The 57,671-nt window shown below is 64.7% G+C and carries 36 protein-coding genes (2 of these 36 running past the window's edge); 25 read left to right on the top strand and 11 right to left on the bottom strand.

Annotated elements, in window-relative coordinates; translation table 11 throughout:
- Positions 1-669: the 5' portion of an NAD(P)/FAD-dependent oxidoreductase gene (locus KY496_RS24405; RefSeq protein WP_219862820.1), read on the bottom strand. Its footprint begins 951 nt before the window's first position; 669 of the gene's 1,620 nt are visible here — the first part of the coding sequence; it begins with the start codon at positions 667-669; the stop codon falls past the left edge of the window.
- 815 nt (positions 670-1,484) lie between these two features.
- Here KY496_RS24405 and KY496_RS24410 point away from each other — a divergent pair.
- On the top strand, positions 1,485-4,385 hold the full coding sequence (locus tag KY496_RS24410; RefSeq protein ID WP_229520354.1) for a TonB-dependent siderophore receptor: 2,901 nt from the start codon (positions 1,485-1,487) through the stop codon (positions 4,383-4,385).
- 148 nt (positions 4,386-4,533) lie between these two features.
- On the opposite strand, the gene KY496_RS24415 is transcribed toward KY496_RS24410, so the two are convergent.
- Positions 4,534-5,259 carry a 16S rRNA (uracil(1498)-N(3))-methyltransferase gene (locus KY496_RS24415; RefSeq protein ID WP_005668503.1) on the bottom strand — a complete coding sequence of 242 codons (726 nt, stop codon included), beginning with the start codon at positions 5,257-5,259 and terminating at the stop codon, positions 4,534-4,536.
- 122 nt (positions 5,260-5,381) lie between these two features.
- Here KY496_RS24415 and tkt point away from each other — a divergent pair, with 122 nt between their 5' ends.
- The 4 genes from tkt (at position 5,382) to KY496_RS24435 (ending at position 9,346) form a co-directional block, all read left to right on the top strand.
- Positions 5,382-7,379, top strand: coding sequence for a transketolase (gene tkt / locus KY496_RS24420; protein WP_219862822.1), 1,998 nt, complete (start codon positions 5,382-5,384; stop codon positions 7,377-7,379).
- Positions 7,380-7,467: 88 nt separating this feature from the next.
- Positions 7,468-8,481: a type I glyceraldehyde-3-phosphate dehydrogenase gene (gene gap, locus KY496_RS24425; protein WP_005668506.1), complete on the top strand. Its 1,014-nt coding sequence runs from the start codon at positions 7,468-7,470 to the stop codon at positions 8,479-8,481.
- Between the two features lie 173 nt (positions 8,482-8,654).
- Entirely contained in the window at positions 8,655-9,053 is a 399-nt protein-coding gene (locus KY496_RS24430) for a glutaredoxin family protein (RefSeq protein WP_005668508.1), read from the top strand.
- Between the two features lie 98 nt (positions 9,054-9,151).
- Positions 9,152-9,346 carry a hypothetical protein gene (locus KY496_RS24435; RefSeq protein WP_005668510.1) on the top strand — a complete coding sequence of 65 codons (195 nt, stop codon included), beginning with the start codon at positions 9,152-9,154 and terminating at the stop codon, positions 9,344-9,346.
- Positions 9,347-9,412: 66 nt separating this feature from the next.
- On the opposite strand, the gene map (KY496_RS27220) is transcribed toward KY496_RS24435, so the two are convergent.
- Entirely contained in the window at positions 9,413-10,288 is an 876-nt protein-coding gene (gene map / locus KY496_RS27220; protein WP_229520355.1) for a type I methionyl aminopeptidase, read from the bottom strand.
- A gap of 441 nt (positions 10,289-10,729) precedes the next feature.
- Between map (KY496_RS27220) and KY496_RS24450 the strand changes: the two genes are divergently transcribed.
- A complete protein-coding gene (locus KY496_RS24450) occupies positions 10,730-13,615 on the top strand; it encodes a TonB-dependent receptor domain-containing protein (protein ID WP_184235146.1) in 2,886 nt (961 codons plus the stop codon).
- 68 nt (positions 13,616-13,683) lie between these two features.
- Here the strand turns inward: KY496_RS24450 and map (KY496_RS24455) are convergent, their stop codons facing one another.
- The 4 genes from map (KY496_RS24455) to glnE form a co-directional block, all read right to left on the bottom strand.
- Positions 13,684-14,451, bottom strand: a complete 768-nt coding sequence (gene map / locus KY496_RS24455) for a type I methionyl aminopeptidase (protein ID WP_184235143.1) — start codon at positions 14,449-14,451, stop codon at positions 13,684-13,686.
- A gap of 153 nt (positions 14,452-14,604) precedes the next feature.
- Positions 14,605-17,508 carry a TonB-dependent receptor domain-containing protein gene (locus KY496_RS24460; protein ID WP_184235140.1) on the bottom strand — a complete coding sequence of 968 codons (2,904 nt, stop codon included), beginning with the start codon at positions 17,506-17,508 and terminating at the stop codon, positions 14,605-14,607.
- Positions 17,509-17,824: 316 nt separating this feature from the next.
- A complete protein-coding gene (locus tag KY496_RS24465) occupies positions 17,825-20,716 on the bottom strand; it encodes a TonB-dependent siderophore receptor (protein WP_071360183.1) in 2,892 nt (963 codons plus the stop codon).
- Between the two features lie 347 nt (positions 20,717-21,063).
- Positions 21,064-23,781, bottom strand: coding sequence for a bifunctional [glutamate--ammonia ligase]-adenylyl-L-tyrosine phosphorylase/[glutamate--ammonia-ligase] adenylyltransferase (gene glnE, locus KY496_RS24470; RefSeq protein ID WP_219862824.1), 2,718 nt, complete (start codon positions 23,779-23,781; stop codon positions 21,064-21,066).
- 212 nt (positions 23,782-23,993) lie between these two features.
- Here glnE and KY496_RS24475 point away from each other — a divergent pair, with 212 nt between their 5' ends.
- The 6 genes from KY496_RS24475 (at position 23,994) to tldD (ending at position 33,082) form a co-directional block, all read left to right on the top strand.
- Entirely contained in the window at positions 23,994-28,193 is a 4,200-nt protein-coding gene (locus KY496_RS24475; protein WP_219862826.1) for a YhdP family protein, read from the top strand.
- A gap of 1 nt (position 28,194) precedes the next feature.
- On the top strand, positions 28,195-28,992 hold the full coding sequence (locus KY496_RS24480; protein ID WP_219862827.1) for a carbon-nitrogen hydrolase family protein: 798 nt from the start codon (positions 28,195-28,197) through the stop codon (positions 28,990-28,992).
- Between the two features lie 214 nt (positions 28,993-29,206).
- The gene (locus tag KY496_RS24485; protein ID WP_229520356.1) at positions 29,207-29,935 is read left to right on the top strand and encodes a WbqC family protein; all 729 of its coding nucleotides are present in this window, start codon (positions 29,207-29,209) and stop codon (positions 29,933-29,935) included.
- Positions 29,932-30,933: a hypothetical protein gene (locus KY496_RS24490; protein ID WP_219862829.1), complete on the top strand. Its 1,002-nt coding sequence runs from the start codon at positions 29,932-29,934 to the stop codon at positions 30,931-30,933. Before KY496_RS24485 ends, KY496_RS24490 begins: the two co-directional genes overlap by 4 nt.
- Positions 30,930-31,490: a GNAT family N-acetyltransferase gene (locus KY496_RS24495; protein WP_184235122.1), complete on the top strand. Its 561-nt coding sequence runs from the start codon at positions 30,930-30,932 to the stop codon at positions 31,488-31,490. The genes KY496_RS24490 and KY496_RS24495 overlap by 4 nt, the downstream gene beginning before the upstream one ends.
- A 131-nt stretch (positions 31,491-31,621) precedes the next feature.
- Positions 31,622-33,082 carry a metalloprotease TldD gene (gene tldD / locus KY496_RS24500; RefSeq protein ID WP_005668528.1) on the top strand — a complete coding sequence of 487 codons (1,461 nt, stop codon included), beginning with the start codon at positions 31,622-31,624 and terminating at the stop codon, positions 33,080-33,082.
- A 72-nt stretch (positions 33,083-33,154) separates the two neighbouring features.
- Here tldD and KY496_RS24505 read toward each other — a convergent pair whose 3' ends face one another.
- Both KY496_RS24505 and KY496_RS24510 read right to left on the bottom strand, forming a co-directional pair.
- Entirely contained in the window at positions 33,155-33,634 is a 480-nt protein-coding gene (locus tag KY496_RS24505; protein WP_184235120.1) for a hypothetical protein, read from the bottom strand.
- Positions 33,635-33,641: 7 nt separating this feature from the next.
- Positions 33,642-34,169: a lysozyme gene (locus KY496_RS24510; RefSeq protein ID WP_229520357.1), complete on the bottom strand. Its 528-nt coding sequence runs from the start codon at positions 34,167-34,169 to the stop codon at positions 33,642-33,644.
- A 136-nt stretch (positions 34,170-34,305) separates the two neighbouring features.
- Here KY496_RS24510 and KY496_RS24515 point away from each other — a divergent pair, with 136 nt between their 5' ends.
- Positions 34,306-34,800 carry a type VI secretion system tube protein Hcp gene (locus KY496_RS24515; protein ID WP_219862831.1) on the top strand — a complete coding sequence of 165 codons (495 nt, stop codon included), beginning with the start codon at positions 34,306-34,308 and terminating at the stop codon, positions 34,798-34,800.
- A gap of 172 nt (positions 34,801-34,972) precedes the next feature.
- The gene (locus tag KY496_RS24520) at positions 34,973-37,672 is read left to right on the top strand and encodes a TonB-dependent receptor (RefSeq protein ID WP_219862833.1); all 2,700 of its coding nucleotides are present in this window, start codon (positions 34,973-34,975) and stop codon (positions 37,670-37,672) included.
- A 68-nt stretch (positions 37,673-37,740) separates the two neighbouring features.
- Here the strand turns inward: KY496_RS24520 and KY496_RS24525 are convergent, their stop codons facing one another.
- A complete protein-coding gene (locus KY496_RS24525; protein WP_219862835.1) occupies positions 37,741-40,608 on the bottom strand; it encodes a TonB-dependent receptor in 2,868 nt (955 codons plus the stop codon).
- 525 nt (positions 40,609-41,133) lie between these two features.
- Here KY496_RS24525 and aroG point away from each other — a divergent pair.
- Positions 41,134-42,192 carry a 3-deoxy-7-phosphoheptulonate synthase AroG gene (aroG, locus tag KY496_RS24530; protein ID WP_005668537.1) on the top strand — a complete coding sequence of 353 codons (1,059 nt, stop codon included), beginning with the start codon at positions 41,134-41,136 and terminating at the stop codon, positions 42,190-42,192.
- A 66-nt stretch (positions 42,193-42,258) separates the two neighbouring features.
- On the opposite strand, the gene KY496_RS24535 is transcribed toward aroG, so the two are convergent.
- Entirely contained in the window at positions 42,259-45,132 is a 2,874-nt protein-coding gene (locus KY496_RS24535) for a TonB-dependent receptor domain-containing protein (protein WP_219862836.1), read from the bottom strand.
- Between the two features lie 570 nt (positions 45,133-45,702).
- Here KY496_RS24535 and KY496_RS24540 point away from each other — a divergent pair.
- From KY496_RS24540 to infB, 10 genes are all read left to right on the top strand, one after another.
- Positions 45,703-46,641, top strand: a complete 939-nt coding sequence (locus tag KY496_RS24540; protein WP_219862838.1) for an ABC transporter permease — start codon at positions 45,703-45,705, stop codon at positions 46,639-46,641.
- Positions 46,638-47,660 (top strand): ABC transporter permease, encoded by a 1,023-nt coding sequence (locus KY496_RS24545; RefSeq protein ID WP_219862840.1) that lies wholly within the window; start codon positions 46,638-46,640, stop codon positions 47,658-47,660. Before KY496_RS24540 ends, KY496_RS24545 begins: the two co-directional genes overlap by 4 nt.
- An 8-nt stretch (positions 47,661-47,668) precedes the next feature.
- Positions 47,669-49,378: an ABC transporter ATP-binding protein gene (locus KY496_RS24550; RefSeq protein WP_219862841.1), complete on the top strand. Its 1,710-nt coding sequence runs from the start codon at positions 47,669-47,671 to the stop codon at positions 49,376-49,378.
- 254 nt (positions 49,379-49,632) lie between these two features.
- Complete coding sequence (locus tag KY496_RS24555) at positions 49,633-50,577, top strand: VTT domain-containing protein (protein WP_184235099.1); 945 nt, start codon at positions 49,633-49,635, stop codon at positions 50,575-50,577.
- Positions 50,578-50,769: 192 nt separating this feature from the next.
- Positions 50,770-51,783: a glucokinase gene (locus KY496_RS24560; RefSeq protein WP_229520358.1), complete on the top strand. Its 1,014-nt coding sequence runs from the start codon at positions 50,770-50,772 to the stop codon at positions 51,781-51,783.
- A gap of 406 nt (positions 51,784-52,189) precedes the next feature.
- Entirely contained in the window at positions 52,190-52,924 is a 735-nt protein-coding gene (gene scpB, locus KY496_RS24565; RefSeq protein WP_005668548.1) for an SMC-Scp complex subunit ScpB, read from the top strand.
- Positions 52,911-54,878, top strand: a complete 1,968-nt coding sequence (rluB, locus tag KY496_RS24570; RefSeq protein ID WP_219862845.1) for a 23S rRNA pseudouridine(2605) synthase RluB — start codon at positions 52,911-52,913, stop codon at positions 54,876-54,878. The genes scpB and rluB overlap by 14 nt, the downstream gene beginning before the upstream one ends.
- Positions 54,879-55,196: 318 nt before the next feature.
- Entirely contained in the window at positions 55,197-55,685 is a 489-nt protein-coding gene (rimP, locus tag KY496_RS24575; protein ID WP_005668553.1) for a ribosome maturation factor RimP, read from the top strand.
- Positions 55,682-57,247 carry a transcription termination factor NusA gene (gene nusA, locus KY496_RS24580; RefSeq protein ID WP_005668556.1) on the top strand — a complete coding sequence of 522 codons (1,566 nt, stop codon included), beginning with the start codon at positions 55,682-55,684 and terminating at the stop codon, positions 57,245-57,247. The genes rimP and nusA overlap by 4 nt, the downstream gene beginning before the upstream one ends.
- A 44-nt stretch (positions 57,248-57,291) precedes the next feature.
- Positions 57,292-57,671, top strand: the 5' end (the start) of a protein-coding gene (infB, locus tag KY496_RS24585; protein ID WP_219862847.1) for a translation initiation factor IF-2. 2,455 nt of this gene lie beyond the right edge of the window; 380 of the gene's 2,835 nt are visible here — the first part of the coding sequence; the start codon lies at positions 57,292-57,294; its stop codon lies off the right edge, out of view.

The raw sequence follows: 57,671 nt of genomic DNA on the forward strand, positions 1-57,671 counted from the left end.
GAGGCGGATGATCTCGGCCCGCATCTGCTCGACCATCTTGACCAGGCGGAAGGTGCCGATGTGCGGCTTGCTGACGTACATGATCTCTTCCGGTGCGCCGAAGCGCACGAACTCGGTCAGCACCTTGCGGCCGTGATGGTTGGTGTCCTTGATCTGGCTGTACAGCTTGCCGTCCGAGAAGGTGCCGGCGCCGCCTTCGCCGAACTGCACGTTCGACTCGGTATTGAGCTTGCGCTTGCGCCAGAAGCCGAAGGTGTCGACGGTGCGCTCGCGCACGATCTTGCCGCGCTCGAGGATGATCGGGTTCAGGCCCATCTGCGCCAGGACCAGCGCCACGAACAGGCCGCAGGGACCGGTGCCGACCACGACCGGACGCGGGGTGCCAGGGGCCGGCTTGTTCACCTGCACGAACTTGTAGTCGACGTCGGGCGAGGGCATCACGTGCTGGTCCTGCTTGAGGCGCGCCAGCACCGCAGCTTCGCCGCGCACTTCGGCGTCGATCGAATAGATCAGCACGATGGCGGCCTTCTTGCGCGCATCGTAGCTGCGCTTGTAGACGGTGAAGTCGACCAGGTCGGCGTCCTGGATGCCGAGGCGGGCCAGGATGGCCTCGCGCAGGGCCGGTTCGGGGTGGTTCAGGGGGAGTTTGAGTTCGTTAATACGCAGCATGAGAGGGTGGTTGCTGGTGAGGCAACAAAATGTGAGCGAGCAAACCGCTATTTTACCTCGGCGGCAGGCATCGGGCGGGATGGCGTTGGCGCCCTGGCAGGGCGGCGCGGGTCCCGGCTTGCCACTTGCGTTTCGTGCCGCGATGTCCAGGGAAAGCGTCTGGATTTCCCTTTTCGTTGAGTAATAGTGATCGGAGAGGGCATTCTGTAGGGTTTACGCAACCATACCTCAGCATTCTACAAATTCCCTACAACTTAGTTCAAATGCATACTGTGTAAATATTGTTTGGCGCGCGAATGGGAAAAAATGTCGCCGCAATGCGGCGATCCATGTATGCACTTCGTATGAAACCATCGTAAATACAATGATTTAGCACCTATTTGACCCAGGGATGCCATATTTACCCCGTATGCATGCATTGGCGTGGTAATCACAAGCCGAATTTTCTTATCCAAAATTTCACTTTAGAAATCTGTTGTATTTAACACTCTGCGCACCCTGTGTCTGATTGACACTTTTCCGTGTCATATGTTTTTATATGTTCACTTAAATAACGTTTGATTTAGCAACAAACGCTAATTGAGGCTGTTCGTCCTTAATATCTGGGCTGCATATAATGCATCGCCGTGAATGCGGGAATATGCAGACATCGTATTCAGACGCACGAAAATTCATCCTCCTGCTGGCGGCACGCGCTGGAGGCATGGTGTCGTCCAGAAGCCATGCCGCCTGCCGGCGAAGAGGACCCCGCACATTGTCGGTACCAATGTTGCGGTAGGCACCCACTCACAAGAAAAGCACAAGGAGAAGTACACATGATGTTGAAACTCAAGTCGATGCCCTTTGCGATTGCCTGCGCGGTCGCCAGTGGCGCCCTGGTCGGCGCAGCGCCGGCCATGGCTCAGTCCCAGCAGGGCAGCGCCGAGGCAGGCCCGCAGCGTGTGGTGGTGACCGGCTCGCTGATCAGCCGCACCAACACCGAAACCCCGACCCCGGTGCAGGTGCTGACCGCGGCCGACATCCAGAAAAGCGGCAAGACCTCGGTCGCCGAGCTGCTGACCGACCTGGCCGCCAACGGCGCCGGCACCCTGGGCACCGGTTTCGCCGGCGCCTTCGCCAATGGCGCCTCCGGCATCTCGCTGCGCGGCCTGACCGTCGGCGCCACCCTGGTGCTGATCGACGGCCACCGCATGGCCCCGTATCCACTGTCGGACGACGCCCAGCGCTCCTTCGTCGACGTGTCGGCGATTCCGTTCGACGCCATCGAGAGCATCGAGGTCCTGAAAAGCGGCGCCTCGTCGCTGTACGGTTCCGACGCGATCGCGGGCGTGATCAACATCAAGCTCAAGAAGAACCTGAACGGCACCCGCCTGTCGGCCGAGATCGGCGACACCCAGCACGGCGGCGGCAAGACCAAGCGCGCCTCGGTCAGCACCGGCATCGGCGACCTCGGCGCCGACGGCTACAACGCCTTCATCACCGCCGAATACCGCAAGCAGGACCCGATCTATGTGGTCGACCGCGAGCAGTTCGGCTACGCCAACCGCGACTGGCGCGCACGCGGCGGCAACGACCTGACCCTGGGCGTGCCGACCAATATCAACAATTTCCTGACCGCGTCCAGCAGCCCCTTCCTGTACAACCCGGCCAATCCGAACAATCCGGCCGGCGTCACCAACGCCAATAACCCGGCTAACTACCTGTTCCTGGATCCGAACTGCAACTTCGCCAAGTACCGCGCCGGCGGTTGCTCGGTGCGCGATACCGAATCGTTCATCCAGCCGCCGACCGAGAACGTCAACGTCCTCGTCGGCATGACCAAGAAGCTGAGCGAGGACTGGGAGGTGCAGTTCAAGGGCTCGATGTTCCGCCGCGAAAGCACCAACAACCGCAACGGCGCAGGCACGTCGCCGCTGGCCTTCAATCCGACGGCCTTCAACGGCACCACCACCCTGGTCAACGGCGTGCTGACCCCGCGCGTCGGCGCAGTGCCGGACACGACCTTCGCGCCGGGCGCCCAGGTTGGCGCCAACGTCACCAACCCGTTTGGCCAGAACGCACGCCTGTATGGCTACATTCCGGATGTCGGCGCCGCCCTGACCACCAGGAACGAGTCGACCGCCACCCGCTTCTCGGCCGACCTGATCGGCAGCGCCTACGGCTGGGACGTGACCGCCTCGGTCGGCGCCACCAAGGTCAAGAACGACCTCGACTATAGTGGCTACGTCAACCGCAGCGCGCTCTACGCCGCATTGCGCAACGGCACCTTCAATGTGCTGGGCGGTAACTCGCCGGCCGTCATGAGCCAGGTGTCGCCGCACTTCAGCAACAAGATCGAGTCGACCCTGAACTACGCCGACCTGATCGGATCGCGCGAACTGCTGTCGAACTTCGGCGCCGGTCCGCTGAACTTCGCGGCCGGCCTGCACTGGCACAAGCGCGAGCAGGATGCGCCGCCGTCCAGCCTGACGCTCAATGGCGCGGTGGCCAACACCGCGGCCTTCGCGATCGGCGAAGAGACCAACAAGGCGGCGTTCGCCGAGCTGCAGGCGACCCCGATCAAGAACGTCGAAATCGGCGTCGCCGGCCGCTACGACCACTACGATACCTACGGCCGTTCGTTCACGCCGTCGGCCAACTTCAAGTGGACGCCGAGCCAGCAGATCGGCCTGCGCGGCACCTTCGCACGCGGTTTCCGAGCGCCGGCCCCGGCCGAGGTGGGCAACGCCGGTTCCTTCTTCACCTTCAACGCGATCAGCGATCCGATCCTGTGCGCCAACGGCAGCCAGACCACCGCTGGCAACGTGCCGTCGGCCTGCTCGTTCAGCCCGCCATACGTCCAGACCACCAATCCCGACCTGCAGCCGGAGAAATCGAAGTCGTATACCTTCGGCATCATCCTCGAGCCGATGCGTGGCCTGAACATGACCCTGGATTACTACAAGATCCAGATCAAGAACCTGATCGTGACCCAGGCCGGCAACGATCCGAGCTTCGTCCCGACCTGGGTGCGCGGCCCGGCGGCGACGATCGACATCGCGACCGGCGCCGGCAACAACACGGTCCCGGGCATGCCTGTCGCCGGTCCGATCCTGTACGGCCTGTCGCCGTATATCAATGCCGGCAGCACCGAGACCCACGGCATCGAAGCGGATGTGCGCTACCGCTGGCGCCTGGGCGACATGGGCACCATCACGGCCAACCTGAGCGCGGCGCACGTGTTCGGCTACGAGACCGAAGTGGCTGGCGAGAGCTACCAGCTGGCCGGCACCCAGGGGCCATCGTCGGTCGGCGGCGCCACCGGCAACCCGAAGGACCGCGCCCAGTTCACCCTCGGCTATGCCCGCGGCCCGCTGGACGTGACCGCCACCGTGAACTACACGAGCGGCTTCTCGACCTTCGACCCGGCGCTGGGCGAGACCGATTGCGCGTCGACCGGCACCAACGTCGGCGGCCGTCCTTACTTCCAGGGCCTGGTCCAGCCGGCGTGGTATTGCGACGTGTCGTCGTTCACCTCGACCAACCTGAACGTGGCGTACAAGGTCTCCGAGAACCTGACCATCCGGGGCGCGATCCTGAACCTGTTCGACAAGGAAGCCCCGTATGACGTCGCCACCTACGGCAACGCGGGCAACCAGACCTCGTACAACGCCTCGCTGCACCAGCCTGGCGCGGTGGGCCGCTTCTTCAGCCTGGGCGCGAACTACACGTTCTAAGTCCTAGGCCAGCTGCCTCAGCACGTCGTTCCCGCGCAGGCGGGAACCCAAGTACTGCTTGCGTTGTCGAGACGCTTGCTACCTTGGGTTCCCGCCTGCGCGGGAACGACGTTTTTATGTTAACTAAAGAATGTACTTTGCAGAACGTTCAGATACCGCCCCAGGCGCCGGCCAGCACCGCCAGCGCCGCCAGCCCCGCGGTTTCGGTGCGCAGCACGCGCGGACCCATCGACAGCGACAGGGCGCCGGCGGCGACGGCCGCGGCTTCTTCCTGCGGCGTGAGGCCGCCTTCGGGGCCGATCAGGAAAGTGACCGCTTGCGGCGTATTGGCGCGCGCCCAGCCGGCCAGCGATTCGGTCGCGCGCGGGCTGAGCAGGATGCGCACGCCGTCGGCCGGCGCCGTCAGCCATGGCTGCACCTCAAGCAGCGGATGCAGCCGCGCCAGCCGGTTACGGCCGCACTGCTCGGAGGCGGCGACGATCACGCCCTGCCAGTGCGCTTGCCGCTTATCGAGCCGCTCGCCGGCCAGGCGCACCACACTGCGCTGGGCCGCCAATGGCTGGATCGCCGTTACGCCCAGTTCCACCGCCTTTTCCACGATCCAGTCCATCTTCGAGCCTTCAGGCAAGCCCTGGGCCAGGGTGACGGAGTAGGGCGTCTCGGCCTCGACATCCTCGAAGGCGTCGACCGTCGCCGTGGCGCGGCGCTTGCCGCTCTCGCTCAGGGTGGCGCGGTACTGGCCGCCTTCGCCATTGAACAGGGTGAGCGTCGCGCCCGGCTGCAGGCGCACCACGTGCAGGTGGTGGGCGACGGCTTCCGGCAGGTCGACGGTCAGGCCGGCGGCGAGTGGCTGGGGGCAATAAAAACGGGGCATTCGGTGAGGGCTTGCGTTGAAGGAATAAACCTGCATTTTAAATCGGCAGCACCCCGGTCTGGTAGAATAACGGGCTACGGCCTCGCGGGCCATCGCTTTCCAATCCCTGATCCACGATCTCCATGAAATCTACGCAAACCACCACCCTGATGGCCAACGCGATCCGCGCGCTGGCGATGGACGCCGTCCAGAAAGCCAACTCGGGCCACCCGGGCATGCCGATGGGCATGGCCGAGATTGCCGTCGCGCTGTGGGACAAGCACTACCGCCACAATCCGGCCAATCCGGGCTGGACGAACCGCGACCGCTTCCTGCTCTCGAACGGCCACGGCTCGATGCTGCACTATGCGCTGCTGCACCTGGCCGGCTACGACCTGACGATGGACGATCTGCGCGACTTCCGCCAGATGCACTCGAAGACCCCGGGCCACCCGGAAGTCGGCATCACCCCGGGCGTGGAGACCACCACCGGTCCGCTGGGCCAGGGCATCGCCAACTCGGTCGGCATGGCGCTGGCCGAGTGGCTGCTGGGTAACGAATTCAACCGTCCAGGCTACGACGTGGTGGATCACTACACCTACGCCTTCCTGGGCGACGGCTGCCTGATGGAAGGCATCTCGCACGAAGTGGCGTCGCTGGCCGGCACCCTGCGCCTGAACAAGCTGATCTGGCTGTACGACGACAACGGCATTTCGATCGACGGCCGTGTGGAAGGCTGGTTCACCGACGACACCCAGAAGCGTTTCGAGGCCTACGGCTGGAACGTGATCCCGAAGGTCGACGGCCACAGCGTCGCCGACATCGATGCGGCCATCGAAAAGGCGAAACAATCGGATCGTCCGACCCTGATCTGCTGCAAGACCATCATCGGCAAGGGCGCCCCGAACCTGGAGGGCGGCGACAAGGTCCACGGCGCGCCGCTGGGCGACGCCGAGATCGCTGCCGTGCGCAAGCACCTGATCTGGGATCCGATCCCGTTCGACATCCCGGCCGACCTGTACGAAGCCTGGGACGCGAAAGAGCGCGGCGCGCAGGCCGAAGGTGAATGGAATACGCTGTTCGCGGCCTACCGCGGCGCCCACCCCGAGCTGGCCGCCGAATTCGAGCGCCGCATGAAGGGCGACCTGCCTGCCGATTTCAGCAAGACCCTGGACGCGGCGATCGCCGCCTGCGTCGACAAGGCCGAGACCATCGCCACCCGCAAGGCCTCGCAGAACGCGATCCAGGCGCTGGCCCCGGTGCTGCCTGAATTCCTGGGCGGCTCGGCCGACCTGACCGGCTCGAACCTGACCAACTGGAAGGAATCGGTGCCTGTGCGTTCGGGCATCGCCGGCAACCACATCAACTACGGCGTGCGCGAATTCGGCATGTCGGCGATCCAGAACGGCGTGGCCCTGCACGGCGGCTTCATCCCGTTCGGCGCGACCTTCCTGACCTTCTCGGATTACAGCCGCAATGCCCTGCGCATGGCTTCCCTGATGAAGATCCGTTCGATCTCGGTGTTCACCCACGATTCGATCGGCCTGGGCGAAGACGGCCCGACCCACCAGTCGATCGAGCACGTCTCGTCGCTGCGCCTGATCCCGGGCCTGGACAACTGGCGTCCGTGCGACACCGTCGAGTCGGCGGTGGCATGGGGCGCGGCGGTGCAGCGCAAGGACGGTCCATCGACCCTGATCTTCTCGCGCCAGAACCTGCCGTTCATGGCGCGCGAGGCGGCGCAGGTGGCCGACATCGCCAAGGGCGGCTACGTGCTGCGCGACAGCGCCGACGCTAAAGTGATCCTGATCGCGACCGGTTCCGAAGTCGAGCTGGCAGTGAAGGCATTCGACGCGCTGGCCGCCGAAGGTATCGCCGCACGCGTGGTCTCGATGCCGTCGACCGACGTGTTCGACCGCCAGGAGGCGAGCTACAAAGCAAGTGTCCTCACCAAGGGCATTCCTCGTGTCGCCATCGAAGCCGGCGTGACCGCCTTCTGGTACAAGTACGTGGGCCTGGAAGGCGCCGTGGTCGGCATCGACACCTTCGGCGAATCGGCGCCGGCGCCGGTGCTGTTCAAGCACTTCGGCTTCACCGTCGAGAACGTCGTCGCGAAAGCGAAAGAAGTTATCGCAGCATAAGCATTTGCCGGACGCGGGCTGCTCCCAGGAGCAGCCCGTTCTACTATGTTCGTTACGAAAAAAGTTTTTTTCTAATCAGGAGCACAGCATGACGATCAAAGTTGCAATCAATGGTTATGGCCGCATCGGCCGCAACGTCCTGCGCGCCTTCTATGAAGGCGGCAAGAAGCAAGATATCCAGATCGTGGCGATCAACGACCTCGGCAATGCCGAGTCGAACGCCCACCTGACCCGTTACGACACCGCCCACGGCAAGTTCCCGGGCACCGTCACGGTCGAGGGCGACAATATGATCGTCAACGGCGACAAGATCCGCGTGTTCGCGCAGCGCAATCCGGCCGAGATCCCTTGGGGCGAGCTGGGCGTGGACGTCGTTCTCGAGTGCACCGGCTTCTTCACCACCAAAGAGAAGGCATCGGCCCACCTGAAGGGCGGCGCCAAGAAGGTCATCATCTCGGCCCCGGGCGGCAAGGACGTCGACGCGACCGTCGTGTTCGGCGTGAACCAGGACGTGCTGAAAGCCAGCGACACGGTGATTTCGAACGCCTCGTGCACCACCAACTGCCTGGCCCCGCTGGTCAAGCCGCTGCATGACGCCATCGGCCTGGAAACCGGCCTGATGACCACCGTGCACGCCTACACCAACGACCAGGTGCTGACCGACGTGATGCACGAAGACCTGCGCCGCGCCCGTTCGGCCACCCAGTCGATGATCCCGACCAAGACCGGCGCCGCCGCCGCGGTCGGCCTGGTGCTGCCGGAACTGAACGGCAAGCTGGACGGCTTCGCGATTCGCGTGCCGACCATCAACGTGTCGATCGTCGACCTGTCGTTCATCGCCAAGCGCGACACCACGGTCGAAGAGATCAACGAGATCATGAAGAAGGCCGCAGCCGAAGGCCCGCTGAAGGACATCCTGACCTACAACACCGATCCTCTGGTCTCGGTCGACTTCAACCACAACCCGGCATCGTCGAACTTCGACGCCACGCTGACCAAGGTCTCGGGCCGCCTGGTGAAGGTGACCTCGTGGTACGACAACGAGTGGGGCTTCTCGAACCGCATGCTCGACACCACCGTCGCGCTGATGAACGCGAAGTAAGCCTTCGGGCATCCAATCGCCCCGGATGCGCGCGCGCATCCGGGGCTTTTTTGCGTCTGTACACTACCCCGAAAGCATTAAATTATGGATAAATCCATGCAACAATCATAGTTCATTGACAGCATAATATACAGATATGTATCGTGGATTCGTCTCTTTGACCGGAACGATCCATGCCTGCAAAACGCGTCAAGACCATCCTGTCGTATGTGCTCATCCTTGCTGCCGGCCTTGGCATAGGATCCAGCGTCCCCTACGTCGTCAACCTGCTGAAGCCCGCCTATGCCACGGGCGACTACAGCGCCTACTATCCCGACAAGCAAAGCAATGTCGTTCTCTATGGAACGAGCTCATGCACTTATTGCATTCAGGCGCGGGCTTATCTACGGGAACGCAATATCGCATTCATCGATCGTAATATTTCCGATTCGGATCAAAGTTACCGCGAGCTCGCGCAGCTTGGCGGGAAGGGTGTCCCGGTGATACTGGTCGGCGAACGGATGCTCACTGGATTCAACCAGAGCCACCTGGAAGCCGCTCTTGCCGCGGCAGGCCGCATCGCACGGCCCTGACCGCTGGCCCATTTTGCCGATTTCCCGTGTCGGGATCGGCGCGACCTGCGGCGCGGCTCCAGAGCTATGTCGCCGCCTTCATCATCTAGGAGAAATGTATGAGCAAGAAGCTTGCAGTGCTGTTGTTCGCAATCGGGCTCGGTAGCGCAGCCTCGGTATCGGCCTTCCAGCAAGACATGGGTCAGTGCGCATGGCAATGCCTCAGGGGGTATCAGGCATGCGTAGCCAATGGCTACGATGAAAGCCAGTGTAATATGGACCGTACCGATTGCTACGCCCGTTGCGGCATCTAGGCTGAATCGAGCAGCATGCCGCACCGTGATCGGCGCGGCATGTGCCAACCCGGCGTTTTCGGGTGATTATTTCGCGTCCGGCCACGGCGTCAGGATCTCGAAGCCGTTCTTCGTCACCACGATCATGTGTTCCCACTGCGCCGACAGCGAACCGTCGCGCGTCATCACGGTCCAGCCGTCATCGAGCTGGATCACGTCTTCCTCGCCAATATTAATCATCGGCTCGACCGTGAAGGTCATGCCTTCCTTGAGCAGCAGGCCGGTGTTCGGGCGGCCGTAGTGCAGCACTTGCGGCTCTTCGTGGTAGACGCGGCCGATGCCGTGGCCGCAGTAGTCGCGCACCACCGAGTAGCCGGCGCCTTCGGCCAGCTTCTGGATCGCGTGGCCGACGTCGCCCAGGCGCGCGCCCGGGCGCACGGCGCGGATCCCGGCCATCATCGCTTCATGGGTCGTGTCGACCAGCTTCTTCGCTTCGGGACGTGGCGTGCCGGCGAAATACATGCGGCTGGTGTCGCCATGCCAGCCGTCTTGCGTCCTTGACCCAGCCGAGAAAGCGGTGGCGCCAGCGAAACGTCGTGTTGGGTGCACGCTGACGCGCTTGGCTGCAGCGCTGACCGTGCGGGAATCGAGCACTGTGTCCAGATAGTCGAGCCACTTGCCCTTTTGCCTGAGCCGCGCCAGCGGCATGCCGGTCAGGTCGTTGAAGGTGCGGCCGCACGCGCAACAGCGAAAGCGTTGTAAGTCGTTGGCCTGGCCATGCCGGTGGCAGCGCTCGCAGCCGCAATTCGGGCAGCAGCGCCCCGTCGACCGGATCTTGCCGATGAGGGCGACCACCCGGTCGAGCCCGGCAGCCGGATGCAGGGCGGCGAGCACCTGCTGACGCTGCGGCTGGTTCAGTTGAGGCGGCTGGGCGAATAGCTTCTCAAACTTCGGCGCTTTCATCGTGCGCTTCCGATCGATGACGACCGGGATTGGACCGCGGATCAGCTCAGCAGTTCAACGCTCATCCATATCTAACGATGACAGCGCCTTTTTCGTCCACCGCCATTTGGGCAAAAATCTCACATGTCTTTGATATTTCACAAATGTACCTATAACTGGTGTGCTTAGGGTCAAAATGACATGCGTAGGAAAATGCGAGGCCTGGACGTTCTCGTAATGGGCATCGAAATTTCATGCCTATTCCAATTAAATTATAAGAGAATTCGGTTTTTGTTTAATAAAGTTTGATGTTATCTATCTACAACAGAATTTATGTTACACGGGTAGATTGTTAAATATCCAGTTTCCTTTCCGGCATTCGTCTGAGAGACTGCGTTGATGTATGTATAGATACGTACATGACGCAGGTCTAAAAAAATGACAAACGCAGAGAGGAAAACAATGAAGCAGCCACTCCTGAAGTACAGCGTCATCGCCGTCGCCACGGCGCTTTCAGCCGCCCCCTTCGCTGCGGCGCAAAACACCGGAACCGAGGGCGCGCAGACCGTGTACGTTACCGGTTCCAACCTGAAGCGCACCGACAAGGAAGGCACGCAGCCGATCCAGGTCATCACGGCAAAGGATATCCGCGAGACCGGTGCCGCGACGGTAACCGAACTGATCCGCTTGGTGCCCTCGATGGGCAGCGACGTCAATCTCGACACCAACGACGGCGGCTTCTCGCGCGGCGTCTCCAGCGCTTCGCTGCGCGGCCTGTCGTCGACCTCGACCCTGGTGCTGCTCAACGGCCGCCGCATCGCGCCGGCCGCCTATGCCGATCCGAACGACGGCAACTCGACCCTGTACGACCTGAACTCGATCCCGCTCGCGGCCCTCGAGCGGGTCGAGATCCTGCGCGACGGCGCCTCGGCCGTGTATGGCTCGGACGCGATCGGCGGCGTCATCAACTTCATCACCCGCTCCAACTACAACGGCGCCGAGATCTCGGCGCGCGCCAGCGCCAACGACGATGGCGAGTTCAAGCGCAAGGGCGTGAACGTGGTCGCCGGCACTGGCGACCTGGAGACCGACGGCTACAATGTGTTCTTCACGGCCGACCTGTCCGAACGCGACCGCGTGCTGCGCGAAGACGTCAAGGACATCGAGTTCGACCAGTACCGCCGCCTGTCGAACCGCTACGCCACGCCCTACGGCAGCACGATCTCGGGCTCGCCGATCTTCTACCGCGAGACCGCGCCGGGTTCGGGCCAGTTCACCGCCACCCAGGCCAACGCCGCCGACCGCCTGCGCGTGACCACCAACTGCGATCCGTCGCGCCAGCTGGTCGGCTCGACCGCCATGGGCCTGGCTGCCACCAGCGTCTTCATCGGCCGCACCTTCTGCAACTACAACACCAACCAGAACCTGGAGGGCACGGGCGAGGGCAAGGACGCCAACCTCCTGACCCGCGGCGTGATCAAGCTCGGGCCGAACGTGCGCGCCTTCGCCGAAGCGGCCTATGCCCGCACCGAGCGCCAGTACACGGCCAGCCCGATCACGATCAACACCACGCCGGTGACCAACTTCACCGCGACCGGCGTGGCCCCGAGCTACCAGACCATCCTGCCCGCCGGCCACCCGGACAACCCGTTCCCGAATGCGCGCGCCTCGGTCGCTTACCGCTTCGAGAACGCGCCGACCGGCACCGAGACTATCAACGAACAGGGACGCTTCCTGGCCGGCCTGCAGGGCACCCACTTCAACTGGGACTGGGAAGTCGGCCTGCTGTACAACGAGGCGCGGCGCGAGGACACCTACCACGGCCGGCTGTACCTGCCGGCGCTGCGCACGCTGAACGAGGGCGCCACCCTGGCCCAGCTGTCGAACAATCCGGACCTGTTCCGCAGCACCAGCAGCGACGACAAATCGTCGATCACCCACTTCGACGTCAAGGCCAACACCACGTTCGGCCAGTTGCAGGGCGGCGCGGTCGGCGTCGCGGTCGGCGCCGAGGCGCGCCGCGAAAAACTGGTCATGGTGCCCAACGAGCTGCTGTCGTCGGGCCAGATCTACGGCCTGGCCAACACCATCATCGACGGCGAGCGCGACGTCAAGTCGGCCTTCGTCGAGGTACGCACGCCGTTCTTCACCAATTTCGAGATGGACTTCGCCGGCCGCTGGGACAAATACCCGGGCATCAAGACCAACTTCGTGCCGAAGGTCGGCGCCAAATGGACCGCCACCAGCAGCCTGGCCTTCCGCGGCACCTATTCGGAAGGCTTCCGCGCACCGGCCCTGTCGCAAGTGACGCCGGGCGGCGCGCAGTTCTTCCTGACCGGGCTGTTCGATCCGAAACGCTGCGAGACCGACGAGGAAACGCCGAAACCGAACGCCACCGAGGCGGACTGCAACAAGTCGGCCTCGGGCACGGGCGGCGCCAACCCGGACCTGCAGCCGGAAGAGTCGAAGAGCTACACCTTCGGCATCCTGTTCTCGCCGACCCCGAACTTCGACATCGGCCTGGACTTCTACAAGATCCGCAAGGAGGGCGAGGTCGCTCTGGGCTCGGCCTTCGACGCGCTGCGTAACGAGGACAGCAACCCAGGCCTGGTCGTGCGCGACCAGAATGAGGCCAACTTCGTCACCGACGCCAACGGCGTGCCGATCCCGGGCACCGGGCCGTTGCTGATGGTGCGCGAGCCGTGGCTGAACAAGGGCTCGGTCGAAGTGCGCGGCGTCGACATCGACATGGCCTTCCGCAAGAACCTGGGCGAGTGGGGCAATTTCACCGCCAAGCTGACCTCGGCCTATATGCACTCGTACACCCTGCAGCAGGAAGCTGGCGACGCCGAGCACAACCTGGTGGGCTACAGCGCCGGCCTGCTGGATTGGAACCTGTCGAGCGGCATCGACCTGCCGCGCTGGAAGACGCAGGTGTCGGCCTCGCTGACCAAGGGCAATCACGCCTTCAGCGCCAACGTCAACTACACCGGCCCGGTCTCGCTGCTACGCAAGTACGACAATGACACCGTGTATGACCAGGCGTTCTGCCACTACCAGCCGGCAACCAGCCCGAGCATGCCGAGCGCCAGCATCGCGGTGCCGGGCTATCTCGGCGAGTTCCCGGACTGCAAGGTCAAGGAATGGGTGCGTTTTGGCGTCGGCTATACCTATACCGGTGTCAAGAACCTGGCGCTGACCTTCAACATCCAGAACCTGTTCGACAAGGCCGCGCCGTTCGACCCGCGCTATGGCGCCAACAACGGCGCCCCGCTGGCCGGCTACAACGAAGGATTGCACAATCCTTACGGCCGCTACTTCTCGGCATCGGCGCGCTACAGCTTCTGATGGCCGGATGACGGCCGCCGCCTGAAAAAGGAACCCGGCCAAGGCCGGGTTTCCTTTATCGACGCGCCTTATTTCGCGTCCGGCCAGGGCGTCAGGATCTCGAAGCCGTTCTTCGTCACCACGATCATGTGTTCCCACTGCGCCGACAGCGAACCGTCGCGCGTCATCACGGTCCAGCCGTCATCGAGCTGGATCACGTCTTCCTCGCCAATATTGATCATCGGCTCGACCGTGAAGGTCATGCCTTCCTTGAGCAGCAGGCCGGTGTTCGGGCGGCCGTAGTGCAGCACCTGCGGCTCTTCGTGGTAGACGCGGCCGATGCCGTGGCCGCAGTAGTCGCGCACCACCGAGTAGCCGGCGCCTTCGGCCAGCTTCTGGATCGCGTGGCCGACGTCGCCCAGGCGCGCGCCCGGACGAACGGCGCGGATCCCGGCCATCATCGCTTCATAGGTCGTGTCGACCAGTTTCTTTGCTTCGGGGCGCGGCGTGCCAGCGAAATACATGCGGCTGGTGTCGCCGTGCCAGCCATCCTTGATCACGGTGACGTCGATGTTCACGATATCGCCATCCTTCAGGACGTCCTTTTCGCTCGGGATGCCGTGGCAGACCACGCCGTTGATCGAGGTGCACAGGGTCTTGGGGAAGCCATGGTAGCCGACGTTGGCCGGCGTGGCCTTCTGCACCTTGCGGATGTAGTCGTGGCAGCGGCGGTCGAGTTCTTCGGTGGAGACGCCGGGCACGACGTATTCCTTGATCATTTCCAGGACTTCGGCGGCCAGGCGGCCGGCAATGCGCATCTTGGCGATGTCTTTGTCGTTCTTGAGTTTGATGGTCATACGGTGTCGATTCGGCGTGCGCGCAGCGCGGGCAAACCAGCATGATACCGCGTCGGGCAGGCAAGGGGAGGGGAGCAAGTAAAAATGCCCACCCGGCAAGGCCGGGCGGGCATCTGGAAACTCGTCAGGTGGGGGGCCGCAGGCCCCGTTCCATTAGAAGTTCTGGGTGTAGCGGACGTAGAAGAAGCGGTCCAGCGACATGTCTGCATCGACCATCGAAGCCGAAGCCTGGGTGCTGTACACGATGCGTGGCGACTTGTCGAAGACGTTGTTGATACCGAACAGGATGCGAGCATCCCAGTTGGTCTTGTAGCCAACGCTCACGTCGTGGATCGTGACCGAACCCAGCTTGTTGGCGCCGGTACCGAACGATGCTTCGTAGTCAGGCATGTTGCACTCGAACTCGTCGTAGCAGATGTCCTTGACCGGGCTGTAGTAACGGAAGCCCCAGGTGGCGCTCCAGTTGCCCAGCGACCAGTCGAAGTTGGTGTTCGACTTCACGCGGTTGTAGAAGTACTCGCCGGCGTAGTTGTTCCACTCCGAATCGGCACCGCTGCGGGTACGGAACTTGTCGACATACGAGGTTTCGTTACGCACGCCGAACTGGCCGTACGCGGTACGTGGCAGGCGATACGAGATCGACATGTCCAGGCCCTCGGTTTCCATGTTGCCGAGGTTGGCGTTGCCGCGCTGCAGGTTGATGATCTGGCCGGTGACTGGGTCACGACGGATCACCGAGCAGAAGTTCGCGCTGTTGTTGATGAAGCACTCGTTGGCGACGTAGGTCGCGCTGATCGCGGTGATGCGGTTCTCGATCTGGATGTTGTACCAGTCCAGGCCGAAGCTCAGGCCAGGCACGAACGATGGGCTGTACACGAAGCCGACGGTGCGGGTCTTGGCGGTTTCAGGCTGCAGGAACTGGTTGCCGGCGCCTGCGTTGAACGCCACGGTCGACTGGGTGCCAGCGGCGCCGCCGATGACCGCGCCAGCCTGGTTCACCTGGCGGTAGCCGGCGAAGGTGCCCGACGCCGCGCAGCGCGCCTGGACTGCCGGATCGCGTGCAGCTTCACCGAACACGGTGTCGCATGGATCCAGGAAGTTGTCGAAGGTCTGGGTGCCGCCGCCGAAGGTGTCACCCAGGGTCGGAGCACGGAAGCCTTCAGCCCAGGTACCGCGCACCAGCAGGTCGTTGACCGGCTTGTACATGAAGCTGAACTTACTGTTGTTGGCCACGCCGAAGTTGCTGTAGTCCGAGTAGCGGTGCGCCAGGTTGAAGCTCAGCAGGTCTGCGAACGGCATGTCCTTCAGCACTGGCACGTTCAGCTCGGCGTACGCTTCGCGCACGGTGTAGCGGCCGTAGGTCGGCGCGCCTGCCAGTTCGGTCGAGTAGCCCGATTGCTCGAACTGGCCCGGCACTTCCTGACCCTTGACTTCGCGGTGTTCGATACCGACTGCCAGGCCCACGGCGCCGGCTGGCAGCTGGAACAGTTCACCAGCCAGGTCGGCGGTGGCGCTGTTGACGGTCGAACCGTAGCTCTTCTGCGAGGTCGAGTTGATGTAGGCCAGCGCTTCCGGGGTCGAAGCCGATGGGCCGCCCAGGATGTCAAACGGAGTGCAGCTCGACAGGCCGATCGGTGCGTCAGGGGTGCCGCACTGGACGACGCCGCTGGCGTTCATGAACGATGGGCCCAGGGCGCGCTTCAGGTTCAGCAGGTTGATGTTGCCGACGCCGAACTGCGAACCGGAAACCTTGCTGTGGTTGTAGCCAGCGCTCCAGTTCCATGCCAGATCCTTGATGGTGAATTCACCTTCCAGGGTGGCATCGATGTGCAGGGTGCGGTTTTCGGTTTCGGTGTTACGGGTCAGCTCGATGGTGCGGCGGGCGAAGTACAGGTCCTGGCCCAGGCCGGCGCCGGCAACCTGATTGCCGTATGGGTTGTAGTAGCTGTCCTTGTCGACGTAGACCGGGTAGGTTGCCTGCGAGGTCGAGGTCAGCGGGTAGCCGGCGATCTGCTGGTTCGACTTGCGCTGCGAGTACATCGCGGTGGTCTTGAAGCGCATGTCTTTCGGCAGCGCGACTTCGCCCTTGACGAACAGGGTGTCCAGCTTGCTCGGGATGAGCAGGTCCATGTCTTGCGACGAATTGTACTTGTCTTCTTGAATATTGTTCGAGAAGTTGTGGTAGTTCGCCGGGTTGCGCGAATCCGCGCCGACGCCCACGCCGTCATAGGTGCCGGTATGGTTCAGGACGCGGTTGAAGCCGTTCGGACCGGTGGTCAGCGGGCCGCCATTGGCCGGGTTGACCGCGGTGATACGGCCCCATGGGCCAGCGCCCAAGCCGTCGAATGCATGCAGCGGACCACGGCCGAAGCGGGTGATCTCGCGGGTCTGGGTGTCCACACGGCCCGATTCGGTGTGCGACAGACCGAACATCAGCGAAGCTTTTTCATCGCCGGCGCCGTAGCTCAGCGAGAAGTCCTTGTTCTTGCCGTCGTTCTTTTCGTTCTGGCCGGTGTACACGGACAGCTGGCCACCCTGCATGTTCTTCTTCAGGATGATGTTGACCACGCCTGCGATCGCGTCCGAGCCGTAGATCGACGAAGCGCCATCCTTCAGGATTTCCATGCGTTCGATCATTGCCGACGGGATGGTCGACAGGTCGGTGAAGCCGTCCACCGACTGGGTCCAGCGCTTGCCGTCCACCAGGACCAGCAGGCGGTTCGAGCCCAGGTTACGCAGGCTGACGTACTGGCCGCCGATTTCGCTGTTCGAAGTCAGCGAGCCCGAGCGGGAGAAGTCAGGTGCGCCTGCCGACGACAGGTTGTTCAGGATGTCGCCAACGGTGACCAGACCGGTACGCTGGATCTGCTCCTGGTTCATGATCTGAATTGGCTGTGCGGTTTCCAGGTCGACTTGGCGGATACGGGAACCGGTCACTTCGACGCGCTGCAGGTTTTGCTGCTGCGAAGTTTCCTGTGCGACCGCTGCGGTCATGCCGAGGGTCATACCGCCGAGGCAGATCGCGCGGACCGACCGGGACAAGAGTGTTTCCATCATGTTGCAAACTCCTAGGGGTGAAAACGCGGCGGCACCATGGGAAGGGCACTGCCACCGAAAATGTCGCGAAGCGACTCGCTGAAAAACGCCAACTACTTGGTTTAACGACTTTTCAAGCCAGCAATAAAACCACTCGCGGTGTATGACTGTCAATGCATACGGGTCTGTATGACGGATGTGTTGCAGAAATGCGTATTTATTGATTGCCACTTTGACAAGTAATTGACTGTGCGGTCAACAACTGATCTAAATTTGGCAAGAAGAAAAAAAGCCCGCCCGGCTTGCGCCGGACGGGCTTTTTCAGCAATTAAATTGCTTAGAAGTTTTGGTTGTAACGGATGTAGACGAAGCGGTCGAGCGGCACTTCCGGATTCACCGAGTTCGACGACGAAGTGCCGCCGTAGTTGCTGTTCGCGCTGTAGTTGATGATCGGCTTCTTGTCGAAGATGTTGTTTGCACCGATCAGCAGCTTGGCGTTCCACGGCAGGGCGTAGCCGACCGACAGGTCCGAGAACCACATTTCCTTCAGGCGGTTGTAGCCGGTGCCCCAGGTCACGGCGTCGGTCGGATTCGAGCACTCGACGGCCGGGTTGACGGTCCAGCAACGGGTCTTCTGGCTGCTGTAGAAGCGGGTCGCGAACGTGGCGCTCCAGTCGCCCAGGCTCCAATCCAGCGCCAGGTTCGACTTCACGCGATAGATGTCGGATTCGCCGGCGTACTCGGCCCAGTCGGCGGTGCTGGTGCTGCGGGTGCGGTACGAGTCCACATAGGTGGTCTCCGAACGGAACGCGAACTGGCCGTAGCGGGTGCGTGGCAGGCGGTACGACAGGCTGACGTCGACACCCTCGGTTTCCATCTCGCCCAGGTTGGCATTGCCGCGCGACAGTTCGACGATCTGGCCGGTGACCGGATCACGCTTGAGCTGGCTGCAGAACTGCGGCACGCCCGACACGTAGCACTGATTGATCACGTAGCCCGCGCCGATGGCGGTGATGCGGTTGTCGACCTGGATGTTGAACCAGTCCAGCGCCAGCGAGAAGCCAGGCACCGACGCCGGGCTGAACACGATGCCCGCGGTGCGGGTGATGGCGGTCTCCGGGGTCAGGAACGCATTGCCCGCGCCCGAGTTGAAGGCGGTCGGCGTCTGCGCGGCGGCCGTGACCGGCGTGCCGGCCTGGTTCACCTGGCGGAAGTTGGCCGGGACACCGGCGGCGAGGCAGCGCGCTGCCGTGGCCGGGTTGGTGGCGGCATCGCCGTAGCGGCTGTCGCAGGCGTCGAGATAGCTGTCGAACGATTGCGAACCGCCGCCGAAGGTGTCGCTCAGGGTCGGGGCGCGGAAGCCTTCGGCCCAGGTGCCGCGGACCAGCACGTCCTTGATCGGCTTCCACATCACGCTCGCCTTGCTGTTGGTGGTCGAGCCGAAGTTCGAGTAGTCCGAATAACGCGTTGCCAGGTTCAGGCTCAGCAGGTCGGCGCCGATCACGCCCTTGAGCAGCGGAATGTTGGTCTCGAGGTAGGCTTCGCGCACGGTATAGCGGCCGCGGGTCGTCTTGGCGGCAAGGCCGGACGAGTAGCCCGACTGCTCGAACAGGCCGGGCGCGTCGTAGCCGCGCACTTCGCGGTACTCGAGGCCGCCCGCGATGCCGACCGCGCCGGCCGGCAGCGTGAACAGCTCGCCGCTCAGGTCCGCGTTGGCGTTGCTGATGGTCGAGCCATAGGTGCCCTGGGCCTGCGCCATCACGTAGTTCAGGGCTTGCGGGGTCGAGGCCGACGGGCCGCCCAGGATGTCCCATGGGGTGCACGAGGTCAGCGCGATCGGTGAGTCCGGCGTGCCGCACTGGACCACGCCCGAGGCGTTCAGGAACGACGGGCCCAGCGCCTGTTTCAGGTTCAGCAGGTTCAGGTCGCCCGTGCCTTGGGTCGTGCCCTGGACCTTGTTGTAGTTGTAGGCCACCGACCAGTTCCACGGCAGGCCGCGCATCTCGAAGTCGCCTTCGAGCGCGGCGTCGATGTGGAGGGTATCGCTGGTGTTGTCGGTCACGCGCGGCACTTCGATGGTGCGGCGGGAGAACCACAGGTCCTGGCCGAGGCCGGCGCCGGCGACCTGGTTGCCGTACGGATTGTAGTAGCTGTCCTTGTCGATGTAGACCGGATAGGCGGCCTGGGTGGTCGACGTCAGCGGATAGCCGGCGATCTGGCGGCTCGATTTGCGCTGGGCGAACATGGCGGTCGTCACCAGGCGGGTGTTGTAGGGCAGCGCGATTTCACCCTTGGTGAAGATCGAGGTCAGCTTGTTCGGCGCGGCCAGGTGCATCTGGTCGGTCGAGTTGTACACGTCGGCTTCGGCGCCGGTGTAGTTGTGGTAGTTGGCCGGGTTGCGCGAATCGGCGCCGACGCCGTCGCCGAGGTAGCCGCCGGTGTGGTTCAGGATGCGGTTGAAGCCGCCCGCAGAGGCGGTGGTCAGCGAGCCGCCATTGGCCGGGTTGACGGCGGTGATGCGGCCCCATGGCGAGGCGCCGAGGCCGGACAGGTAGTGATCCGGACCGTAGGTGAAGGAAGTGATCGGACGGGTGCTGGACCAGACTTCGCCCTGCTCGGTATGGGTCAGGCCGAACAGCAGGCTGGCTTTTTCGTCGCCGGCGCCGTAGGTGACGGAGAAGTCCTTGTTCGTGCCATCGTTCTTTTCGTTCTGGCCGACGTAGGCGCTGGCGGTGCCGCCCTGCATGTTCCTCTTCAGGATGATGTTGACCACGCCCGCGATCGCGTCCGAGCCGTAGATCGACGACGCGCCATCCTTCAGCACTTCGATGCGCTCGATCAGCGCGGCAGGCACGGTCGACATGTCGGTGTAGCCGCCGGTCGAGGTGGTCCAGCGTTTGCCGTTGACCAGCACGAGCAGTCGCTGCGCACCGAGGTTACGCATATTGATGTACTGGCCGCCCATTTCACGGTTCGACGTCAGGACCGAACCCCGGCTGAAGGCTGGCGTGCCGACGGACGACAGCTGGTTGACGATATCGCCGACGGTCACCAGGCCGCTCTTCTGAATCTGCTCGGCGTTGACGACTTGCACCGGTTGCGCCGTTTCCAGGTCCACCTGGCGGATACGCGAACCGGTCACTTCGACGCGCTGCGTTTCCTGCGCGATAGCGGTCAGTGTGGGCAGTGCGAGGGCGACTGCCAATGCGATCTTGGTACGTTGTTGCATGTGCTCTCCATCCTTGCGTCCCACCGGAAGTGGAACGACTTTTTATGATTAATAAGTGCAACCCGTGCGCATGCGGGGCCCGTGGGTAACGGCTGTTCCGTAGTGCATACACATCTGTATAAAACCATTCCATATTGATGAGTGTCAACGCACTGAACCCCTGTTTATGTGGCAAAAACAACAGTTATCAAAAAGAAATTAAATGACTGAAAAGTCAGGAATTTCAATGGCTTACAGATGGTGCGTGCGAGGTGTATGCACGAGTATTTTTGGTGCGCAGGTCGCGCATGCGCACCGGGGTGGTGCGCATGGGAATCAATGGGAGGAAGAGGAAGGAAAGTGGAAATTCAGGCGCCGAAACAGGCTTGCCACTGGCGCTGCACGCTGTCCGGATGGTGGCCGACCAGGCCGGGTTCGACCCGGGTCTTGTCCTGGCCCTGCAGCCGCACGCTGTGCTGCAACTTGCGCATGATGCGGTAGGCGTCGGCGACCTGACCCGCCAGGCCGGCGTCGATCAGGCCCAGTTCACCGCAGACGCGCAGCAGGGCGATATTGCCGGCGTTCGCGGTCAGCTGCGGGTAAGCCGCGGCATGGCGCAGCACCAGGTATTGCACGATGAACTCGATGTCGATCATGCCGCCCGCGTCGTGCTTGAGATCGAACAGCTCGCTGCGGTTGACGTTGGCGTCGCGCATGCGCTGGCGCATGCGCACCACCTCCTCTTTCAGTTGCGCTTCCTGGCCGGAGCGGTCCTTGCGCAATACCTGCTCGCGGATCGCCTCGAAGCGTGCGCCGATGGCCGGCTCGCCCGCGCAGAAGCGGGCGCGCGTCAATGCCTGGTGTTCCCACAGCCAGGCGGCATCGTTCTGGTAGCGCTCGAAGGCGGCTACCGACGAGACCAGCATGCCGCTGGCGCCGTCCGGTCGCAGGGCGATGTCGACGTCGAACAGGATGCCGGCCGCGGTATGGGCCGTCATCCAGGTGATGAAGCGCTGGGCCAGGCGCGCATACAGGGGCGGGGCGTCCTGGTCTTCGTCGTCGTACAGGAAGATCACGTCGAGGTCCGACACATAGCCGAGCTCCTTGCCGCCCAGCTTGCCGTAGGCGATGACGGCGAAGCGTGGTTCCTCGCGGTGGCGGCCATTGACCGTGCGCCAGGCATGCCTGACCACGGCGCCGACGATCATATCCGCCAGCGCCGACAGGTGGTCGGCCAGGCGTTCGACCGACAGCTCGCCGGCCAGGTCCAGGGCGAGCAGGCGGAACAGCTGCGCATGGTGGGCTTCGCGCAGGATGTCGAGCTGGCGCTCGGTGTCGCCGGCCGCCTCGCTCAAATGTTCGTCGAGCAGCGCGGCCAGCTGCCCGAGGTCGCCGGCGCCGGCATTGCGGTCGTCCAGCAGTTCGTCGAGCAGGATCGGGTGCTGGGTGAGGAAGGTGGCGGCCCAGCCGCTGGCATTGATCATCCGGATCACGCGCTCGAGCGTGTGCGGGTATTCGGTCAGCAGCGACAGGTAGGCCGAGCGGCGCGCGATCGCTTCGAACAGGTCGAGCAGGCGGCCCAGGGTGGCGGCGTGGCTGCCGATGCCGGCCTCACCGACCACTGTGGCCACCAGCGGCAGGGAAGCGTCCACCAGCGCCAGCAGCCGCTCCCGGCTGGCGTCGGGAAGGTTCGACAGGCGCGGACCCTGCAGGGTGGCGGCCAGGCGGCTGGCGGCGGTGCGGGCGTCGTCGAAGCCGAGCGCGGCCAGGCGGGCGGCGAGTGCGTCCATATTATCCAGTTCGTCGGCCAGGGCCGGGGCATCCGGCTTGTCGTCGGGTTTTTCCTTGTCGGCGAAAATGGCGTCGAACTGCTGGGCCACATAGCTGCGCTGCGCGTCGAGCGCGTCCAGCAGGGTGGCTTCGTCCTTGACGCCCATCATGTGCGCCACCGCCAGCCGGTCGTCCGGATTGGCCGGCAGGGTATGGGTCTGGGCGTCTTCCAGGTATTGCACCCGGTGTTCGAGGTTGCGCAGGAACGTATAGGCCTGCAGCAGGCGCTCCACCGTCTCTTGCGGCAGCAGCTCGCGCTCGGCCAGCAGCAGCAGGGTCTTGCGGGTGGAGCGCTCGCGGAGTAGCGGATCGCGTCCGCCGCGGATCAGCTGGAACACCTGGGCCAGGAACTCGATCTCGCGGATGCCGCCGCGCCCCAGCTTGACGTTGTGGCTGCGCTCGGGATGCAGGCGCTCCTGGCGCTTCACCTCGGCGCGGATCTGGGCGTGCATATTGCGGATCGCATCGATCACGCCGAAGTCGAGGTAGCGCCGGAACACGAAGGGCCGCACGATCGCGTCGAGCGCCGCGATGTCGTCGGGCGCGCCGGTGACGGCGCGCGCCTTGACCCAGGCATAGCGCTCCCATTCGCGGCCCTGGACGATCAGGTATTCCTCGACCATGCCCAGGCTGGCCGCCAGCGGGCCGGACTTGCCGTTGGGGCGCAGCGCCATGTCGACCCGGAACGTGAAGCCGTCCTCGATCACCTCGGACAGGGCCGCGTTCAGGCGCCGTCCAAGGCGCACGAAGAACTCGTGGTTCGACAACTGGCGCTGGCCGGGGCCGGCCGCGGTCTCGCCGTCTTCCGGATAGACGAAGATCAGGTCGATGTCCGACGAGACATTGAGCTCGCCGCCGCCCTGCTTGCCCATGGCCAGCACCATCAGGTGCTGGGGGCGGCCGGATTCCTCGCCCATCGGCATGCCGTGGCTGGCCACCAGCTCGTCGGTGAGGGCGAAGACGTGGGTCTGGATCGCGAAGTCGGCGAAGGCCGTCATGGCCGTGACCACCTCGTCGAGGTCGGCCTGGCCGCCCAGGTCGCGCGCCACGATGGTCGAGACCAGCAGGTTGCGCACGCGGCGCATGGCCCGTTCCAGCGGCAGGCCCTGGGCCAGTTCGCGTTCCAACAGCGCGCGGAAATCGGCGCCGCCCAGCGATAATGATGACAATGCGGCCAGTTGGGCGGCGCGCTCGGGAGCGGCATCGAGCCAGCGCTGGACGAAGCGTGAGGCGCAGGCGGGGGAAGCTGTGGTCATCGTCGATCCTGTTAGATGCGCGGGTCGGTGCCGCCCGGCGGGGAGGGTTTTTAAGGTCTGGCTCAGAGGCGATGCGGTAGAATGGCCTGCTCATCGGACACGATACGCTGCCTGGGTCAGCACCGATGGTAAGGTAGACGCCGCAACTGTTGCAAGCGACCTGTTTTATTAAAGAGTTAAATTTACGGCGAGCCTTTGTTATTAGCACCTTGATGCACAACCCGGATCCGCAGGCGCCCACTGCGGCATCGCCGCTCGCCGTGCGCTGGCGGCGGCTGCGTTCGGCCTACCGCATGGCCAACCTGGCCTCGCACCACGTGCTTGGCTTTACCATCAAGCTCGTGCTGCTGGTGTATTTCGCGCTTGCCGTGCTGTTCCTGGTGCTGCGCTACGCCATCCTCCCCAACATCGACCTGTATAAAAGCGACATCGAGCGCATGGCCGGCAATGCCCTCGGCAGCCGGGTCACGATCGCGCGCCTGGCCGCGTCCTGGCACGGCTTGCGGCCGGCCCTGTCGCTTAGCGAAGTGCGCCTGCACGACCGCGACGGGCGCCAGGTGCTGGCGCTGCCGCAGGTCGAGGCGACCCTGGGCTGGTGGAGCGTGGCCGCCTTCGAGCCGCGCTTCGCCTCGCTCGAGATCAAGGGGCCGCGCCTGGCGGTGCGGCGCGGGCTGGACGGCGTGATCGAGGTCGCCGGTGTGCGGCTCGACCCCAACAAGGCCGGCGGCGGCGGCGGCGACTGGCTGCTGCGCCAGCGCGAGATCGTGATCCGCGACGGCCGGGTCGACTGGACCGACGAATTGCGCGGCACGCCGCCGCTGGCGCTGGAAGGCGTGACCCTGGCGCTGCTCAATCGCTGGGGCGCCCACCACTTCGCGCTGCAGGCCACGCCGCCGCGCGCGCTGGGCAGCCCGATCGACGTGCGCGCCCAGTTCCGCCACCGCTTCGGCGAACGGCCGTCGGACGTGCTGCGCTGGAAGGGCGAGCTGTACGCCGACCTGCGCGACGTCGACCTCGGCGCCTGGAAACGCTTCGTCGACTATCCGATCCAGCTCGAGCGCGGCCGCGGTTCGCTGCGCGCCTGGCTCGGCTTCGACCAGGCGCGCCTGGCCGGCTTCACCGCCGACCTGGCCCTGGCCGGCGTCAATGCGCGCCTCGGCAAGGACATCGCGCCCCTGCAGCTGGCGCGCGTCAGCGGCCGCCTGTCGGCGCGCGAGGAATTGCTGCCGAACGGGGCCGACGGCAAGCCGACCTTCGGCGCCCACGGCCACACGATCCGCCTCGAACACTTTGCCGTGGTGGCGCGCGATGGCCGCGCGCTGCCGCCGGCCACGCTGGAACAAACCTGGCGTCCCGCGAAGGATGGCCAGCCAGAGCGCGGCGCCCTGCGCGCGCGCCGGCTCGACATCGGCGCGCTGGCGGCGCTGGCCCAGTACCTGCCGGTCACGCCGGTGCAGCGCCAGCTGCTGGCCGACTATGCGCCGCGCGGCATGCTGCAGGACGTCAGCGCCGAATGGGATGGGCGCTACCCGAACGTGAGCGGCTGGCGCATCCGCGGCGAGGTCGCCGACCTGGCCCTGAATGCCGTCGCCGCCCGTCCGGCGAGAAACGCCCAGGGCGGCGTTCCGGCGCTGCCGGCGCGGCCCGCCACGCCCGGTTTCGAGCGCCTGAGCGGCCGCATCGATGCGAACGAGCGCGGCGGCAGCGTGGCGCTGGACTCGAAGGGCCTGGCGCTGTTCATGCCGGCCTGGTTCGCCGAGCCGCGCATGCCGTTCGACCAGCTGGCGCTGAAAGCGAACTGGAAGCTCGAGCCGGGGCAGCAATTGCAGGTGGAGGTCGACGACCTGACGTTCCGCCAGGGCGATTTCACGGGCGAGGTGTCGGGCCGCCACGTGTTGCCGCTCGAGCCCGGCCACGGGCCCGGCAGCGCCGACTTCAGCGGCAGCCTGGACGGCTTCCCGATCGACCAGATCGGCCGCTACCTGCCGCTCGCCACCCCGCACGGCCTGCACGACTGGCTGGTCGGGGCCTTGCAGGGCGGACGCCTGAACGACGCCAGCCTGCGCCTGCGCGGCGACCTGGCCCACTTCCCGTTCCACGCCAATAACGCGGCCGAACGCGCGCGCGGCGAATTCAACGTGAGCGGACGGCTGGCAGGGGCGCGCCTCGAATACGCGCCCGGCCACCGGCATCCGGACGGCACGCCGCTGTGGCCGCTGGCCGAGGCGATCGACGGCAGCATCGAGTTCGACCGGGCGCGCATGGAAATCCACGGCAAGACCCTGCGCACCCTGGGCGTGGCGCTGTCGAACGTCAAGGCGGTGATCCCCGACCTTGGCGCCCACGAGAACATGATGCTGGAAATCGACGGCCAGGGCGCCGGGCCGCTGCAGGAATTCCTGCGCTATGTGTCGGTGACGCCGGTGCTGGACTGGATCGGCCACTTCACCGAGGACACGCGCGGCAGCGGCAACGCGAAGCTGGGCCTGAAATTGCGCATGCCGCTGTCGCACATGCATGACACCAAGGTGCAGGGCAGCCTGCAATTGCAGAACAACGACGTCAGCCTGTTCCCCGAACTGCCGACCTTGCAAAGCGCCCAGGGCCGGATCGATTTCCATGACCATGGCTTCGGCCTGGAGGCGATTCGCGCGGACTTCCTGGGCGAGCCGGTCACGGTGGCCGGCGGCACCCAGCGCGACGGCAGCACCCGGGTGCTGCTCGACGGCGTGCTGTCGGCCGAGGGCATGCGCCGCACGGCGCCGGCGCCGGCGCTGGGGCGCCTGGCCGAACGCCTGTCGGGGAGCACCCACTACACCGGCTCGATCGTGGTGCGCGAAGGCCGGCGCACGATCGCCATCGACTCCAGCCTGTCGGGCCTGGGCGTCGAATTGCCGCACCCGCTGAACAAGGCGGCGGACGCCAGCCTGCCGCTCAGCTTCGTGCTGGAAGGCGCGCCGACCATGGCCGGCCTGGGCCGCGACGAGATCCGCGTCGGCGTCGGCCCCAACCTGGCGGCGCGCTACCTGCGCGAGAAGCAGGGCAAGGGCCCGTGGCGGGTGACCCAGGGCGGCATCGGCGTGAACGTGCCGGCGCCGCTACCCGACGAAGGCATGATGGTCCACGTCGATTCGAAGGCGCTCAATATCGATCACTGGCTGGCGGCCGGGCGCGCCATCGCCGGCGCGGATACGGATGCCGGCGCCGCCTTGCCGGCGCCGGGCGCGATGGCCGGACCGGCAACGGCTGCCGCCAGCGGCGCCGACTTCACCCAGTACATCCTGCCGACCGTGCTGGCCGGACGCATCAGCGAACTGACCATCGGCGAACGGCGCGTGGCCGACGTGGTGCTCGGCGCCACCCACACCCGCGACACCTGGCAGGCGAACCTGCATTCGCGCCAGGCCAGCGGCTATCTCACCTGGAGCGAGACCCCCAGCGGCCTGGGCAAGGTCACGGCGCGCCTGGCTTCGCTCACGATTCCCGAATCGGCCGAGGCCGAGGTCAAGGACTTGCTGGAGTCGAGCCGGGGCGCCAGCGCCACCATCCCTTCGCTCGACATCGTGGCCGAGCAGTTCGAACTGTTCGACAAGCGCCTCGGCCGGCTGGAACTGCGCGCCAGCAATGTGCGCGCGCTGGCGGGCCGCGAATGGCGCATCGACCGCGTCCTGCTCGCCAATCCGGACGGCCAGCTGAAGGCCAACGGCCGCTGGCTGACCAAGGATGGCAAGAGCAATACCAGCCTGAATTTCGCGCTCCACATGGACGACGCCGGCAAGCTGCTGGACCGCCTGGGCTTCCCCGGCACGATCGGGCGCGGCAACGGCACCCTGAGCGGCGACATTTCCTGGGCCGGCCTGCCGTATGCGATGGATATCCCGAGCCTGTCGGGCCAGATCGAGATGAACGTCGAATCGGGCCAGTTCCTGAAGCAGGATCCGGGCGCCGCCAAGCTGCTGGGCGTGCTCAGCCTGCAAGCGCTGCCGCGCCTGCTCAAGCTCGACTTCCACGACGTGTTCTCGGAAGGCCTGGCGTTCGACGGCATCAGCGCCAACGCCATGATCCAGCGCGGGGTGCTGCGCACCGACAACCTTAGAATGCATGGGGTGGCGGCCACCGTCCTGATGAACGGCAGCGCCGACATCGCCAACGAATCGACGAACCTGCGCGTGGTGGTGATCCCCGAATTCAACCTGGGCACCGGGCCGCTGGTGTATGGCCTGGCGGTGAATCCGGTGATCGGCCTGGGGGGCTTCCTGGCCCAGCTGTTCCTGCGCGCGCCGGTGATGAAGGCGCTGACCTATGAAATGCAGGTGACGGGGCCGTGGAAGGCGCCGGTCATCACGAAAATCGACAACCCGGCGGCGGCCGCCGCCACTGCACCAGCCACTGAGCCAGCCAAGAAGGAGTGATATGACGACCGTAGCCGCGATCCAGATGGTTTCCACCCCCGAGGTCGGCGAGAACCTGGCCACCGTGCGCCGTCTGGTGGCCGAGGCCGCCGGCCGGGGCGCCACCCTGGTGGCCCTGCCGGAATACTGGCCGATCATGGGCATGAGCGACGCCGACAAGGTGGCGCATGCGGAGCAGCCCGGCAGCGGCCCGATCCAGGATTGCATGGCCGCGCTGGCGCGCGAGCACGGGATCTGGCTGGTCGGCGGCACCTTGCCGATGGTCTCGCCAGAAGCGGGCAAGGTGCTCAACACCACCCTGGTGTACGACCCGCAGGGGCAAACGATGAGCCGCTACGACAAGATCCACCTGTTCGGCTTCAACAAGGGCGCCGAATCGTACGACGAGGCGCGCACCATCGTGCCGGGCGAGACGGTGGGCGTGTTCGACGCGTCGTTTGGCCGGGTCGGCCTGTCGGTGTGCTACGACCTGCGTTTCCCCGAGCTGTACCGCGCGATGGGCGAATGCGCTCTCATCATCGTGCCGGCCGCCTTCACCCACACCACCGGCCGCGCGCACTGGGAAGTGCTGCTGCGCGCCCGCGCCATCGAGAACCAGTGCTATGTGCTGGCCGCGGCCCAGGGCGGGATGCACGTCAACGGCCGGCGCACCTACGGACACAGCATGCTGGTCGATCCCTGGGGCGAGGTCAAGGCGGTGCTGCCGGAAGGCGAGGGCGTGGTCGCGGGCGAGCTGGATGCGGCCTACCTGGCCGGGGTGCGCGAAAGCCTGCCGGCATTGCGGCATCGCAAAATGTAGGCGTTCCTCGAGGGTTTCGGGGCCCGCCGTGCATGGGTGTCACGAAGCTTGTTTTGGGGAAAGATTTTTGTCATCATGCGGCTTTCCCTCAGCCGGCAGCAGGGCGGCCCATACCGCGCATAGTGAATGGCACTGCAATCATGAGCAAACACCACTCGATCCAGGTCTCTCGACAGGCACGCGCGCTGCGCGACTCGTCGTCGGCGAGCGTGGCTTGCGCGGTCGTCGCGCCGAGGGCGCAACGGTGAAGCTTGCCATCATGCAGCCTTATCTGTTTCCGTACATCGGGTACTTCCAGCTGCTTGCGTCGGTCGATCGATTCGTGTTCTATGACGACGTCAATTACATCAAGAATGGATGGGTCAACCGCAACCGCCTGTTCCTGGCGGGCGCGGTACGCTACATGACGGTGCCGCTGGCCGGAGCGAGTTCCTTCATGAAGATTGATACGGTGAGGCCGGATCCGGGCGAGCACTGGAAAAAGAAGCTGCTGGAGAGTGTTCGCCACGCCTACGGCAGGGCGCCATACTTCGCGCTGGCGTACGAGATGCTCGCCAGTGTGATTCATGGAAATCATGCGTCGATCGGCGCCTTGTCGCGCGCCAGTGTACGCATGGTGTGCGAACACGTCGGGCTGGACACGGGGCTCGTCGATTCATCCCGCACCTACGACAATGGGCACCTGGCGGGGGAGACGCGCATCATCGACATTTGCCTGCGCGAGCGCGCCAGCCGCTACCTCAACGCGCCCGGTGGCACCGACCTGTACGACAAGTCGACCTTCGCCTGGCATGGCATCGCCCTGGAGTTCATCGCACCGCGCCTGGAACCCTATCCCCAGCTGGCGCAGCCGTTCCAGCCCGGACTGTCGATCCTGGATGTGCTGATGTTCAACGACGCCCGCGCCACGCGTGAGCTGATCGCGGCGGGGGAGGTCGCATGAGCGCGCCAGCGATCGGTGGCTATTTCGAACTCGAGCTGCCGCCGCAGCGGTCGTCAGCGTTTCCCGGCGCATTGCGTTTCCAGTCGGCGCGCGCGGCGTTTTTCGCGTTGTTGCAAGCTGGTCGGCCGGACCGGGTGTGGATGCCCGACTACCTGTGCGATTCCATGCTGGCGCCTCCGCACGCGGCTGGCGTGACCGTCATGCCATACGAGGTCGATGCCCGTTTCGAGGTGTCGGGGCAGGTCGATCTGCAGGCGGATGACTGGTTCTATGCCGTCAACTATTTCGGTGTCCGTACCCGTGAAATCGATGCCTTGCTGGCGCGGGTGGATCCCGCGCGCGTCGTGCTCGACCATTGCCAGGCGTTCTACGTGCCGGCTCCGGCCTGCCTGGCGTCCATCTATTCGCCGCGCAAGTTCTTTGGTGTTGCCGATGGCGGCTTCCTGGTCACGGACTTGCCGGTGCCTGCCCCGCAACAGGACGATACGCCGGTGCTGGAACATGCCGGCCACCTCCTGATGCGGTTGGCGGGCGCGCCGGAGATCGGGTACGCCGCCTACCAGCGCAGCGAACAGGCGCTGGCGGCACTGGCGCCGCGCCACATGTCGGCGCTATCCGAGCGCATCCTGGGCAGCGTCGACCTCGAGGCGGCTCGGGAACGGCGCAAGCGCAACTTCGACTATCTGCACCGGCGGCTGGCGCGCTTCAACGGCTGCGACCTCGATCCCGGAAGCATCGATGGTCCCCTGTGCTATCCCTTGCTGACGGGCGCGCAAGGCCTGCGCGAGGCGCTTATCGCACAGCGAATCTACGTCGCAACCTACTGGCCCGACGTCCTGCAGCGAGCGCCGGGCGCCAGCGCTGCAGCCGCCCTGGTCCGCGAACTCGTGCCGTTGCCTTGCGACCAGCGCTATGACGAAGACGATATGGCGAGGGTGGCGGATGCCTGCGCGGCCTACTTGTCGGCACACATACACCATACTGGAGATACACCATGAATATCCAAGGGAAGACCGTCACCCTCAGGGCTCCGGAACTCGATGACGTGCCGCGCCTGCATCGCTGGAGCAACGATCCGGAAGTATGGAATATGCTTGGCGGCTGGCATTTTCCGTTCTCGAGCCGCTCGACCGAAGACTGGGTCCGTTCGCGCAAGGACGGCAATCCGACCAGCCATGTCTTTTGCATCGACACGCCGGACGACGGCATGATCGGCACCGCCAACCTGGTGGACATCGACTGGAAAAACGGCAACGCTTTCCACGGCATGATGATCGGGGAAAAAAACCTGCGCGGCCGCGGCTATGCCCTCGACACGGTGATGGCGATCATGCGCTATGCCTTCATGGAACTGGGCTTACAGCGCCTGGACGGCGACATGATTGCCTACAATCAACGTTCGATCCGCTTTTATCTTGACAAGTGTGGGTGGAAGCAGGAAGGGGTGCGCCGCAACTGGTATTTTCGCGACGGCCAACACCACGACAAAATCGTTGTCGGCGTCACGCGGGACGACTACCTGGAACTGGTGCGCGCCAACCGCTACTGGGATTGATGGGGCAGGCGGAGCCTGGGCGCCACGGAACGCATGCCCGATGACCGACAGCACATTGCCTGGTCTACCTTCCGGTGCGAACGGCATGGATATGGCACAATGCCCTTTCCAACCGAATGCTTGATGCCAACATGACTCCATTTGAACCGAATCTTTCCTCCATCGCCGTCGCGCGCGACGTGCTGTTGACGCCATTCGGCCTCGACGAGGGCAAGCTGCTGCGCGCGCTGGGGACGATGTTCACGCACAAGGTCGATTACGCCGACCTGTATTTCCAGTTCACCAAGAGCGAAGGCTGGAGCCTGGAAGAGGGCATCGTCAAGACCGGCAGCTTCTCGATCGACCAGGGCGTCGGCGTGCGCGCCATCTCGGGCGACAAGACGGCGTTTTCGTATTCCGACGAGATTTCCGAGCGCGCGCTGCTGGACGCCGCCACCGCCACGCGCACCATCGCGCGCGCCGGCGCCGGCCGCATCAAGGTGGCCGGCAGCGCGCTGCCGACCGGCGGCCGTTCGCTGTATTTGCCCAACGATCCGCTGGCTTCGCTCGATGCGACCGCGAAAGTGAAGCTGCTCGAGCGCGTGGAAAAGATGGCGCGCGCCAAGGATCCGCGCGTGGTGCAGGTGATGGCGGGCCTGGCCGGCGAATACGACGTGGTGCTGGTGGTGCGCAGCGACGGCGTGCTGGCGGCCGACATCCGTCCGCTGGTGCGCGTCTCGGTGACCGTGATCGCCGAGCAGAACGGCCGGCGCGAAGTCGGCTCTTCCGGCGGCGGCGGCCGTTTCGACTACGGCTACTTCGACGACGAGGTGCTCGACCGCTATGCGACCGAGGCCGTCAAGTCGGCCTGCGTCAACCTGGAGGCGCGTCCGGCCCCGGCCGGTCCGATGACCATCGTGCTGGGACCGGGCTGGCCCGGCGTGCTCTTGCATGAGGCGGTCGGCCACGGCCTGGAGGGCGACTTCAACCGCAAGGGCTCGTCCTCGTATGCCGGCATGATCGGACAGCGGGTGGCGGCCAAGGGCGTGACCGTGGTCGACGACGGCACCCTGCAAGACCGCCGCGGTTCGCTGAACATCGACGACGAAGGCAACCCGACCCAGTGCACCACGCTGATCGAGGACGGCATCCTGAAGGGCTATATCCAGGACACGATGAATGCGCGCCTGATGAAGATGCCGGTCACCGGCAATGCGCGCCGCGAATCGTTCGCCCACCTGCCGATGCCGCGCATGACCAACACCTATATGCGCGCCGGCGACAAGGACCCGCAAGAGATCCTGGCCTCGGTCAAGAACGGCCTGTACGCAGTGAATTTCGGCGGCGGCCAGGTCGACATCACCAACGGCAAGTTCGTGTTCTCGGCCAGCGAGGCGTATATGATCGAGGACGGCAAGATCACCTATCCGGTGAAAGGCGCGACCCTGATCGGCAACGGCCCGGACGTGATGAACCGCATCTCGATGATCGGCAACGACATGCGCCTGGATTCGGGCGTCGGCGTGTGCGGCAAGGAAGGCCAGAGCGTGCCGGTGGGCGTCGGCCAGCCGACCCTGCGCATCGATGGGGTGACGGTGGGCGGGACGGCCTGATCCGTCACTTGTCCTCACTCTCAATGCCCGGTTTTGCCGGGCATTGTAGCTTTTGGTGCGTTTGTGGCCGCGTCATTTCTGGCGTCGGGGTCTTTCACGCACAGCGTCAAAAAATACACCTTGCCAGTGCACAACCAGCTTGTCTGGCGGTTTCTGGTATACATCCATGCAATCCAGATTCACCACCGTCACCGGATTCGGTAGCCCCAGGTTCTCTGCGCTGGCATTTGCGTGCCGATACAGATATTCCTCGGTCTCTGCGCGCGTCGCCTCGAACGTGGGTGCATCGCAGATGCGTTTGCCCAGTCGCACGCGGTTCGCTCCAATACTGAGTACTTGACCGATCATTCCATTGGCCTGGGCGTCGTCAAGCGCGCTGATCTGCGATGAGTCCAGCACAGCGGTCAATCTCCATTGTCCGATCACCGATTTGTCCTGGCTCTGGGCATTCGCAGGTGTTGATGCCCACATCGCTAGTGCGACTACCGCGACTGCGATATAGGCTTGAATGTCCCATCGCTGAGTGACGGTTCTGGCGAATGGATGTGACATGGTTCTCCTATCTTTCTGTTTCCAGAAACGGTGCGGCTTCCTCTGCGCGGCGCTTTACCAGACCACCTGCAACGACTTTTTTCACGCCGTTTTTAGTTCTTATTCGCACCCGTACAAACTGCTGCATATTGGCAGCAGCTCCGCTGAAATCACCGGCGTTGATGAGCTTATAGGTATTCCCGGCACCACCGATCCCCGTGTTATACGTGAACGAAACCAGGGCATCGAATTGGGCCTGGTTTAACTCTGCATGGACGTTGCGATGCACCCCTCCTTCGGCCTCTGCGACTTTACGAGAGAACTCAGCCTCGACCTGAGCAGGGCTGACAGCCCTCCCAAGCTCTTCTTCGGTACAAACGCCACGGTGAGCGAGCACGCCAATCCCCCATGTGCAGTGCCCACGGTTCTTGCCCATGTCGTTGTAATACCGGTATTGAACGGTTTCCGTATCGCGCAGCCGCTTGCGCGCCTCGGGGCTTATCCGCATATTGACAGTCGGTCGCTGAGGCAGTGTTTTCTCAACTGTTGCTGGCATAAATGTCCTCTTGCTTGCTTTGAATACGCACTCTAGTCGCGATGACACGGCGCGACTTTGCGCTCGGCTAAGCCAGTCCACCGACGAATGCACATAATCCACAGGCCGACCATCAGGTCGTAATCAGGGGAACCACATGGCAATCGACGTATATCTGCAAATGGACGGTATCAAAGGAGAGTCGCAGGACGAGAGGCACAAGGACTGGATCGAGTGCGAGACCGTGCATTGGGGCATACATCAGCCCAAGAGCGCCACCAGTTCGACTGGCGGTGGACACACTGCGGAGCGTGCGGAGTTGGAGGAACTTTTATTCAGTAAAACGGCCGACCTGGCCAGCCCGATACTTATGCAGAACTGCGCGATGGGTAAGACGATTCCGAAGGCCAAGCTCGAATTCATGCGTGCAGACGGCCAGGGCAACCCGATCAAATATTTCGAGATCGAATTGGAGAATGTTCTGATCGGAAGTATCAGTCCTGGCATCGCCGCTGGTACTTTGCTGAACGAACAGGTGAGCTTGAAATTCTCCAAAGTAAAGTGGCGCTACACCCAACAAAAAGTCGGCGGCGGGAGCGGAGGGAGCACCGTAGGCGGGTGGGATCTGGCTGCGAATCGTATAACGGTGTAACGCGTCGAAGCGTTACCAGCACCGGAACGTCGCGCGTTGAACGAACGCCGACGGCTTCCGTCATTTTTCATTATTGAATCAAACATTATTGTCATAAAGTTGCTCTAAATAATTCGTTTGTACTGCGTCGATGGCTTGTTAGAGTTCGTTTCCCAATAAAAACAAGCCAATCATGAAACATACCTACCTCCTGGCCGCCGCCATCGGCGCGCCGCTGCTGGCCCACGCCCAGGCGGCGGCGACCTCGGCCGATGCGCCGGCCGCTACCACCACCAACACCGCGCCCGCGTCGGTCCTCGTCACCGGTTCGCGCATCGCCCGCGCGCAACTGGACGGTCCGTCGGCGGTCACCGTCATCACCGGCGACGAGATCACGCGCCAGGGTTACAAGAATGTGTTCGATGCCCTGAACAACCAGGTGCAGAACAGCGGCTTCGTGCAGGGCGCCGACTTCGGCAATACCTTCACGCCGTCGGCGAACACCATCAGCCTGCGCGGCCTGGGGCCGAACCACACGCTGATCCTGCTCAATGGCCGGCGCCTGGCCGACTTCCCGATCGCCTATGAAGGCACGGTCAACTTCACCAACCTGGCCAATATCCCGTCGGCCATCGTCGAGCGCATCGAGATCCTGTCGGGCGGCGCCTCCGCCATCTACGGCTCGGACGCGATCGCCGGCGTGGTCAACATCATCCTCAAAAGGAAGGCCGAGGGCGTCGACCTCAACGTCAAGCTGGGCGGCACCAGCCGCGGCGGCGGCGCCGAGCGGCGCGTGCAGCTCACCGGCGGCAAGCAGTTCGACCGCCTGAGCACCGTGTTCGCGCTGGAATTCTCCGAGCGCAATCCGATCGGCGCCTACCAGCGCGATTTCATGGCCGAGCGCTCGGGAACGCCGACCAATGTGCTGTCGCGCCGTGACGCCACCGTGGGCCGCTACATCGATCCGGGCGCGACCTGCGCGCAATTGGGCGACCTGTTCGGCGGCAGCGTCGTCGACTACGCATCGCGCACCGGTAACTACTGCGCCAGCAACAAGGTCAGCCCCACCTACTGGTCGGTGCAGACCCGGAACCAGAGCAAGAATGCATTCGGCAGCGCCACCTATGAGCTCGACGAGAACACGACGCTGTTCGCCGACATCCTGCTGGGCCAAAACGACACCGTCAACAATACGCGCGGTCCGTCGTGGACGTCGAACTCGCTCAACAATGGTTATTTCCTGAACCGGAACACAGGGCATTACGAAGCCTGGACCCGTTACATTTCCCCGGAAGAGATGGGCGGCCTGTCGCGCTACGACCGCTTCTGGGAAGACGGCGCGGTCGCCGCTTCGCTCGGCGCGCGCGGCATCGTGCCGGGCACCAGCTGGAAGTGGGAAGCCGGCTACAGCGCCTCGTGGTATGAGAGCAAGGGCAAGACCCCGCGCGCGCTGTCGAACATCGACAGCTTCTTCCTCGGGCCGCGCCTGGGAACCGACGCGAGCGGCGTCGCCATCTACGCGCCGGACCCGACGCGGCTGGCGACCCGCGTGAACCCGGACGAATTCGGCACGATCACCGGCTACGCCGAAAGCGACGACGAGTCGTGGACCCACACGGTGTCGGCCAGCGCCAATGGAGAAGTAGCGCAACTGCCGGCCGGCCCGCTGCAACTGGCGGTGGTGGCCGAGGCCGGCCGCCAGGGCTTTACCAATGCGCCCGACAAGCGCATCAATGCGGGCTATTTCAACCTGGCGCCGAATACCGCCGTCACCGCCGGCACCCGTAACCGCTACGCGCTCGGCGCCGAAGCGAGTATTCCCTTGCACAAGATCCTGACCGCGACCCTGGCCGGCCGCTACGACCGTTATGAATTCGCCGAGCGCGACAGCGGCAAGTTCACCTATGCCGGCGGCCTGGAACTGCGGCCGACGCGCGAGGTGCTGGTGCGCGCCAACTACGCCACCAGCTTCCGGGCGCCGGACATGAATTACATCTACAAGGCGCGCGGCACCGGCTATTACTCGTCGACCACCGACCACTACCGCTGCGGCGCCACCGGCCAGCCGCTGGCGAGCTGCGAATTCGCCAACTACTCGCCGGGCGCCGACTACGTCCAGTATGGCAGCGCCGACCTCAAGCCGGAGCAGGGCAAGTCGTATGGCGCTGGCATCGTCTGGTCGCCGAGCACGAGTTTCGATGCCTCGGTCGATTACTGGAATATCGAGATCGACGACCTGGTGACCAATCTGTCGGCCGACCAGCTGCTGCGCGACGAAGCGGCCTGCCGCCTGGGCTCGCTGGACATCGGCTCGTCGCTGTGCGCGGACACGATCTCGCGCATCACGCGCTACGCGGCCAGTTCGCCGGTGCGTCCGGGCGAGATCCGCGAGATCCGTGTGAACCCGATCAATGCGGCCGAGGAGTCGAGCAGCGGCATCGACGTCAGCGCCCGTTATGCGCTGCGCACCACGGCCTGGGGCACGTTCACCTTGCGCGGCAATTATTCGAAAACGCTGACCCGCCGCTCGAAACAGTTTGCCGGCGACACGGTACGCGACGAACTCAATTCGCTCACCAGTTCGGACTGGCCGGACAAGCTGGCAGCCAGCCTGAACTGGAACGTGGGCGCCTGGTCGTCGACCCTGTTCGCCACCCGCTACGGCAAGATTCCGAACTCGGCCCAGACCGACTACCTGACGCCGACCACGCTGGTCAACGCGAGCGTCGTGTATCGCGTGAATGACCGCCTGACGTTGTCGGCCATCGTCAACAATGTGTTCGACCGCATCAAGCACGACACCACCGGCGGCTGGCCCAATTATGCGGTGGGCAGCTACAGCCCGGCGGGACGGACCGGGTGGGTCGAGCTGAACTATCACTTCGGCGGTTGAGCGACTGGTGGCATGCGCCGGATGCGTGGCACGAACGACTCCGTGCCGCGCATCCGGCCAGCGCCAGCTCAGAAGGCGTATCTCGCCCCCAGCGTGAAGAAGCGGCCGATCGCGCCGTAGTAGTCGAGCGGGTTGTACGACACCGCGCCATAGGTCAGTGGATCGAGCGGCGCCTGCTTGTCGAACAGGTTCTGGATCGAGCCGTAGATTTCCCAGCGCGCTTGCGGCTTCCAGCGGAATACCAGGTCGACCGTGGTGAACGAGGCCAGTTCGCAATCGCTCGGCGCATCGTCGCCGTTGGCGAAGTGGCTGGCGCAGCCTTCCGGATCGTCCTTGAAGAAGGTGTTGTCGATCGGACCCCGGTAGTTGACGTTGGCCGACACGCGCCAGTTGGCGCGCTCCCAGGTCGCGCGCAGGTTGGCCTTGTGGTCCGGCGTGCCCATGCAGTTGCTGACGTCGCAATTGCCGTGGGTGCCGGCGTAGTCGCGCGTGGTGCCGTCCTGTTCGGTGCGCTCCCATTTGTCGAGGTAGGTGTACTTGACGTCGAAGGTCAGGGTGCCCCAGTTGTTCGGGAGTCCGAAGCCCTGGCGCGCATCGAGGTCGATGCCGCGCACCTCGGTTTCGGCCGAGTTCACGTATTCGGCCAGCACCGCCGTGATCGCGCCCGGGTCGCCCGGGATCGTCGGCACCGCCGTGCTCGGATCGCGCGCCACGTCGCCGGCGGCGATCGCGGCGTCGATCTGCTGCTGGTTGATCTCGTTCTTGCGCTTGATGTTCCAGAAGTCGAGCGAGAAACTGGTGCGTGGCAGCGGATCCCAGATCGCGCCGATATTCCAGCTCTTCGAGCGTTCCGGGCTCAGGTCCTGGTTGGGCGAGGTGATGACCGACACCGAGGCCGGGCTGCAGGCGGTCTGCACGCCCAGCGCGCAGCGGGCCGGATCGGTGGCGTTGGCGAAGGCGGCCAGGCCGCCGACGCCGTTCTCGGCCGGACTCGGCGCGCGGAAGCCCTTGGCCCAGGTGGCGCGCAGCGCCAGCTCGCGGCGCGGGTTCCACTTGACGCCGACCTTCGGGGTCCAGGCGTCGCCCACGTCGGTGAAGTGGTCGTAGCGCATGGCGCCGGTCAGTTCGAGCCCGGGCAGCACCGGCGCCAGCACTTCGCCATAAATGCCGGTCACATTGCGCTGGCCGTCATAGGCCGAGTAGCCGAGGCCGATGATGTTGCCGCGCTCGGTGCCGGCGGTCGGCTCCAGCCGCGCCGACTCGTGGCGGAATTCGGCGCCCAGCGCCACGCCCACCGCGCCGCCGGCCAGCTTGCCGATCTCGCGCGTGGCCTTGAAGTCGACCTGGGCGATCTCGGTCTCGGCGTCGTTCGAGATGGTCGGCGACAGGGCGGCGTACAGGTCCGGTGAATTCAGGCCCGCGTTCTCGGCGATGCGCCAATAGGCGCCGGCCGGCAGCGCGCGGTAGCCGGGATTGGCCTGGGCCGCCGCCACGTTCGCGGCCGACGGGTCGAGCAGGGCGAAGGTGGCGTCGCGCTGCAGGTAGCCGCGGCGGTCGTTGTCGACCCGGCTGGTCGAATACAGCAGCGAGGTATCCCAGTCCCAGGCGCCGTGGGTGCCGCGCGCGCCGAACAGCGCGCGGATGAAGGTCGAGGAAATGTCGGACTCGCGCGGGCCGACGTCGAACGGCAGGTAGCGCAGCCGCGCCGCACGGCCGAAGTATGGGTTGTCGGGGTGCTCGGCGCCGAGCTGGACGCCGGCGTTGCTGACCGGGCCGCCGGGATAGCCGACGCTGGCCGCGATCGGATTCGGCGTGGAGCTGGACTGGGCCAGGCTGTTGTACAGATTGAGCTCTGCATAGGCCTCGGTATCTCCCTGCAGCTTGAGCGTGCCGCGGCTGTACAGCGACAGGTATTCGCTGTCGGGCTGGATCTGGTTGTAAAGGAAGGCCGAATCGACCAGGCAGCCGCCGAGCGGATCGCCCTGCGGGTGATTGGTGAAATTGCTGCAGGCGGCGCCCGGGAATGTGCGCGTGAAGCCGGGCCCGGCCAGGTTGCCGCGGTTGTAGTACTCGAGCGTGTCGGGGTTGCGCACATTGCCGTTGATGGCATTGCCGGACTGGTTGTTGCCGGTGATGGCGCCGGTGCCGCCGAAGCCTTCCTGGGCCGAATAGCCATAGGGCCGCAGGTCGATCTTGCCGATGTAGTCGCGGTTGCCGCGGTCGCGGTACCAGATTTCTTGCGTGTGCTTGTACTCGACGTTGACCAGCACGTTGTAGCGGTCGGTCTCGAGGTCGCCGAAGCCCCAGGCCAGGGCCAGGTTGTGCTGCTGGCCGTCGCCGGCCTCGCCGCTGCCGTACAGCGCGCGCGCGCTGGTGCCCTGGAAGTTGCGGCGCAGGATGATGTTGACCACGCCGGCGATCGCGTCCGAACCATAGATGGCCGAGGCGCCGTCCTTGAGGATCTCGATGCGCTCGACCGCGTCGGTCGGGATCACGTTGAGGTCGGCGAACACCTTCTGGCCGTCGTCGGCCAGGCCGTAGGGCGCCATGCGGCGGCCGTTGAGCAGCACCAGGGTCGAGGCCGTGCCCAGGCCGCGCAGCGAGATGCCCGAGGCGCCGGCCGCGAAGCCGCTGCCAAAGCTCATCGGCACCGAGCCCTGGTTGTCGACCGCCAGGGTCTGCAGCAGCTCGGCCACCGTGGTCTTGCCCGAGCGCTCGATATCGTTGCGGTTGACGGTGAGCACGCTCGACGCGGTCTCGGCCTGGGCGCGGCGGATGTTCGAGCCGGTGATCTCGACGCGGGCCACGGGAGCGGCTTCTTGCGCGACGGCAGGGTGGGGAAGGGCCAGCAGCACGGGGCCGGCGAGCGCCAGGCCGGCGGCGCCGCCTCCCGCGAACAGGCGGCGCACGGAACGGGAAAGCAGGGTTTCAGTCATGGTCCGACACTCCAGTGGATGGAAGGATCCGGATGGCGCGGGTAGAGGGCTTGATCCTTATTGCAGATCAATTTCCCTGGCACCTCTTGGCACCTATTTGTGTCTACAATCAACACGCGCGCCCGCCGGGCTTGAATCGACTGTTGCATCGGCAGCCATGGCGGGACTGAGCTAACGCAAGATGCGCGCAAGATAAGGGGCGTAGATGCCCGAGTTCAGATGGGCATGTCAGTTTGCTGCAACCGATTGTTGTCTGTACAAGCGTGGAACGGGCGACAAAAGGCTTGCCAACTTTCATGCCTTGTTGTTATAGTCAATTCGACCAAACCCGGACGACACCATGCGCCACGCTTTCTTTACCCGCTTTTTTTACTTTAGCCATTCCAGCCCCTGGCGGTGGAGTAGCGGCGGGTACGCGCAGTAAAACGTCCCGGCAACATCCAGACAAACCGCCAGCGATGGCGGTTTTTTTATTTCCAGTCCTGAACCAATACAGCAAAGAACAGCACGAAAGGGAGTCCCAGCATGCCCCGCACCGACGATTTACGCATCCGTGAAATGAAGGAACTGACGCCGCCCTCGCACCTGATCCGCGAGTTCCCGGTGACCCCGCAGGCCGAGCAGACAGCAAGCGGCGCGCGCATCGACCTGCACCGCATCCTGCACGGCCAGGACGACCGCCTGATGGTGGTGATCGGACCGTGCTCGATCCACGACCCGAAGGCGGCGCTCGAGTATGCGCGCAGGCTGGTCGAGCAGCGCCGCCGCTTCGCCGGCGAGCTGGAAGTCGTGATGCGCGTCTATTTCGAGAAGCCGCGCACCACGGTCGGCTGGAAGGGCCTGATCAACGACCCGTACATGGACAACAGCTTCCGCATCAACGACGGCCTGCGCATGGCGCGCGAGCTGCTGCGCGACATCAACGAGATGGGCCTGCCGGCCGGCACCGAGTTCCTCGACGTGATCAGCCCGCAGTACATTGCCGACCTGGTCAGCTGGGGCGCGATCGGCGCCCGCACCACCGAGTCGCAGGTGCACCGCGAGCTGGCGTCAGGGCTGTCGTGCCCGGTCGGCTTCAAGAACGGCACCGACGGCAATATCAAGATCGCGACCGAGGCGATCAAGGCCGCGTCGCAGCCACACCATTTCCTGTCGGTGACCAAGGGCGGCCACTCGGCCATCGTGTCGACCTCGGGCAACGAGGATTGCCACATCATCCTGCGCGGCGGCAAGACGCCGAACTACGATGCCGCCAGCGTCGAGGAGGCGTGCCGCCAGATCGCCGCGCTCGGCCTGGCCAGCCGCCTGATGATCGACGCTTCGCATGCGAACAGTTCCAAGAAGCCGGAGAACCAGGTGCCGGTGTGCGCCGACATCGCGGCCCAGATCGCGGGCGGCGACGACCGCATCGTCGGCGTGATGATCGAGTCGCACCTGGTGGCCGGACGCCAGGACCTGGTGCCGGGCAAGGAGCTGACCTATGGCCAGTCGGTGACCGATGGCTGCATCGACTGGGATACCAGCGTGGGAGTGCTGGAAGGATTGGCGCAAGCGGTGCGCCAGCGCAGGTTGCGCCAGGACTGATCCGCTCCGGCCACCAAATGAAAAACGGCGCACCGAAGTGCGCCGTTTTTTTCGCCTGTCGGCGGCTTAGAACTTGGCGGTCACGTTCAGGAAGATGTGACGGCCCAGGGTGTCATACACCTGCGGATAGGTATTGCCGTTGCCGAACACGGCCGCGACGACGCCCGACACCGGTGGATCCTTGTCCAGCGCATTGTTCATGCCGGCGCGGAAGGTGAAGTTGTCGTTGATGCGGTAGTTGCCCACCAGGTCCAGGTAGCTGCGTGCGCCCATGCGTTCGTCGGCTGGCTCGAAGTCGCCCGCCAGGATCGGATTGCTGCTGGACTGGTCGAGCTTGGTGCCACGGACGTAGCGCCAGGTCGCGCCCAGTTCCAGGCCGCGCCATGGGGTTGCCCACACCGCGCGCAGCTTGTGGCGCCATTTCGGCATCGGGGTGCCGCACGAGGTGCCGTGGAAGCCGGCGCAGTCGTACTCGCCCGAACCCGGGAAGTCTTCCTGGATGAATTCCTTCAGGTAGGTGCCCATCAGCGACAGGTCGAGGCCGCCCCATGCGCCCATCTTCATGCGGTAGTTGGCGCCCAGGTCGACGCCCTTGGTCGACATCTGGCCCAGGTTCTGGTTGGTCGCGACGACCTGCGCGGCCGGCAGCGCCCACAGGGTGCCCAGGCGGTCACGCGTGATCAGCGAGCAGAAGGTCGGATCGCCCGTGTTCAGGCACTGGGTCAGCGTGGTCGAGGCCGGCAAGCCGCCGATCGTGCCCTCGACCTTCATGTCGAAGGCGTCGATGGTGATCGAGCTGTTGCGGGACGGGGTCAGCACCAGGCCCAGGGTATACGAGTCGGAGGTTTCCGGCTCCAGGTTCGGGTTGCCGCCGCTGATCTGGTTGTACTGCAGGGCAGGGCTGTCCTGGATGTTGCCGTACTGGGCCGCGGTGACGCCGGTCAGCTGGCACTGCGCCAGGGTGGCGCTCGGGTTGGCGCCGGCGCAAGGGTCGTTCGACATGCCGAACAGGCTCAGGCCGAACGGGCTGAACAGCTCGACGACGTTGGCCGCGCGCGCCGCGCGCTGGTAGCTGAAGCGGAACTTCGCTTCTTCCACCGGCGCCCACTCGATGCCGGCACCATAGGAATTGGTCTTGTGGCCGGTCGAATAGTCAGACTTGCGGTAGCTGGCGGTCACGGTCAGCTGGTCGGCGAGCGGCACGTTCTGCAGGATCGGGATGCGGGTCTCGGCGAAGTAGTCGCGCACGCTGAACTGGCCGGCCACGCTCTGGGTCGGGCCGCCCTGGCCGGCCAGGTCGCCGGTCGAGAAGGCCGCGTCGGCGTTCAGGTCCAGTTTTTCGGTGCGGTGTTCCCAGCCGAAGGCGACGCCGATGCCTTCATTGCTGCCCGGGATGGTCAGGCCGTATTCGCCCAGGTCGGACGACAGGTTGATGCCCTGCACGGTCTGCGAGGTGCTGCCGCGCTGGAAGCCCGGCGTCTGCAGGTAGCTCAGCGCGTCCCGGCTCACGCCGCCAAGGCGCCAGATGTTGTATGGGACGCAGTTCGGGTCGGTGCCGTTGGCGAAGCTGCGGCACACCGGGTTGCCGTTGGCGTCGGCGATGACGTCCAGCGCGCGTGCGCTGCGGGCGACCGAGAAGTCGTTGTAGTAGGTTTCCGAGTACAGCACCTTGCCGACCTGGGCGAAGGCGTCATAGCGCCAGTTGCCGATGTCGCCCTTGATGCCGATCACGCCGCGGTACGACGTGTGGCGCTGGTCGTCCTGGCGGCCGCCGCCTTCGACGTTGCGGCGGAAGATCAGGACGTCGGCGGTGTCGCCCGGGCCGGTCATGCCGAGCGCGCTGCGCCATGCATCGGTGAGCAGCGGGTTTTCCCAGCGGATCGCGTTGGCGCCCGAGGCATCCAGGCCGAACAGGCCGGATGGAGCGATCTGCGCCACCGTGCTGTCGTCGTGGAAGCTGGCTTCGGTGTACAGGCGCGCCTTCTCGTTGATGTCGTAGTGGCTGAAGGCGCTGAAGGTGTAGCGTTCGGTCGGACGGCGGTAGTAGTTCAGCGGGCCGAAGTTGTACTGGTCGGTGGCGGCCACGTAAGGACGCACGTTGCCGTTGGCGTCGGCGACGGTGCGGTCGCCGTTGGCGGTGATGAAGCGGCCCGGGTAGCTGGTGCCGGAGCCGCCGCAGTTGAACTGGGTGCCCGAGCTGAAGCCGTCCAGCGAGCAGGACGAGAAGTCGCGCTGCGACTGCAGCACCGGATCTTCCTTCTTGTAGCCGAAGTACAGCGTGGCATTGCCCTTGCCGTCGGCGAAGTTGCCGCCCAGCAGCAGGCTGATGTCCTTGATCTTGGCGTCGGCGCCGACGTCGTCCGGCAGCGGGTAGTTGCGGCGCTGGGCCGCCTGGGCCGCCAGGCCGCCGTTCTGGTCGTGGTTGTAGAACTGGTAGTTGGCGTCGATCTGGACACCCTGGAAGGTGTCGTTCATGATGAAGTTGACGACACCGGCCACGGCGTCCGAACCGTAGATGGCGCCGGCGCCGCCGGTCAGCACCTCGACGCGCTTGATCAGCGCGGCGGGAATCTGGTTCAGGTCGGCCGCGGTATTGCGCGGGCTGCCGGCCGGCAGGCGGCGGCCGTTGACCAGCACCAGGGTGCGGTCGGCGCCGAAGTTACGCAGGTTGACGGTGGCCGTGCCGGACGAGCCGTTCGAGATCGAGCCGCCCTGATCGGCGAACACCTGGGGCAGGTTGTTCAGCAGGCTCTCGACCGATTTCACGCCCTCCAGCGCGATATCCTTGGCGCCGACCACGGTAACCGGGCTGACGCTTTCCAGGTTGGCGGTCGCGATGCGCGAACCGGTCACTTCCACGCGCTGGGCCGATTCGACGGCAGGCGGCGCTTCCTGCGCGTGGGCGCCGGTCACGGCGACGACAAGGCCGCCGGCGCACATCAGGCGTATCGATCGAGATAACACAGTTTCAACCATCATAGTCAGTCTTCCCCTAAGACCTGGCGGCGGGTCGCGTCGCCAGTAAAGTCAAGTGAATCGCCGTGGCGAATGGGCCCGGCATGTTTTTACTACTTAACAATAAAAACATTGACGAATAGATAGTGTCAATTGGTAACGTATGTATGCAGCAAAATACAACTGTCTGATGACTTGTCTTTACAATATGCAATTTTGATGCTAGTCACACAAAATTCACAAAACTCGAAATACGATATATCATGCGAAAAATATAGTTAGATATAGCATTTGATTCGTTCAAACTATATTTTTGGGACATGATATTGCGAATAGGGCGATGTACATATATCAGGTCGTCGGCAAGCTTCTTATATGAATTCTTGATACCAGTGTCATTACATTGTAATAACCTGTGACTATCGGGGCATAAGATTGCGCGGCTGTCGGTGCGTGCGGATATGCGCTATCGTGTCGTTTTTTGCCATCGTGAATTTGGCTTGGTGGCAAACCTGGGGGCGGCACGTTCGCCCAATCCGCAAATTCGGGAGTGCGATGTTTGCTTATGTCCTGCGCCGGCTGTGGCAGATGCTGCCGACGATGGGCGGCGTGGTGCTGCTGGTGTTTTTCTTGTTCAACTGGGTCGGCGGCGACCCGGCTTACCTGCTGGCCGGCAAGATGGCCGACGCCGGCGCGATCGAGAACATCCGGCGCCAGCTCGGCACCGACCAGCCGTATGCTGTGCAGCTATGGATCTTCGTCAAGCAGATCCTGACCTTCGACTTCGGCAACGCCTGGAGCACGGGCGAGCCGGTGTCGCACATCATCGCGAGCCGCCTGGGGCCGTCGCTCACGGTCCTGATTCCGCTGACCGTGCTCGAGACCGTGCTGGGCATCGCGCTGGCGCTGGCGATCGCCTTCGTGCGCGGCTCGCTGACCGACCGCGCCGTGATGGTCGCCTGCACGGTCGGGATGTCGATTTCGATCCTGGTCTACATCATCGTGTTCCAGTATGTGTTCGCCTACCAGCTGGGCCTGTTTCCGGTCCAGGGCTGGGGCAATAGCCTGGGCGAGAATCTGCTCAGGTATGCGCTGCTGCCGATCATCATCGGCCTGGCGGTGTCGATCGCGCCGACCCTGCGCCTGTACCGCAGCTTCGTGCTCGACGAAGCGGAGCAGGACTATGTGCGCACCGCGCGCGCCAAGGGCCTGAAGGAGGGTCGCATCGTCTGGGTCCACGTGCTGCGCAATGCCGCGATCCCGATCATCACCCACGTCATGGCCAACCTGCCGGCGCTGCTGATCGGCGCCTTCCTGCTCGAGCGCTTCTTCGGCATTCCCGGCATCGGCCGCGAAGTGATCCTGGCGGTCGAGCGCAGCGATTTCCCGGTGATCAAGGCGATCACGGTCTATGTGGCCGCCGCGACCATGGTGTTCAACCTGCTGGCCGACCTGCTGTACCAGGCGGTCGATCCGCGCGTGCAGCTCAAATGACGATGACGACCACCCTGCACATGCGCTCTCCCGGACTGTGGGCGCTCGCCTGGCGGCGCCTGCGCGCCGACCGCGTCGGGATGGCGGCGCTGGCCGTCGTCGCCGCTTTCCTGGTGCTGGTGCTGTTGTCCGCCACGGGCATGCTGGCCAGCGACTGGGAACAAGAGGTGGCGGTCAACTACGCGCCGCCCACCTTCGTCGGCGCCGACGCCACGGCGCGCGCCCTGGCCCGCGCCCAGTTGCCGCGCGCCACGCCGCCGAACGCCTTCGACCCGCTGGCCGACGAACTGGCCGAGCTCGGGACGCAGGTGGCGCAGACCCATCCGCCGGTGGAAAAGCGCACGACCCTGCCGTTCGGCGCCGACAAATGGGGGCACGACATCGTCAAGAAGACCATCAAGGGCGGCGAGACCTCGATCGTGGTGGGCCTGGTGGCGGCCCTGCTGGCGGTGGCGCTCGGCACCCTGTTCGGCGCCGTCTCGGGCTTTTATGGCGGCTGGGTCGACGACCTGTTCAACTGGTTCTACAGCATCTTCACGGCGATTCCGGCGATCCTCATGATCCTGACCGTGGCCGCCGTGCTCCAGCAAAAAGGCGTGGCCACCATCGTGCTGATCCTCGGCCTGACCGGCTGGACCGGCCCCTACCGCCTGATGCGCGCCGAATACATCAAGCACGGCGCGCGCGAATACGTGATGGCGGCGGATGCCATCGGCGCGTCCAGCTGGTCCCGCATGTTCGGCCACATCCTGCCCAATGTCTCGCACGTGGCGCTGGTGCAGATGTCGATCCTGGTGGTGGGCTTCATCAAGGCCGAGGTGATCCTGTCGTTCCTGGGTTTCGGCGTGCCGGTCGGCACCGTGTCCTGGGGCAGCATGCTCAACGAAGCGCAGAATGAACTGATCCTCGGCAAGTGGTGGCAGTTGGCGGCGGCGGCGGGCGCGATGGCGCTGCTGGTGACGAGCTTCTCGCTGTTCGCGGACGCGCTGCGCGATGCGCTCGATCCCAAGATCAAATGACGGCCGATATGACCCAGGAACCATTGTTGCAAGTGCGCGACCTGCGCATCGCCTTTCGCACCGACAAGCGGCAGACCTTCGACGCCTTGAAGGGCATCTCGTTCGACGTCCCCGACAACAGCACGGTGGCGCTGGTGGGCGAGTCCGGCAGCGGCAAGTCGGTCAGCTCGCTGGCCGTGATGGGCCTGCTGCCGGCGCAGACCACCGTCATCGATCCCGCTTCCAGCATCCGCTTCGCCGGCCGCGAGCTGCTCGGCCTGCCTGCGCGCGAGCGGCGCGCGCTGTGCGGCAAGGACATCGCGATGATCTTCCAGGAGCCGATGTCCTCGCTCAACCCGGTGTTCACGGTCGGCTACCAGATCGGCGAAGTCCTGCGCCTGCACCTGGGCATGAGCAGGCGCGCGGCGCGGGCGCGCACCCTGGCGCTGCTGCACGAGGTCGGCATTCCCGAACCCGAGCGCAAGATCGACGCCTACCCGAGCCAGATGTCGGGCGGCCAGCAGCAGCGGGTGATGATTGCGATGGCGATCGCCTGCGAGCCGCGCCTCCTGATCGCCGACGAGCCGACCACCGCGCTGGACGTGACGATCCAGAAGCAGATCATGGAGCTGATCGCGCGCCTGCAGCGCGAGCGCCGCATGGCGGTGCTGTTCATCACCCACGACCTGGGGCTGGTGGGCGAGATCGCCGACCGCGTGATCGTGATGCGCCACGGCGAGGTGCGCGAGGAGGGCGCGGCCGGCCAGGTATTCGGCGCTCCGGTCGACGCGTATACCCGGGCCCTGCTGCATTGCCGGCCGCCGCTCGATGCGCGGCCGCTGCGCCTGCCGGTGATCGACGACTATCTGAGCGGCCGCATCCTGCCCGATCAAGTGCCCGATTGGGCGTCCGACCAGGCGCCGGCGCAGCGCGTGCGCGGCACGGCGCCGGACGACCAGCCGGTGCTGGTGGTCAACAACCTGGCGAAAAGCTTCTGGCTGCGCGAAGGCCTGTTCGGCAAGCGCGAATTCAAGGCGGTCAAGGACGTCTCGTTCACCCTGGGCCGCGGCAAGACCCTGGGCGTGGTGGGCGAGTCGGGCTCGGGCAAGACCACGGTGGGCCTGACCCTGCTGCGCCTGCACCGCGCGAGCGGCGGCTCGGCGCTGTTCGAGGGGCGTGACCTGCTGGCCATGTCCGACCGCGAATTCCAGGCGTATAAACGGCGGATCCAGATCATCTTCCAGAATCCCTATGCCTCGCTCAATCCGCGTTTCACGGTCGGCCAGATCTTGCTGGAACCGATGCGCATCCACGGCATCGGCGCCAATGAAATGGAGCGTGCGCAACTGGCGCGCGGCTTGCTGGGGCGGGTGGGCTTGCCGGACGCCGCCTATGGCCGCTATCCGCACGAGTTTTCTGGCGGCCAGCGCCAGCGCATCGCGATCGCGCGCTGCCTGACCATGCGGCCCGAGATCCTGGTGTGCGACGAATCGGTGTCGGCGCTCGACGTCTCGGTGCAGGCCCAGGTGCTGAACCTGCTGCAAGACCTGCAGGACGAATACGGCATGAGCTATATCTTCATCTCGCACGACCTGTCGGTGGTCAAGTACATCTCGGACCAGGTGATGGTGATGCATCATGGCAGCGTGGTCGAGATGGCGGATGCCGATGCGCTGTACCGCGACCCGCAGCATCCGTACACGCGCTCGCTGCTGGCGGCGATTCCGCGTGGCGTTTAAGAACCTATCCCGGCAAGTGAGAGTCGTTCCTGCCGCGCTTGGCAAGCGTGCGCTGCGTTGCTCGTCGTTGCATGGCCCTCCATGCGGCCTCCTCGCGCCTTGCTCACGCCCGCCATGCATCGGCATGAACTTCCTCCCACCTGCCGGGATAGGCTCTTAATAAAAACGGCTCATCCGTCACCGGCGTTGCGCTTACGCCAAAAGGAATAGGGGGCGTTCCTGTGCCTCCAGCCCAATTGCGCTAATATACAGAAATGCCCCAGCTAGCCGAACTCCTCCAAGTCTATGGCGTGCTGATCGTGTTCGGCATCGTCCTCGTCGAACAGTTCGGCCTGCCCATACCCGCCTACCCGGTCCTGATCGTGGCCGGCGCGCTCTCGGTCACCGCCGACGTGAGCTGGCACCTGGTATGGATGGCCGCCATCCTGGCCTGCCTGATCTGCGACGCCTTCTGGTTCCGCGCCGGCCGCTTCTACGGCAAGCGCATCCTGCGGCTGCTGTGCAAGATTTCGCTGTCCCCCGATTCCTGCGTCAACCAGACCGAGGACCGCTTCCGCAAGTTCGGCGTCAAGTCGCTGCTGGTGTCCAAGTTCGTTCCCGGCTTTAACACCATCGCGGCGCCGCTGTCGGGCGCCATGGGCGTCAACCCGCGCCTGTTCCTGCTGTATGCGGTCACCGGCGCGGCGCTCTGGAGCGGCACCGGCATCCTGCTCGGCATCTGGTTCCATAACAGCGTCGACGGCGTCCTCGACACGCTCTCGACCATGGGCAGCACGGCGCTGACGATCGTGGCCGGCCTGCTGGCCCTGTTCATCGCCTTCAAGTATGCCGAGCGGCGTCGCCACCGTTCGCGCAGCGCGATCGAGCGCATCGGGATCGACGAGGTGCTGGCCCTGATCGAGGCCGGCCACGATCCGGTGATCATCGATGCGCGCAGCCTGAGCGCGCAGCAGATGGAAGCCGCGATTCCCGGCGCCGTGATCTTCAAGGCCTGCCAGCCCGAACACCTGATGGCTTCGCTCGACCGCGACCGCCACATCGTCGTCTATTGCAGCTGCCCGGACGACGTCACCGCCGCCGAAGTGGCGCGCCAGTTCATGGCCAACGGCTTCCACCGTGCGCGTCCGCTCAAGGGCGGGCTCGACGCCTGGAACGCCCAGCGCGGCAACGATCCCGAGCTCGATCCGGCAACCTGCTGACCGGCGCGCCGTCCGGCGGGCGGCGCGATGCTCTCTGCTTCATCAAAAAAGTAGTTCTACTACGTCGATGCGAGTAGGCGGCGGGTTGTCATGATCCGCCTCGTTGCGGAGTATGTACCTAAACTACAGAAAACACTTGTCGTCAGGGCAAAAAATTTAGTAAGCTTGGGCGTCTTTTACATGCGTACCACCATGACTGCCTCCCCGTTCAGCCCATCGACCGACCGCCCCCATCGCGGCGGCGCCCGCCTGCTTGCCGATATCGGCGGCACCAATTGCCGCTTCGTGCTGGAGCTGGGGCCGGGCCGGCTCGAGGCGGTCGAGGTGCTGCCTTGCGCCGACCATGCCACCCTGGGGGATGCCATGCGCGCCTACCTGGGCAGCGCGGCGGTCAAGGCGATCAGCGCCGCGCCGATCCGCCACGCCGCGATCGCCATCGCCAACCCGGTGAACGGCGACTATGTGCGTATGACCAATCACCACTGGGAATTTTCCACTGAAGCCTTGCGGCAAGAGTGCGGCTTCGAAATCCTGCTGGTGGTTAATGATTTCTCGGCCCTGGCGCGTTCGCTGCCGCACCTGGGCGAGCAAAAACGCCGGGTGGGCGGTGGCGCGCCGCAGCCGGACGCGGCGCTGGGCCTGCTGGGCGCCGGCACCGGCCTCGGCGTCTCCGGCCTGGTGCCGTGCGGCGACAGCTGGACCGCGCTGCGCAGCGAAGGCGGCCACGTCAGCTTCGCTCCCGTCAACGAGCAGGAAGTCGCGATCCTGCAATATGCCTGGCGCGAATTCGAGCACGTCTCGTTCGAGCGCTTCCTGTCCGGCGCCGGCGTCGAGCTCATCTACCGTGCGCTGGCCGACCGCGCCGGCCGCCCCGGCGAGCGCCTCGGCGCGGCCGAGATCTCGCGCCGCGCACTCAGCGGCGAATGCGCGCTGTGCGACGAGGTGCTGGAAGCGTTCTGCGGCATGCTCGGCACCGTGGCCGGCAACCTGGCGGTCACCCTCGGCGCCCAGGGCGGCGTGTACATCGGCGGCGGCATCGTGCCGCGCCTCGGGGAGCGCTTCGACCGTTCCTCGTTCCGCCGCCGCTTCGAGCAGAAGGGACGCTTCGCCGGCTACCTGGCCGACGTGCCGACCTATGTGATCACGGCCGAGTACCCCGCATTCCTTGGCGTATCGGCGATTTTGTCGGAAAAACTGTCCGACTGACGCAAATAGGCGCACATCGCAGCGCCGCCCCCTTGTCCGCTGCGGGGTTTTATCGGTTACAATGGCCGCCAGTTGGAAGAAACGACGTCGTCCACTCGCGTGCCGCACAGGCCGCTCCCCGGCAGCGCCCCGATCGCGGGCGTGCCTAAGAGATAGAGTTCCGCCGAGTTCCACGTTTCGCAATGAAGATCAACACCAGCGGCCCGTCGCGCAGGCGGGTTGCCCCTGGCGGGTTCCTTGCCCGCCATGTAACAGCTCCGGCGCTCAGCGCGCCGGGCCCACGGATTCCGGTTTCAGGCAGCAGATCGCAGGGCGACAGGCGCATGGCGTGCAGGCATGCGCGCCACGCGCATTGATCCTGTCCCGACCCCGATTGGCCGAATTGTTTGATTGACGACATCGCGATATGAATACTGACGAGGCCAAGAGAGTCCTCGAAACCGCCTTGCTATGCGCCCGCGAGCCGATGTCGATCCATGGCATGAAGAAACTCTTCGCCGAGGTCGACGCGCAAGGACGGCAGGTCGGCGCCGGCGTCGGCGCCGATACGATCAAAATCTTGCTGGAAGAACTGCGCCAGGATTGGGATGGACGCGGCATCGAGATCGTCAGCCTGGCGTCGGGCTGGCGCTTCCAGAGCCGTCCCGAGATGAAGCCCTATCTCGACCGCCTGTCGCCCGAAAAGCCGCCCAGGTACTCGCGGGCGACCCTGGAAACGCTGGCGATCATCGCCTACCGCCAGCCGGTCACGCGCGGCGACATCGAAGAGATCCGCGGCGTCGCGGTCAATTCGCAGACCATCAAGATGCTGGAAGACCGCGGCTGGATCGACGTCGTCGGCCACCGCGAAGTGGTGGGGCGGCCGGCGCTGCTGGGCACCACGCGCCAGTTCCTGGACGACCTGGGCCTGGCGTCGCTCTCGCAGCTGCCGCCGCTGCAGCCGCTGGCCGAAGGCCCCGACAGCCGCAGCCTGGAAGCCCTCGAGGCGGCATTGAACGATAATTTTGACAGGGCGGACGCCAGCGCGGCCGCCGACGATTTAGCTACTTCACCCGTTGAAGTTCCGATCCGCGACACGCTTGATGACGGGATTGCCGAGGCGGGTCAGCACAATAAAGACACGAACGATGAACCCAACTGAACAAAACGAGACCAAGCCTGTGGATGCAGGCGAGCCAGCTGCAGCCAAGCCGAAGCGTACGCGCAAGGCGGCTGCCGTGGCCGACACTGCGCCGGGCGAGGCCGTAGCGGCCGACGCGCCGGCCAAGCCGAAGCGCACCCGCAAGGCGGCCGTCGCCGCCGAGCCGGTCGCCGCCGAACCTGCGCCAGCCGCCGAAGCGCCGGCGCCGAAGGCCCGCAAGCCGCGCGCCACCAAGGCCGCGAAAGAAGAGTCCGCCGCCGCGCCGGCAGTGGCTGAAGCGCCGGCCGCTGCTGAGGTCGCCCCGGCCCAGGAAGCGCGCAAGCCGCGCGGCCCGCGCCAGATGCGCGAAAAGCGCGCCGAACGCGAAGCGCTGCAGCAGGCTGCCGCGCCGGCTGTCGCCGAGCAGGCCGCTGCGGCGCCCGAGGCTGGCTTTGATGCCGTGCCGGAAGGCGGGCAGGAAGGTAAGCAAGAGGGTAAACAAGAAGCGCGCGGCCGTGGCCAGCACAAGCAGGGCAAGCGCGGCCAGCAAAGCGGCCGTCCGGGCCAGCAGAGCGCTCGTCCGACCGAAGGCGGACGTCCGGCCAAGCAGATCGGCCGCGGCGGCAAGCAGCAGCCGCAGGGCAAGGGCGGCAAGCAGCAGCCGGGCAACGAGGCCGACAATGTGTTCTCCTTCGTCACGTCGAGCGACTTCGACGCCAACGACGGCGCGCGCGGCAACGCTTCGTCCAAGCCGGCGCGGCGCGACCTGACCGCCGACGACGATGCGCCGAAGCTGCACAAGGTGCTGGCCGAGGCCGGCCTGGGTTCGCGCCGCGACATGGAAGAGCTGATCGTCGCCGGCCGCGTCTCGGTCAACGGCGAGCCGGCCCATATCGGCCAGCGCATCCTGCCGACCGACGCGGTCCGCATCAACGGCAAGCTGATCCAGCGCCGCGTGAGCAGCAAGCCGCCGCGCGTGCTGGTTTACCACAAGCCGGCCGGCGAGATCGTCAGCCATGACGATCCGGAAGGCCGTCCATCGGTGTTCGACCGCCTGCCGACCATGAAGGCCGGCAAATGGCTGGCCGTGGGCCGCCTCGACTTCAATACCGAGGGCCTGCTGCTGTTTACGACCTCGGGCGACCTGGCCAACCGCTTGATGCACCCGCGCTACAACATCGACCGCGAATACGCGGTGCGCACCCTGGGCGAGCTCGAGGAAGGCATGCGCCAGAAGCTGCTGTCCGGCGTCGAGCTCGACGACGGCAAGGCCGCGTTCTCGAAGATCCAGAACGGCGGCGGCGAAGGCATCAACCGCTGGTACCGCGTGGTGATCGGCGAAGGCCGCAACCGCGAGGTGCGCCGCATGTTCGAGGCGGTCGGCCTGACCGTCTCGCGCCTGATCCGTACCCGCTACGGCGCCATGACCCTGCCGACCGGCCTCAAGCGCGGTCGCTGGGAAGAGCTGGAAGAAAACGATGTGCGCGCCCTGATGGCGGCCTTCGGCGTCGAGAAGAAGGGCGCTGCTCCCGAGAAGCATGTCAAGGGCGGCCACAAGGGCAAGGGCCCGCGTCCGGAAGGCATGCGCGCCGACGGCAACCGTGGCGCCGAGCGCAACAACGATCGCAGCGACGGCAATCGCATCGACCGCGCCGACGCCAACCGCAACGTCGATCCCTTCGGCCCGCCGGTGGCGCGGGTCGGCGCCACCCGTGGGCAGGGCATCCTGAACGGCCCAGTGCCGAGCGGCAAGCCAGTCGGCGGTCGCCAGGGCGGCTTCGGCGGCCAGGGTGGCGGCAAGGGCCGTGGCGCCAATGCGGGCGGCGGCAAGGGTGGCGCCGGCAGCGGCCGTCCGCGCCAGCCGGATCCGCTGCAGACCACCTTCGGCTTCGCCGGCACCGGCGGCGGCCGTCGCGGCGGCCAGGGGCCGCGCGGCTCGGAACACGGCTTGCCGCGCCGTGGACGCCGCGGCTGAGCACCGTTCATGACCGGCCTGCGCAACCGTGCGCAGGCCGCGCATGCGTCGCCAGATCGGCGTAAAATGTTTCGCAGCCCATAGCACACTGCCAACTGTTGTTTAAAATCTCATTTATGGTAAGGCGATTGCGAGAGAAGCGGAAAAGCAGTATAATTTGCAGCCTAATCGAAGTCCTTCCCGAACGTTGTATCCGCGAGTCGTGATGCGCGTGAAATTGGTGCAAGTGCTTTCATCTGGTTGGGTTGTAAGTACAAAAAGATGGGCAGATGCCCATTTTTTTTTTGGTAAATCGTTTTAAAGCCCTGGAGAAGTGCCGTGCAGCAGTTTGACTTAATCGCCACGACAGTCAGTGGACTCGGCTATGACCTCGTCGATGTGGAGCGGGGCGAGCGCGGGATCCTGCGTGTATACATCGATTTCCCGGCTGCCGACGCGGACGAAAAGGGCCCGATCACGGTCGAGGACTGCGCCAAGGTGAGCCACCAGCTGTCGCACGTGCTGACCGTGGAAAACGTCGATTACGAACGATTGGAAATTTCGTCGCCGGGCCTCGATCGCCCGGTACGAACCCTCGCCGATTTCGCCCGCTTCGCCGGCCATGAGTGCACGGTCAAGCTGCGCGTCGCGGTGCCGGGCAGCGCGAACCGGAAAACCTATACCGGTATCCTGCGCGGCGTCGAGAACGACAAGGTCGGTTTGGAATTTGACAGTAAAGATGGCCCGGCGTTGATGGAATTTACGCTGGCCGAATTGGACAAGGCACGTTTGGTGCCACAGGTGGATTTTAGGAGTCGCAAAGCATGAGTCGCGAAATTTTATTGCTGGTGGATGCGCTTGCGCGCGAAAAGAACGTCGACAAGGAAGTCGTTTTCGGTGCGCTCGAGTTCGCGCTGGCACAGGCCACGAAGAAGCGCTATGAAGGCGAAGTCGACATTCGCGTGTCAATCGATCGCGACACCGGCGAGTTCGAGACTTTCCGCCGCTGGCACGTGGTGCCTGATGAAGCGGGCCTGCAGCTGCCTGACCAGGAAATCCTGCACTTCGAAGCCAAGGAACAAATTCCTGATATCGAAGTCGACGAATACATCGAAGAGCCGATCGAGTCGGTCGAGTTCGGCCGTCGTTTTGCCCAGGACACCAAGCAAGTCGTGCTGCAGCGCGTGCGCGATGCCGAGCGCGAGCAGATCCTGCAAGACTTCCTGGAGCGCGGCGATTCGCTGGTGACCGGCACCATCAAGCGCATGGAACGCGGCGATGCGATCGTCGAGTCGGGCAAGATCGAGGCGCGCCTGCCGCGCGACCAGATGATCCCGAAAGAAAACCTGCGCATCGGCGACCGCGTGCGCGCTTTCATCCTGCGTGTGGACCGCAATATGCGTGGCCCGCAGGTGATCCTGTCGCGCACCGCGCCAGAGTTCATCATGAAGCTGTTCGAACTGGAAGTGCCAGAGATCGAACAGGGCCTGCTGCAGATCAAATCGGCGGCCCGTGACGCCGGCGTGCGCGCCAAGATCGCCGTGTTCACGGCCGACAAGCGCATCGATCCGATCGGCACCTGCGTCGGCATGCGCGGTTCGCGCGTGCAGGCCGTGACCGGCGAGCTGGGCGGCGAGCGCGTGGACATCGTGCTGTGGTCGGACGATCCGGCCCAGTTCGTGATCGGCGCCCTGGCCCCGGCGAATGTTTCGTCGATCATGGTCGATGAAGAAAAGCACGCCATGGACGTGGTCGTGGACGAAGAAAACCTGGCCATCGCGATCGGCCGTTCGGGCCAGAACGTGCGCCTGGCGTCCGAGCTGACCGGCTGGAAGATCAACATCATGACCGCCGAGGAATCGGCGAACAAGGTGGCGCAAGAAACGGCCGCGATCCGCGCGCTGTTCATGGAAAAACTGGACGTCGACCAGGAAGTGGCCGATATCCTGGTTGAAGAAGGCTTCTCGAGCCTGGAAGAAATCGCATACGTGCCAATTTCCGAGATGCTGGAAATTGAATCGTTCGACGAAGACACCGTCAACGAACTGCGCACCCGCGCCCGTGACGCGCTGGTGACTGAGGCGATCGCTTCCGAGGAAGGTCTCGAAGGCATGGAAGAAGCTCTGGTCAATCTGGAAGGCATGGACCGCACCGTTGCCGGCAAGCTTGGCCTGGCTGGCATCAAGACGGTCGAAGCATTCGCGGCACTGGCCTATGACGAATTCGGCGCCATCCTGGCGTTGTCGTCGGACCGCGCCCGCGACCTGATCAAGAGTGAATTTAATGATGTGACCGACGACGAGATGAAACTGGTCGACAGCAAGTACGACGACCGGGCGAAAGCACTGCAGGCGAAAGCCTGGAGCCTGGCTGAAACGGCCAAGGCTTGAGCATTTCTTTATCATCTGTCGCGACACGTAGAAAAGAGGACTGAATGGCGAGTAACAACGTAGCCCAATTTGCCACCGAGCTGAAGATGCCTGCAGACCTGCTGCTGACCCAGCTGCGTTCGGCCGGCGTCGAGAAAAGCTCGACGTCAGATCCCTTGTCGAAAGATGATAAGGACAAGCTGCTGAACCATCTGCGCCGTACCCACGGCGCTGCCGATACCGGCGAGAAGAAGAAGATCACGGTGACGCGCAAGGAAACCAGCGAAATCAAGCAAGCTGATTCGTCGGGCAAATCGCGCACCATCCAGGTCGAAGTCCGCAAGAAGCGCACCTTCGTGCAGCGCGACGACCTGGTCACGACCAAGGCCCCCGAGGAGCCGGTGATCGACGCCGCCGAACAGGCGCGCCGCGAGGAAGAATCGCG

The sequence above is a fragment of the Massilia sp. NP310 genome (assembly GCF_019443485.1).
Lineage (GTDB): Bacteria > Pseudomonadota > Gammaproteobacteria > Burkholderiales > Burkholderiaceae_D > Telluria > Telluria timonae.

Bases quoted from the DNA above. Each gene is read 5' to 3' on its own strand.
- KY496_RS24410 (WP_229520354.1), top strand. From the start codon at position 1,485: ATGATGTTGAAACTCAAGTCGATGCCCTTTGCGATTGCCTGCGCGGTC.
- KY496_RS24415 (WP_005668503.1), bottom strand. From the start codon at position 5,259: ATGCCCCGTTTTTATTGCCCCCAGCCACTCGCCGCCGGCCTGACCGTC.
- tkt (WP_219862822.1), top strand. From the start codon at position 5,382: ATGAAATCTACGCAAACCACCACCCTGATGGCCAACGCGATCCGCGCG.
- gap (WP_005668506.1), top strand. From the start codon at position 7,468: ATGACGATCAAAGTTGCAATCAATGGTTATGGCCGCATCGGCCGCAAC.
- KY496_RS24430 (WP_005668508.1), top strand. From the start codon at position 8,655: ATGCCTGCAAAACGCGTCAAGACCATCCTGTCGTATGTGCTCATCCTT.
- KY496_RS24435 (WP_005668510.1), top strand. From the start codon at position 9,152: ATGAGCAAGAAGCTTGCAGTGCTGTTGTTCGCAATCGGGCTCGGTAGC.
- map (WP_229520355.1), bottom strand. From the start codon at position 10,288: ATGAAAGCGCCGAAGTTTGAGAAGCTATTCGCCCAGCCGCCTCAACTG.
- KY496_RS24450 (WP_184235146.1), top strand. From the start codon at position 10,730: ATGAAGCAGCCACTCCTGAAGTACAGCGTCATCGCCGTCGCCACGGCG.
- map (WP_184235143.1), bottom strand. From the start codon at position 14,451: ATGACCATCAAACTCAAGAACGACAAAGACATCGCCAAGATGCGCATT.
- KY496_RS24460 (WP_184235140.1), bottom strand. From the start codon at position 17,508: ATGATGGAAACACTCTTGTCCCGGTCGGTCCGCGCGATCTGCCTCGGC.
- KY496_RS24465 (WP_071360183.1), bottom strand. From the start codon at position 20,716: ATGCAACAACGTACCAAGATCGCATTGGCAGTCGCCCTCGCACTGCCC.
- glnE (WP_219862824.1), bottom strand. From the start codon at position 23,781: ATGACCACAGCTTCCCCCGCCTGCGCCTCACGCTTCGTCCAGCGCTGG.
- KY496_RS24475 (WP_219862826.1), top strand. From the start codon at position 23,994: ATGCACAACCCGGATCCGCAGGCGCCCACTGCGGCATCGCCGCTCGCC.
- KY496_RS24480 (WP_219862827.1), top strand. From the start codon at position 28,195: ATGACGACCGTAGCCGCGATCCAGATGGTTTCCACCCCCGAGGTCGGC.
- KY496_RS24490 (WP_219862829.1), top strand. From the start codon at position 29,932: ATGAGCGCGCCAGCGATCGGTGGCTATTTCGAACTCGAGCTGCCGCCG.
- KY496_RS24495 (WP_184235122.1), top strand. From the start codon at position 30,930: ATGAATATCCAAGGGAAGACCGTCACCCTCAGGGCTCCGGAACTCGAT.
- tldD (WP_005668528.1), top strand. From the start codon at position 31,622: ATGACTCCATTTGAACCGAATCTTTCCTCCATCGCCGTCGCGCGCGAC.
- KY496_RS24505 (WP_184235120.1), bottom strand. From the start codon at position 33,634: ATGTCACATCCATTCGCCAGAACCGTCACTCAGCGATGGGACATTCAA.
- KY496_RS24510 (WP_229520357.1), bottom strand. From the start codon at position 34,169: ATGCCAGCAACAGTTGAGAAAACACTGCCTCAGCGACCGACTGTCAAT.
- KY496_RS24515 (WP_219862831.1), top strand. From the start codon at position 34,306: ATGGCAATCGACGTATATCTGCAAATGGACGGTATCAAAGGAGAGTCG.
- KY496_RS24520 (WP_219862833.1), top strand. From the start codon at position 34,973: ATGAAACATACCTACCTCCTGGCCGCCGCCATCGGCGCGCCGCTGCTG.
- KY496_RS24525 (WP_219862835.1), bottom strand. From the start codon at position 40,608: ATGACTGAAACCCTGCTTTCCCGTTCCGTGCGCCGCCTGTTCGCGGGA.
- aroG (WP_005668537.1), top strand. From the start codon at position 41,134: ATGCCCCGCACCGACGATTTACGCATCCGTGAAATGAAGGAACTGACG.
- KY496_RS24535 (WP_219862836.1), bottom strand. From the start codon at position 45,132: ATGTGCGCCGGCGGCCTTGTCGTCGCCGTGACCGGCGCCCACGCGCAG.
- KY496_RS24540 (WP_219862838.1), top strand. From the start codon at position 45,703: ATGTTTGCTTATGTCCTGCGCCGGCTGTGGCAGATGCTGCCGACGATG.
- KY496_RS24545 (WP_219862840.1), top strand. From the start codon at position 46,638: ATGACGATGACGACCACCCTGCACATGCGCTCTCCCGGACTGTGGGCG.
- KY496_RS24550 (WP_219862841.1), top strand. From the start codon at position 47,669: ATGACCCAGGAACCATTGTTGCAAGTGCGCGACCTGCGCATCGCCTTT.
- KY496_RS24555 (WP_184235099.1), top strand. From the start codon at position 49,633: ATGCCCCAGCTAGCCGAACTCCTCCAAGTCTATGGCGTGCTGATCGTG.
- KY496_RS24560 (WP_229520358.1), top strand. From the start codon at position 50,770: ATGACTGCCTCCCCGTTCAGCCCATCGACCGACCGCCCCCATCGCGGC.
- scpB (WP_005668548.1), top strand. From the start codon at position 52,190: ATGAATACTGACGAGGCCAAGAGAGTCCTCGAAACCGCCTTGCTATGC.
- rluB (WP_219862845.1), top strand. From the start codon at position 52,911: ATGAACCCAACTGAACAAAACGAGACCAAGCCTGTGGATGCAGGCGAG.
- nusA (WP_005668556.1), top strand. From the start codon at position 55,682: ATGAGTCGCGAAATTTTATTGCTGGTGGATGCGCTTGCGCGCGAAAAG.